General features: G+C 75.7%; 58 protein-coding genes and 1 pseudogene (1 of these 59 cut by a window edge). 39 read left to right on the top strand and 20 right to left on the bottom strand.

Annotated features, from left to right (window positions below; translation table 11 throughout):
* Positions 1 to 83: 83 nt before the first annotated feature.
* The gene (locus LPA54_RS05670; protein WP_058940762.1) at positions 84 to 212 is read right to left on the bottom strand and encodes a SapB/AmfS family lanthipeptide; all 129 of its coding nucleotides are present in this window, start codon (positions 210 to 212) and stop codon (positions 84 to 86) included.
* Positions 209 to 2,809: a class III lanthionine synthetase LanKC gene (gene lanKC / locus LPA54_RS05675; protein WP_228974408.1), complete on the bottom strand. Its 2,601-nt coding sequence runs from the start codon at positions 2,807 to 2,809 to the stop codon at positions 209 to 211. Before lanKC ends, LPA54_RS05670 begins: the two co-directional genes overlap by 4 nt.
* A 435-nt stretch (positions 2,810 to 3,244) precedes the next feature.
* Here lanKC and LPA54_RS05680 point away from each other — a divergent pair, with 435 nt between their 5' ends.
* Entirely contained in the window at positions 3,245 to 4,744 is a 1,500-nt protein-coding gene (locus LPA54_RS05680) for an MFS transporter (RefSeq protein WP_228974410.1), read from the top strand.
* A gap of 290 nt (positions 4,745 to 5,034) precedes the next feature.
* Positions 5,035 to 5,997 carry a GNAT family N-acetyltransferase gene (locus tag LPA54_RS05685; RefSeq protein WP_228974413.1) on the top strand — a complete coding sequence of 321 codons (963 nt, stop codon included), beginning with the start codon at positions 5,035 to 5,037 and terminating at the stop codon, positions 5,995 to 5,997.
* Between the two features lie 109 nt (positions 5,998 to 6,106).
* Here LPA54_RS05685 and LPA54_RS05690 read toward each other — a convergent pair whose 3' ends face one another.
* The 3 genes from LPA54_RS05690 to LPA54_RS05700 form a co-directional block, all read right to left on the bottom strand.
* Entirely contained in the window at positions 6,107 to 7,204 is a 1,098-nt protein-coding gene (locus LPA54_RS05690; RefSeq protein WP_228974415.1) for a chitinase, read from the bottom strand.
* 180 nt (positions 7,205 to 7,384) lie between these two features.
* Positions 7,385 to 7,810, bottom strand: a complete 426-nt coding sequence (locus tag LPA54_RS05695; RefSeq protein WP_228974418.1) for a hypothetical protein — start codon at positions 7,808 to 7,810, stop codon at positions 7,385 to 7,387.
* Entirely contained in the window at positions 7,807 to 10,131 is a 2,325-nt protein-coding gene (locus LPA54_RS05700; protein WP_228974419.1) for a hypothetical protein, read from the bottom strand. Before LPA54_RS05700 ends, LPA54_RS05695 begins: the two co-directional genes overlap by 4 nt.
* Before the next feature lie 485 nt (positions 10,132 to 10,616).
* Between LPA54_RS05700 and LPA54_RS05705 the strand changes: the two genes are divergently transcribed.
* Positions 10,617 to 10,964, top strand: coding sequence for an STAS domain-containing protein (locus LPA54_RS05705; RefSeq protein ID WP_228974421.1), 348 nt, complete (start codon positions 10,617 to 10,619; stop codon positions 10,962 to 10,964).
* A gap of 174 nt (positions 10,965 to 11,138) precedes the next feature.
* Positions 11,139 to 11,525, top strand: a complete 387-nt coding sequence (locus LPA54_RS05710; RefSeq protein ID WP_228974422.1) for a hypothetical protein — start codon at positions 11,139 to 11,141, stop codon at positions 11,523 to 11,525.
* A 355-nt stretch (positions 11,526 to 11,880) separates the two neighbouring features.
* On the opposite strand, the gene LPA54_RS05715 is transcribed toward LPA54_RS05710, so the two are convergent.
* Genes LPA54_RS05715 through LPA54_RS05725 form a run of 3 tightly spaced genes read right to left on the bottom strand, consistent with a single transcriptional unit; the run spans position 11,881 to position 13,758 of the window.
* On the bottom strand, positions 11,881 to 12,093 hold the full coding sequence (locus LPA54_RS05715) for a CDGSH iron-sulfur domain-containing protein (RefSeq protein ID WP_228974424.1): 213 nt from the start codon (positions 12,091 to 12,093) through the stop codon (positions 11,881 to 11,883).
* Positions 12,080 to 12,727 carry a HemK2/MTQ2 family protein methyltransferase gene (locus LPA54_RS05720; RefSeq protein WP_228974426.1) on the bottom strand — a complete coding sequence of 216 codons (648 nt, stop codon included), beginning with the start codon at positions 12,725 to 12,727 and terminating at the stop codon, positions 12,080 to 12,082. The genes LPA54_RS05715 and LPA54_RS05720 overlap by 14 nt, the downstream gene beginning before the upstream one ends.
* 23 nt (positions 12,728 to 12,750) lie before the next feature.
* On the bottom strand, positions 12,751 to 13,758 hold the full coding sequence (locus LPA54_RS05725; RefSeq protein WP_228974428.1) for an iron-containing redox enzyme family protein: 1,008 nt from the start codon (positions 13,756 to 13,758) through the stop codon (positions 12,751 to 12,753).
* A 306-nt stretch (positions 13,759 to 14,064) separates the two neighbouring features.
* On the opposite strand from LPA54_RS05725, the gene LPA54_RS05730 reads away from it, so the two are divergent.
* A complete protein-coding gene (locus LPA54_RS05730) occupies positions 14,065 to 15,270 on the top strand; it encodes an FAD-dependent monooxygenase (RefSeq protein ID WP_228974429.1) in 1,206 nt (401 codons plus the stop codon).
* Positions 15,271 to 15,291: 21 nt separating this feature from the next.
* Here the strand turns inward: LPA54_RS05730 and LPA54_RS05735 are convergent, their stop codons facing one another.
* Positions 15,292 to 16,119, bottom strand: a complete 828-nt coding sequence (locus LPA54_RS05735; protein WP_228974432.1) for a TetR/AcrR family transcriptional regulator — start codon at positions 16,117 to 16,119, stop codon at positions 15,292 to 15,294.
* 123 nt (positions 16,120 to 16,242) lie between these two features.
* Between LPA54_RS05735 and LPA54_RS05740 the strand changes: the two genes are divergently transcribed.
* Positions 16,243 to 17,436, top strand: a complete 1,194-nt coding sequence (locus LPA54_RS05740; RefSeq protein WP_228974434.1) for a cytochrome P450 — start codon at positions 16,243 to 16,245, stop codon at positions 17,434 to 17,436.
* Between the two features lie 4 nt (positions 17,437 to 17,440).
* Positions 17,441 to 17,656 (top strand): ferredoxin, encoded by a 216-nt coding sequence (locus LPA54_RS05745; RefSeq protein ID WP_228974436.1) that lies wholly within the window; start codon positions 17,441 to 17,443, stop codon positions 17,654 to 17,656.
* Between the two features lie 138 nt (positions 17,657 to 17,794).
* On the opposite strand, the gene LPA54_RS05750 is transcribed toward LPA54_RS05745, so the two are convergent.
* From LPA54_RS05750 to LPA54_RS05760, 3 genes are all read right to left on the bottom strand, one after another.
* Positions 17,795 to 18,985 (bottom strand): GDSL-type esterase/lipase family protein, encoded by a 1,191-nt coding sequence (locus LPA54_RS05750; protein ID WP_228974438.1) that lies wholly within the window; start codon positions 18,983 to 18,985, stop codon positions 17,795 to 17,797.
* A 92-nt stretch (positions 18,986 to 19,077) separates the two neighbouring features.
* Positions 19,078 to 19,647 (bottom strand): TetR/AcrR family transcriptional regulator, encoded by a 570-nt coding sequence (locus tag LPA54_RS05755; protein WP_228974788.1) that lies wholly within the window; start codon positions 19,645 to 19,647, stop codon positions 19,078 to 19,080.
* A 229-nt stretch (positions 19,648 to 19,876) separates the two neighbouring features.
* Positions 19,877 to 20,332 carry a VanZ family protein gene (locus LPA54_RS05760; protein ID WP_228974791.1) on the bottom strand — a complete coding sequence of 152 codons (456 nt, stop codon included), beginning with the start codon at positions 20,330 to 20,332 and terminating at the stop codon, positions 19,877 to 19,879.
* Positions 20,333 to 20,786: 454 nt separating this feature from the next.
* Between LPA54_RS05760 and LPA54_RS05765 the strand changes: the two genes are divergently transcribed.
* The 3 genes from LPA54_RS05765 to LPA54_RS05775 all read left to right on the top strand — a co-directional run bounded on the left by LPA54_RS05765 (position 20,787) and on the right by LPA54_RS05775 (position 23,998).
* Entirely contained in the window at positions 20,787 to 21,302 is a 516-nt protein-coding gene (locus LPA54_RS05765) for a cupin domain-containing protein (RefSeq protein ID WP_228974440.1), read from the top strand.
* Positions 21,303 to 21,626: 324 nt separating this feature from the next.
* Positions 21,627 to 22,979 carry a hemolysin family protein gene (locus tag LPA54_RS05770; RefSeq protein ID WP_228974441.1) on the top strand — a complete coding sequence of 451 codons (1,353 nt, stop codon included), beginning with the start codon at positions 21,627 to 21,629 and terminating at the stop codon, positions 22,977 to 22,979.
* The gene (locus tag LPA54_RS05775) at positions 22,976 to 23,998 is read left to right on the top strand and encodes a hemolysin family protein (RefSeq protein ID WP_228974442.1); all 1,023 of its coding nucleotides are present in this window, start codon (positions 22,976 to 22,978) and stop codon (positions 23,996 to 23,998) included. Before LPA54_RS05770 ends, LPA54_RS05775 begins: the two co-directional genes overlap by 4 nt.
* Positions 23,999 to 24,205: 207 nt before the next feature.
* On the opposite strand, the gene LPA54_RS05780 is transcribed toward LPA54_RS05775, so the two are convergent.
* Positions 24,206 to 24,352, bottom strand: coding sequence for a hypothetical protein (locus LPA54_RS05780; protein WP_228974444.1), 147 nt, complete (start codon positions 24,350 to 24,352; stop codon positions 24,206 to 24,208).
* A 167-nt stretch (positions 24,353 to 24,519) separates the two neighbouring features.
* On the opposite strand from LPA54_RS05780, the gene LPA54_RS05785 reads away from it, so the two are divergent.
* From LPA54_RS05785 to LPA54_RS05830, 10 genes are all read left to right on the top strand, one after another.
* On the top strand, positions 24,520 to 25,026 hold the full coding sequence (locus tag LPA54_RS05785) for a GNAT family N-acetyltransferase (RefSeq protein ID WP_228974447.1): 507 nt from the start codon (positions 24,520 to 24,522) through the stop codon (positions 25,024 to 25,026).
* A 289-nt stretch (positions 25,027 to 25,315) separates the two neighbouring features.
* Positions 25,316 to 25,861, top strand: a complete 546-nt coding sequence (locus tag LPA54_RS05790; RefSeq protein WP_228974449.1) for a cytochrome b — start codon at positions 25,316 to 25,318, stop codon at positions 25,859 to 25,861.
* 417 nt (positions 25,862 to 26,278) lie between these two features.
* Positions 26,279 to 26,467 carry a hypothetical protein gene (locus LPA54_RS05795; RefSeq protein WP_228974451.1) on the top strand — a complete coding sequence of 63 codons (189 nt, stop codon included), beginning with the start codon at positions 26,279 to 26,281 and terminating at the stop codon, positions 26,465 to 26,467.
* Positions 26,468 to 26,748: 281 nt separating this feature from the next.
* Positions 26,749 to 27,492: a hypothetical protein gene (locus LPA54_RS05800; protein ID WP_228974452.1), complete on the top strand. Its 744-nt coding sequence runs from the start codon at positions 26,749 to 26,751 to the stop codon at positions 27,490 to 27,492.
* A gap of 144 nt (positions 27,493 to 27,636) precedes the next feature.
* Complete coding sequence (locus tag LPA54_RS05805) at positions 27,637 to 27,987, top strand: tetratricopeptide repeat protein (protein WP_228974454.1); 351 nt, start codon at positions 27,637 to 27,639, stop codon at positions 27,985 to 27,987.
* Positions 27,988 to 28,231: 244 nt separating this feature from the next.
* On the top strand, positions 28,232 to 28,735 hold the full coding sequence (locus tag LPA54_RS05810) for a metallophosphoesterase (protein WP_228974455.1): 504 nt from the start codon (positions 28,232 to 28,234) through the stop codon (positions 28,733 to 28,735).
* A gap of 99 nt (positions 28,736 to 28,834) precedes the next feature.
* The gene (locus LPA54_RS05815; protein ID WP_228974458.1) at positions 28,835 to 29,500 is read left to right on the top strand and encodes a helix-turn-helix domain-containing protein; all 666 of its coding nucleotides are present in this window, start codon (positions 28,835 to 28,837) and stop codon (positions 29,498 to 29,500) included.
* Positions 29,490 to 29,633, top strand: coding sequence for a DUF6126 family protein (locus LPA54_RS05820; protein ID WP_198549267.1), 144 nt, complete (start codon positions 29,490 to 29,492; stop codon positions 29,631 to 29,633). The genes LPA54_RS05815 and LPA54_RS05820 overlap by 11 nt, the downstream gene beginning before the upstream one ends.
* A 321-nt stretch (positions 29,634 to 29,954) precedes the next feature.
* Complete coding sequence (locus LPA54_RS05825; protein ID WP_228974460.1) at positions 29,955 to 30,758, top strand: pectate lyase; 804 nt, start codon at positions 29,955 to 29,957, stop codon at positions 30,756 to 30,758.
* 92 nt (positions 30,759 to 30,850) lie between these two features.
* Entirely contained in the window at positions 30,851 to 31,444 is a 594-nt protein-coding gene (locus LPA54_RS05830) for a GNAT family N-acetyltransferase (RefSeq protein ID WP_228974461.1), read from the top strand.
* A gap of 46 nt (positions 31,445 to 31,490) precedes the next feature.
* Here the strand turns inward: LPA54_RS05830 and LPA54_RS05835 are convergent, their stop codons facing one another.
* Positions 31,491 to 32,258, bottom strand: a complete 768-nt coding sequence (locus tag LPA54_RS05835; RefSeq protein ID WP_228974464.1) for an SDR family NAD(P)-dependent oxidoreductase — start codon at positions 32,256 to 32,258, stop codon at positions 31,491 to 31,493.
* Positions 32,259 to 32,469: 211 nt separating this feature from the next.
* On the opposite strand from LPA54_RS05835, the gene LPA54_RS05840 reads away from it, so the two are divergent.
* The 5 genes from LPA54_RS05840 to LPA54_RS05860 all read left to right on the top strand — a co-directional run bounded on the left by LPA54_RS05840 (position 32,470) and on the right by LPA54_RS05860 (position 36,839).
* Positions 32,470 to 33,642 (top strand): aromatic acid exporter family protein, encoded by a 1,173-nt coding sequence (locus LPA54_RS05840; RefSeq protein ID WP_228974466.1) that lies wholly within the window; start codon positions 32,470 to 32,472, stop codon positions 33,640 to 33,642.
* Positions 33,643 to 33,738: 96 nt separating this feature from the next.
* Complete coding sequence (locus LPA54_RS05845; protein ID WP_228974468.1) at positions 33,739 to 33,984, top strand: hypothetical protein; 246 nt, start codon at positions 33,739 to 33,741, stop codon at positions 33,982 to 33,984.
* The gene (locus LPA54_RS05850) at positions 33,981 to 34,547 is read left to right on the top strand and encodes an RNA polymerase sigma factor (protein WP_228974469.1); all 567 of its coding nucleotides are present in this window, start codon (positions 33,981 to 33,983) and stop codon (positions 34,545 to 34,547) included. Before LPA54_RS05845 ends, LPA54_RS05850 begins: the two co-directional genes overlap by 4 nt.
* A complete protein-coding gene (locus tag LPA54_RS05855; RefSeq protein ID WP_228974471.1) occupies positions 34,544 to 35,380 on the top strand; it encodes a hypothetical protein in 837 nt (278 codons plus the stop codon). The genes LPA54_RS05850 and LPA54_RS05855 overlap by 4 nt, the downstream gene beginning before the upstream one ends.
* A gap of 337 nt (positions 35,381 to 35,717) precedes the next feature.
* Positions 35,718 to 36,839, top strand: coding sequence for a hypothetical protein (locus tag LPA54_RS05860; protein ID WP_228974473.1), 1,122 nt, complete (start codon positions 35,718 to 35,720; stop codon positions 36,837 to 36,839).
* Between the two features lie 203 nt (positions 36,840 to 37,042).
* On the opposite strand, the gene LPA54_RS05865 is transcribed toward LPA54_RS05860, so the two are convergent.
* The 3 genes from LPA54_RS05865 to LPA54_RS05875 form a co-directional block, all read right to left on the bottom strand.
* Positions 37,043 to 37,696, bottom strand: a complete 654-nt coding sequence (locus tag LPA54_RS05865; RefSeq protein WP_228974475.1) for a helix-turn-helix transcriptional regulator — start codon at positions 37,694 to 37,696, stop codon at positions 37,043 to 37,045.
* A 46-nt stretch (positions 37,697 to 37,742) separates the two neighbouring features.
* A complete protein-coding gene (locus tag LPA54_RS05870; RefSeq protein WP_228974477.1) occupies positions 37,743 to 38,063 on the bottom strand; it encodes a hypothetical protein in 321 nt (106 codons plus the stop codon).
* Between the two features lie 593 nt (positions 38,064 to 38,656).
* Positions 38,657 to 39,817 carry a S8 family peptidase gene (locus LPA54_RS05875; protein ID WP_228974478.1) on the bottom strand — a complete coding sequence of 387 codons (1,161 nt, stop codon included), beginning with the start codon at positions 39,815 to 39,817 and terminating at the stop codon, positions 38,657 to 38,659.
* 451 nt (positions 39,818 to 40,268) lie between these two features.
* Here LPA54_RS05875 and LPA54_RS05880 point away from each other — a divergent pair, with 451 nt between their 5' ends.
* A complete protein-coding gene (locus tag LPA54_RS05880) occupies positions 40,269 to 41,612 on the top strand; it encodes a LuxR C-terminal-related transcriptional regulator (protein WP_228974480.1) in 1,344 nt (447 codons plus the stop codon).
* 161 nt (positions 41,613 to 41,773) lie between these two features.
* On the opposite strand, the gene LPA54_RS05885 is transcribed toward LPA54_RS05880, so the two are convergent.
* Both LPA54_RS05885 and LPA54_RS05890 read right to left on the bottom strand, forming a co-directional pair.
* Positions 41,774 to 43,093, bottom strand: coding sequence for an RNA polymerase sigma factor (locus tag LPA54_RS05885; RefSeq protein ID WP_228974482.1), 1,320 nt, complete (start codon positions 43,091 to 43,093; stop codon positions 41,774 to 41,776).
* 5 nt (positions 43,094 to 43,098) lie between these two features.
* Complete coding sequence (locus tag LPA54_RS05890; RefSeq protein WP_308112801.1) at positions 43,099 to 43,449, bottom strand: YciI family protein; 351 nt, start codon at positions 43,447 to 43,449, stop codon at positions 43,099 to 43,101.
* A 219-nt stretch (positions 43,450 to 43,668) separates the two neighbouring features.
* Here LPA54_RS05890 and LPA54_RS05895 point away from each other — a divergent pair, with 219 nt between their 5' ends.
* From LPA54_RS05895 to LPA54_RS05905, 3 genes are all read left to right on the top strand, one after another.
* On the top strand, positions 43,669 to 43,839 hold the full coding sequence (locus tag LPA54_RS05895; protein WP_058939978.1) for a hypothetical protein: 171 nt from the start codon (positions 43,669 to 43,671) through the stop codon (positions 43,837 to 43,839).
* Between the two features lie 382 nt (positions 43,840 to 44,221).
* Complete coding sequence (locus LPA54_RS05900) at positions 44,222 to 44,398, top strand: hypothetical protein (RefSeq protein WP_228974483.1); 177 nt, start codon at positions 44,222 to 44,224, stop codon at positions 44,396 to 44,398.
* A 183-nt stretch (positions 44,399 to 44,581) separates the two neighbouring features.
* Positions 44,582 to 45,244 (top strand): DedA family protein, encoded by a 663-nt coding sequence (locus LPA54_RS05905; RefSeq protein WP_228974484.1) that lies wholly within the window; start codon positions 44,582 to 44,584, stop codon positions 45,242 to 45,244.
* A gap of 33 nt (positions 45,245 to 45,277) precedes the next feature.
* Here LPA54_RS05905 and LPA54_RS05910 read toward each other — a convergent pair.
* A pseudogene (locus LPA54_RS05910) lies at positions 45,278 to 46,135 on the bottom strand (alpha/beta fold hydrolase); the annotation flags it as partial.
* Between the two features lie 214 nt (positions 46,136 to 46,349).
* On the opposite strand from LPA54_RS05910, the gene LPA54_RS05915 reads away from it, so the two are divergent.
* From LPA54_RS05915 to LPA54_RS05960, 10 genes are all read left to right on the top strand, one after another.
* The gene (locus tag LPA54_RS05915) at positions 46,350 to 46,847 is read left to right on the top strand and encodes a DUF2975 domain-containing protein (protein ID WP_228974485.1); all 498 of its coding nucleotides are present in this window, start codon (positions 46,350 to 46,352) and stop codon (positions 46,845 to 46,847) included.
* Complete coding sequence (locus LPA54_RS05920) at positions 46,847 to 47,065, top strand: helix-turn-helix transcriptional regulator (protein ID WP_228974486.1); 219 nt, start codon at positions 46,847 to 46,849, stop codon at positions 47,063 to 47,065. Before LPA54_RS05915 ends, LPA54_RS05920 begins: the two co-directional genes overlap by 1 nt.
* A gap of 105 nt (positions 47,066 to 47,170) precedes the next feature.
* A complete protein-coding gene (locus LPA54_RS05925; RefSeq protein WP_228974488.1) occupies positions 47,171 to 47,647 on the top strand; it encodes a hypothetical protein in 477 nt (158 codons plus the stop codon).
* Positions 47,644 to 47,952 carry a transcriptional regulator gene (locus LPA54_RS05930; protein WP_228974490.1) on the top strand — a complete coding sequence of 103 codons (309 nt, stop codon included), beginning with the start codon at positions 47,644 to 47,646 and terminating at the stop codon, positions 47,950 to 47,952. The genes LPA54_RS05925 and LPA54_RS05930 overlap by 4 nt, the downstream gene beginning before the upstream one ends.
* A 173-nt stretch (positions 47,953 to 48,125) precedes the next feature.
* Positions 48,126 to 48,395 (top strand): hypothetical protein, encoded by a 270-nt coding sequence (locus tag LPA54_RS05935; RefSeq protein ID WP_228974491.1) that lies wholly within the window; start codon positions 48,126 to 48,128, stop codon positions 48,393 to 48,395.
* Between the two features lie 201 nt (positions 48,396 to 48,596).
* Positions 48,597 to 49,868, top strand: a complete 1,272-nt coding sequence (locus LPA54_RS05940; RefSeq protein WP_228974493.1) for a pyridoxal phosphate-dependent aminotransferase family protein — start codon at positions 48,597 to 48,599, stop codon at positions 49,866 to 49,868.
* Positions 49,869 to 50,023: 155 nt separating this feature from the next.
* Positions 50,024 to 50,302: an acyl carrier protein gene (locus LPA54_RS05945; protein ID WP_228974494.1), complete on the top strand. Its 279-nt coding sequence runs from the start codon at positions 50,024 to 50,026 to the stop codon at positions 50,300 to 50,302.
* Positions 50,299 to 51,519 (top strand): beta-ketoacyl synthase, encoded by a 1,221-nt coding sequence (locus LPA54_RS05950; protein ID WP_228974496.1) that lies wholly within the window; start codon positions 50,299 to 50,301, stop codon positions 51,517 to 51,519. The genes LPA54_RS05945 and LPA54_RS05950 overlap by 4 nt, the downstream gene beginning before the upstream one ends.
* A gap of 45 nt (positions 51,520 to 51,564) precedes the next feature.
* Positions 51,565 to 52,575: an NAD(P)-dependent oxidoreductase gene (locus LPA54_RS05955; protein ID WP_228974498.1), complete on the top strand. Its 1,011-nt coding sequence runs from the start codon at positions 51,565 to 51,567 to the stop codon at positions 52,573 to 52,575.
* Positions 52,576 to 52,800: 225 nt separating this feature from the next.
* On the top strand, positions 52,801 to 54,715 hold the 5' portion of the coding sequence (locus LPA54_RS05960) for an MMPL family transporter (protein WP_228974500.1). The gene runs 401 nt beyond the window's last position; 1,915 of the gene's 2,316 nt are visible here — the first part of the coding sequence; its start codon is at positions 52,801 to 52,803; its stop codon lies beyond the right edge, outside the window.

The raw sequence follows: 54,715 nt of genomic DNA on the forward strand, positions 1-54,715 counted from the left end.
GGGCGGATGGACACCGCCCGGGGCCGCGGCCGCTGCCGGCCGACCACGCGGTGCGAACACCGCGCGGCCCGGCCGGGACCGGCTCAGTTACAGGTCGTGACGCTGAGGCTGCTGTCACCGCAGAGCAGCAGGCTGGCCCGGCTGCCGGTGGCGACGTCGCCCGTGGCCTCTTCCTTCGGGGTCTCCATCGACTGCAGGTCGAGAAGCGTCATGATCGATTCCTTTCCTTCATGGGGACGGTGTGCTCTTCCACGGTCCCTGACTGGGACCGGGTCCGGGGCCGCCGCAAGGGCGGGAGGAACGGCAGGTGCGCGCGGCCGTCGGTCGCGGCGCTGCCGAGGGCCAGCAGACAGCCGGCGGTGCCCGTGGCGAGATCCATGGACAACCGCATCATCTGCTCGCCGGGGAAGGCCAGATCCGCCTGGTACGGCACCGCGTGGCGGGCCAGGGCGTCGATCTGGCGTCGTACGTCGGAGGGGTGGGTGCCGGGGCCCGGGGTCGTGGTGCGGCTCAGGTACAGGACCATGCCCGCCGCGCCGCGGAAGAGCCCGGGCTGGGCGTAGAACGTGGCCTGGGCCGCCCGGACGATCTCGCCGCGCGCCCGCTCGAACCGCTCGTCGGTCCGGTGCGCCGCGAAGTCGTCGAGCACCATGCCGATGCCGACGCTGCCGGCGCCCAGGTAGGGCATCGTCCGCCATCCCTCGTCCACCTGGAGCGTCCCGCCGGCGCTGACGACGCAGCGGTCCAGGTCGCGGCCGAGCGCGTCGGCGGCCAGGTCCAGCAGGCCGGTGTCGCCGGTGCGTTCGTACAGGCGGAGGAAGAGCAGCGCGGGTCCGGACGCGCCGTACAGCAGTCCGGCGCGGGTGATGCCGGGCAGCGCGCCGGCGACGAGCTCGGCGCAGCGCAGGGCGGCGTCCCGGTGCCCGAGGGCGTCCAGGGCCAGGCCGACCCCCGCGAGGCCGCCGTGCAGGTCCGGCGCGACGCCCTCCCAGGGACGGGCCATCGCGAGCCCGGCGAGGTCGGCGGCCGGGGCTGGGTGGCCCAGGCGGTCCAGCGTCCAGGCGATGCCGGCCAGGCCGTCGTACAGCCCGAGGGGGCTGCCCGACGGGGGTTCCTTCACCCGCCGCAGAAGCCACTCCTCCGCGTCCGGGTGGGCCGGCGCGCCCGTCTCGGCCAGGGCGTACAGCACGCCCGCGGCACCGTGACCGAGCGTCAACCCGCCGCCCGCGGTGGCGAACTGGGCGATGTCGCCGGGGAAGAAGCGGTCCTCCCGGTCGGGCGTCGCCGACGCGGTGACGGCCCGCGCCATCGAGTCGCGGCTGCGCGGCCAGTCACCCGGCTCGACCGGCAGGTAGGGGCCGTCGTCGGCCGCCGCGTCCGGCCGCCCCTTGAGGATCTCGGCCACCGCCTCGTCGAGGAAGGCACGCGGCACCGGGAACTGGGCCGCGGCGATGTCCGCGAGGTGCCGGGCCTTGCCCGGGTCGAGCGGGAGGAGGCTGGTGAGCGGGAGGAAGAGCGCCAGGCGCAGACAGGCCAGGGCGTACCGGTCGACGTCGAAGCCGCGCCGGTCGGCGGGGGCCACGAAGGCGGGGTTGGCGACGGTCTGCCGGCGGTTCTCGTCGATGTGCGCGGCCGCCTCGAAGTCGAGCAGGACCACCGACGTCTCGTCCTCGCAGAGCATGATGTTGAAGAGGTGCAGGTCGTTGAAGACCACGCCGCGGGCGTGGACCGCCTCGACGGCCTCCTCCACCATCCGGTGGACGCGCAGCGCCCACGCGGTGTACTCGGCGAGCGACTCCGGTGTCGGGTCGGCCTCGATCAGCGGGTGGCGGCGGGCGAAGAAGGTGTTGAGCGGCTTGCCCTCGACGTACTCCATCGCGAGGAAGTGGTGGCCGCCCAGTTCGAAGCCGCCGCGCACCTCCGGTGTGCAGGGGAGGCCGGAGAGCCGCTCCAGGGCCTCGCGCTCCCGTCGCAGCCGGGTCACGGCGTCGGCGCCGTCGGCGGCCAGCCCGGCGTGCGGCCGGGCCTCCTTCAACACGACCTGCTCACCGGTGCGGGTGTCGCGGCCGACGTAGACGCCGCCGCCGTTGGAGAAGTGCAGGGCCCGCTCGACGGTGTACGGCACCTCGGTGAGGGTCACGGAGCGGCGGCCCGCCAGGTGCGGCTGGAGGAAGTCCGGCACGCGCACCCACGGCGGCGTCTGGAAGACCGGTCCGCGCAGGTCGGGCACGAGCCGCCCGTCGGGGTCCTCGACGGCCGGGCGCAGCTCGCCGTCCTCGTCGTAGCAGTGCCGCTGCGTGAAGCTGCCGTACCGGAGGTACACCGGGCCCTCGCCCCAGCGCAGGTCGCTGAGGATGTACGGGCCGTCCTCGCCGGCGAGGAGCGCGTCCAGGTCTCGGGCGACGCGGTGGCACTGCTCCTCGTCCGCCGGGTAGACGGTGATGAACTTGCCGCTGGCCGCGCGGTCGGCGTACTTGGCGTTGCGGTTGTGGAGCAGGTAGCGGCTCGGCACGAACTTGAAGGCGATCCGGTGGGCGAGGCAGTACTCAGTCACCCGGGCCAGGATCGACTCCGCGTTGTCCAGGCAGGCCGACACGTGGATCTTCCACCCCTGCGCCGGGAGCTCCGCCCCGACCGGGCGCAGCGCCAGCCAGTCGCCGCTGCGGTGGCGCCGCCAGCCGTCGGGGACCGGTGCCAGCGCCGCCGCGTAGAGCGCACCCCTGGCTCCCTGGCGTTCCGCGGACAGCCGGTGCGGTGCGTCGTAGAAGTGGCGGTCCGCGTCGCAGAAGGTGGCGTATCCCTTGATCACACCTGCTCCCTCGGTCAGCGACGGCGACAGGAAGAACGGTGCCAGCCGCGGAGGGGCCGCCAACAGTCACAGCTGTCAGCAACGAGCCGTGCGGAACGCACGAGTAACCTCGGCCGCCCCGGCGCCGCACGCCTCTCAGGGACCACCGGCACCTGCAGCCCCCTGAGCCCCACGGGCCCCGGCCCCGCACGCCGCAGCGGTCCGGCCGGCCGAGCCCCGGTCGGCCCCCCCCACGAGCCCCGGCCGCCCGAGTACCGGTCGGCCGCCTCCGAACCCGGGCCGATCCCCGCCCCCGCACCGCTCGCACCGCGCACACCGTCCGCCCCGGCCCCCTCGACCCGCACCCGGGGCGTCGGGCCGCACGGGTGAGGCCCCGTTTCCCCGGATTGATCATGGGGTACGTGCATGCGGCTCCCTACGCCGTGGAGGCAAACGATGAGAGAAGACGGGCAGGCTTCGGGCGGGACCGTCACGACGCGGATCCCCGCCCGGTTGGACCGGCTGCCGTGGTCGCGGTGGCACTGGATGATCGTCATCGGTCTCGGCACCGTGTGGATCCTCGACGGGCTCGAGGTCACCATCGTCGGCAACATGGCGAGCCGGCTCTCGGAGGAGGGCAGCGGCCTCGCCATCAGCAGCGCCCAGGTCACCGGCGTCGCCGCCGCGCTCTACGTGGCGGGCGCCTGCTCGGGCGCCCTGCTCTTCGGCTGGCTGACCGACCGCTACGGCCGCAAGAAGCTCTTCCTCATCACCCTGGCGGTGTACCTCGGCGCCACCGCGATGACGGCGTTCTCCTACTCGTCCTGGTGGTTCTTCCTCTTCCGCTTCCTCACCGGCATGGGGATCGGCGGCGAGTACGCCGCCATCAACTCGGCGATCGACGAGCTCATCCCGAGCAAGTACCGAGGCCGCGTCGACCTCGTCATCAACGGCAGCTTCTGGCTCGGCGCCATGGGCGGCTCCCTGCTGTCCGTCGTGCTCCTCGACACCGACATCCTCCCCAGGGACGTCGGCTGGCGAGTCTCCTTCGGGCTCGGTGTGGTCCTCGGCCTGGTCGTCCTGCTCGTCCGGCGGCACGTCCCGGAGAGTCCGCGCTGGATGTTCATCCACGGCCGCGAGGAGGGCGCCGAGGCGATCGTCGCGGACGCCGAGCGGCGGGTGGAACGGGACACCGGCAAGCCGCTCGCCGCCCCCGCCGGTTCCATCACCATCAAGCAGCGGCACAGCGTCGGCTTCGTCGAGATCGCCCGGACGCTCGTGCGCACCTACCCCCGCCGCGCCGTCCTCGGCTTCGCCCTCTTCGTCGGTCAGGCGTTCCTCTACAACGCCATCACCTTCGGCTTCGGCGCGATCCTCGCGACCTTCTACGACGTCCCGAGCGGATCGACCGGCTACTACTTCGCGGTGATCGCGCTCGGCAACTTCCTCGGCCCGCTGACGCTGGGCCGGCTCTTCGACACCTGGGGCCGCCGCCCGATGATCGCCGGCACGTACCTGCTGTCGGGCGCCCTGCTCTTCGTGACCGCCTGGCTCTTCGGCCAGGAGGTGCTGACCGCGACGACCCTCACCGCCTGCTGGTGCGTGGTCCTCTTCTTCGCCTCGGCGGGCGCCAGTTCGGCGTACCTGACCGTCAGCGAGATCTTCCCGATGGAGACCCGGGCGATGGCCATCGCGTTCTTCTACGCGATCGGTACCGCGGCCGGCGGCATCTCCGGTCCGCTCATCTTCGCGAAGCTCACCGAGAGCGGCGTGGTGGGCGACACGGTGCTGGCCTTCTCCCTCGGCGCCGCCGTGATGGTCGTGGGCGGCGTCGTCGCCCTGTTCTTCGCCGTCGCCGCGGAACGCAAGTCCCTCGAGGAGATCGCCACCCCGCTGTCGGCCCACGCCGGCGGCGCGCCCGACGCCCCCACCGAACCCGTCTCCCTGCGCCCCTGACGACACGGCCGGGTCGGGCCGGGCCGACCCCGGGACCGCCCGGCGGCCGACCGGTCCGGCGCCCCCGGTGGCGCCCATGCGACAGCGGTGCGTCCGGCCGCCTCCCCGCGGCCATACTCCCTTCGATGCGCCGTGCACGGCACCAGGCGGCCGGGGCCCGTCCCACCCGGGTCCGGATCCCGGCCGCCACCACCCCCACCCGGCGGAGCGGCACGCCACCGCCGACCACCCGGCGCCCGGGCGCGGGAAATCGATTGCGGGCGGCGCGGCCGTGCCCCGAGAGTGGCCTGATGCATCCGGAAGCCCCCTGCGCCGTCCGCCCCGCCACCAGCGGAGACGCGTCGCTCATATGCGCGCTGCTCAACGAGATCGACACCATCGAGACCGGCAGGCCCGAGACGGACCTGCACTCCGTCGAGGCGGACCTCCGCCACCCCGAGGTCGACCTCGCCCTCGACTCCTGGCTCGCCTTCGACGGCGACCGGCTCGTCGCCTACGCCCTGGTGTGGGACGAGTCCCAGGGCGAGCGCGTCGACGCCGACCACTACGTGCTGCCCGGCCACGAGGCCGCCGGGGAACGGCTGCTGGCCCTCGCCGAGGCCCGCGCCGCGGACCGGGCGCGCGCCAACGGCGCCTCCCGCGCGGTGGTCCATCTGCACCTCAACGCCGAGCCCACCACCGACCTCGACATGATGGCCCGCCGCGGCTGGCGCCGGGTGCGGCGCTACCACGTGATGACCCGTCCGCTCCCCGCTTCCGGCCCCGGCCTTGAGGCTTCCGAGCCGCCCGCCGGGCTGGAACTGCGCGACTGCCGCGACGAACCCGACCGGCGGCGCGCCCACGCCCTGATCCAGGAGACGTTCGCGGAGCACTTCGACCACCAGCCCCGCACCTACGAGCAGTGGCTCGACGACATCGGTGGCGGCGACCGCGTCGACTGGTCGCTGGTGTGGATCGCCTCCGTCGGCGCCGAGGACGCCGCCGTGCTGTTCTCGCGCGACGACCGGCGGAGCATGGCCTGGATCGGCAACATCGGCGTGCGCCGGTCGTTCCGGGGCCGGGGTGTCGCCGGGTACCTGCTGCGGCACGCGTTCGCCGTGTACGCGGGGCGGGGGCGCGACACGATCGGGCTCGGCGTGGACACCCAGAACGAGACGGGCGCCCTGCGCCTGTACCAGGCCCACGGCATGGACACCCACTACGCGGTGGACACCTGGGAGGTCGTGCTCCCGGCCGGAGTGGCCGTCGGCTGAGCCGGGCGGCCGAGCCCGGCCGGCCGAACCGTGTGGCCGAACCGGGTGGCCGACGGGTGGGCCGGGCCGGGACCCGCGGGGTGTGTCGACGGCGGGTCCCGGGCGCCCGTCAGCGGCCCTGGAGGGCCCGGACGTTGTCGCCGAAGGTCCAGTTCCGCGACCCGTCCCAGTTGATCGACCAGGTCATGAGCCCCTTGAGTCGGCCGCCGTACGCCTTCCACGCCTGGGCGACGGTGGCCGGCGGCATGTAGCCGCCGCCGGCGCCCTGCTGCGCGGGGAGACCGGGCACCTGCCGGTCGTACGGGACACGGATGGTGCTGCCCTGCACGACCAGGCCCCGGTCGAGGCAGTCGGTCTGCGCGGTGAAGCCGGCGACCGTGCCGGCCGCGTAGGAGTCGCCGGAGCACCCGTACATGCTGCCGTTGTAGTACTGCATGTTCAGCCACCACAGGCGGCCGTTGTCGGCGTACTTCTTGACGATGGGCAGGTAGGCGCCCCAGATGGAGCCGTAGACCACGCTCCCGCCGGTGACGTAGGCCGTCTCCGGGGCCATGGTCAGCCCGAAGCCGGGCGGCATGCGGTCCAGGATGCCGTCGATGATCCGGATGAGGTTGGCCTGTGAGGTCGAGGGGCGGGTGATGTCGCCGCTGCCGACGAGGCCGGTCTCGATGTCGATGTCGATGCCGTCGAAGTTGTGGGCCTTCAGGATCGGCACGACCGTGGCGACGAACCGGTCGGCGACGGCGGGGGAATTGAGGTCGATCCCCGCGGTGGCGCCCCCGATGGAGAGCAGCACGGTCAGCCCGGCCGCCTTGGCCTCGCACATCTCGGCCGGGGTGGGCACCTTCACGGTGGCGTCCATGCCGTTCTCCCACAGCGCCGTGCCGTCCGACCGGATCACCGGGAAGGCGGCGGTGACGACGTTGTAGCCGTGCTGCCTGATGCGCGGGTCGGTGATCGGCGTCCAGCCGAAGGGCGGGTGGACGCCGTTGGCGGCGCCGTCCCAGTTCTCCCAGTACCCCTGGAGGACCTTCCCGGCAGGGCGCGGTTTGAGGGGGCACGTGGCGGCGGCGGACGCCCCTCCGGCGGGCGTCCCGCCGCCGGCGGGCACCGGTCGGGCGGCGGCGGGGAGCGCCGCGGCGAGCAGTTGGGCGAGACCCGCCACCGCGAGCCCCAGCCCCAGTGACGTCCTTCCGCGTCGCGGCATGTCCGCGCTCCTTCCTCGGCGGCCCCACGGCCCGCGGCGCGCGCGACGGCGCCCGGCGGGTCGACGGGGCTCGACGGCACTCGACGGAAGGCCAGAGTCTTCTGGTCCAGACCTATCGTCAAGAGGTCTGGACCAGAAGCCCGTAGGAGGGCGCGCGAGCGGCCGGGAGCGGCAGCGGGGTCAGAAGGACTGCACGACCCGCGTCAGTTCGGCCACGGCCGCCGCCAGCGGCGCCGCGGGCTGCGCGAACAGCGCCAGCCGCTCCAGGGCGCGCCGCACCACCCCCGGCTCCGGCGCCTCCTCGTCCAGCTCCTCGCGCAGCCGACGCAGCTCGGTACGGGGTGACTCCTGGTCCGGCAGTACGGTCCGGTGCTCGTCCAGCAGCCGCTCGACGAGCAGCAGCAGGGCCTCCACTTCGGCGCGCTGGTCCGCCGACGGCGCCTGCACCGTGACGCGGCCGGCCACGGCGCGGGCGCCCGGGCCCACCGCCTGGTTGCCGACGGAGCTGTGGCCCCCGTACTGCTGGACGCCGAGGTTGAGCACGCGGGCCCCGGTCGGCTCGTCGGGCGGCGGATCGGTGGGACGGGAATCGGCTGGACGGTTCACGCTCTCTCCTGTCGTCGGGCCGCGGGTCCGGGCGGCGGCGGCCCTCCGGGCCGTGCCGTACTCGACTCCGCGGTCGCCTGGGCGCCCGTGCCGACGGCCTGGTTCCCCACCACGCTCACCCCGCCGGTCTGCAGCACGCCGTTGTTGAGGATGGTCTGCGTCTGGGTCCGGAAGTCGGCCGTGTCGACCCCGTGGTCGTCCAGGAAGTCCCGGACGGCCGCCAGTGCGTGCCGGTCGAGGGCGTTCAACGTCCGCAACGCGTCGACCAGCTGGAAGTGGTGGAAGTACTCGGGCCCCTGCGCGAGGTCGCGGACGCTGATCCGGGCGCCGCGGTCGTACGCGGGATCGTCGCAGGCGGCCCGCGTCTCGTGGCGCCGGCGCACCCGTCTGCGCCGGTCGGCGAGGGCGTCCGACAGGCACGAGCGCGGCGCCGCCCACAGCGCGCTCCCGGACCGCCGCAGCGCCCGCAGCGCCAGCGAACGGCGCCGCCGGGCGCTGGGGGCGCCCGGCGGCAGCAGGTCCACCAGGTGCATGTCGCGCCGTACCGGCCCCAGGACGAACCGCTCGCATCGCAGGTGCAGCGTCCTGCCCTCCACCGCCACGTGCAGGAAGTGCGTCGGCACGATCTCCCCGCCCCACAGCGGCACGTGGGAGGTGAGGAAGTGCCGCGCGGCACCGTCCGGGTGCCGGGCGATCCACCGCAGCGTCTCGGGGGGCAGCCGAGTGGCCGGCGGGCGCAGCGGGTCGGGCAGCAGCCGGCGGTCCCGGACGGCCTCCCTGCCGCTGACGAACACCCGGTCCTCCACCACCAGCCCCGCGATGGGCCCCTCCGCGCCGGGCGCCCGGCGGGCGCCGTCACGCCCCCCGGCCCCCTGTTCGCCCTGCCCTTCGGCCCCCCGACGGTCCTGCCCCTCGTGCCCCGCGACGCCTCGTCCGGCGCCCCGCCCCTCGCCGTGGTCCGGCAGGGGCGTCCCCGGCTCCTCCGCCGCCCCGCGCAGCCGGTGCCGCAGCCGCTCCACGAGGTCCCAGGCGTCGAAGCCGGTGACCGGCCCGGAGCGGCGCTCAGGGCCCGCGTCGGCGGGCAGCAGCGGCACCGAAAGCGTCCACTCCCCGTCCCGCCTGCCGTACCCGACGAACGGCGAGTGGCCGCTGTAGCAGCTGACGTTGCCCCGCTGGGCATCGGAAACGGCCGCGATCCGCGCGGCCGCCCACGGCTCCAGGTGCCCCGGCCGCGGCAGCCCCTCCGGGTCGAACGCGTCGCGCCGCAGCGCGCCGCGCAGCCGCGCGTCCACGTCCGCCTCCTCCGCCACGACCGTCCGCACGGTCAGGGCGCAGCAGGCCACCACGGCGAGGAGTGCCGGTATCCCCAGCAGGTAGCCGCCGGCCAACCAGGCGAGCGGGCCCGGGAGGGAGGCCGCCGACAGGGCGGCGCCGAGCAGCACCCCGGTGACGAGCAGCCCGCCCGCCGTGCCCGCCAGTCGCCACGTCGCCGCCGACGTGGGCGGCAGCTCCCGCCCCCGCACCGCGCGCCGACGGGTCCGCGACGCCGACGCGAGCGCCCCCAGCGCCAGCCGTGCGAACAGCAGCCACAGGGGGGCTGACACCGCGACGAGCCCGAAGGCGGCGGCCAGCCTGCGGTCCCGCCCGCGCCGCAGCCTGCCCGCGGTCAGACTGTGCCGCGCCACCGGGACCAGGTCGACGCCCGGCGAGGCGGCGACGGCACCGAGCCCGTCGCCCAGCACGTCCTCCACGACGCGGTCGGCGAAGTCCGGGTCGGTGTACGCGGCGGCGCACAGGTAGCGGGTCACGTCGCCGGGCGAGGTGCCGGTCGCGACGGCCACCGGGCGCTCGTCGGGGGAGTCGGCCACGGCGGACCTCCGTTCGCGGTTGCGGGACGCCGTACGGGGCGCGGTGCCCGGGGCGGTCCCGGCCGCGCGGTACCCGACGGCGAGGAGGACGCCCAGCACCAGGCCGAAGAGCACCCCGTCGACGAGCACGGCGCCGAAGGAGGTGCTCTCGCCGAAGGCGAGGAGGATGCCCGGCTCAACGGTCTCGACGGCCAGCCAGGCCAGCGCGCTGCTCACGGCGGCGACGAGCACCCCGGCACCGACCGAGGCCGCCCACCGCGCGCCGCCCGCGGGCGTCCGGCCCACCAGCCGGGGGACCAGCAGCAGGATGCCGGCGACCAGCCCTGCCAGCGTCAACCCGCCCAGCCAGGCATAGGCACGCAGGAACGGGTCGTCACCCGGTGCCAGGTGCCACCCGGGGACGAACAGCGCCCCGCGCAGCAGTCGGAGCCCGGCGCTGTCCGTCGACCACATGAGGAGCACGTCACGTGACCACGGACTGCCCAACACCACCAGAAAGGCACAGAGCAGGACGAGTCGCCCCCTGCCGGCCGGTCGTCTCATGGCACCCCCCGGAACACCTGAGACCCGCAACTGTAGGAAACCGGGGGCCGGATGTCAGCCGAACGGACGACACCGCCGGGGGAATCGGGCCCGCTCGGCGTCGAGCGGTGACCGCGCGGCCGACGCCCGCACCTCCCGCCTTCGGGCCGCCGGGGCGCCCCGCCCCGCTCGCGGGGCGGACGGGGGCCACTGGCACCGGCCGCTCGCCCTGTGTCACTGTGGCAGGAGCCAGCCTGGTCTGGCGGGGGAACCCCGCGCCGTCCCGGGGTCACGGTCGGTGGCCCGGTCACGGTACGGGTGGTTCTCGCTCGGCTGTGCGCGGCCCGACGCCGCGCACTCGGCGGGCGCCCCCGAGGGCGACCGTCCATGGGCTCGATCCCCGAGAGGGACGAACCGTGTCCGACACCTTCACCGTCGTCGTCACCCACCACCCCCAGAGCACCGTCATCGCCGTCACGGGCGAGATGGACCTCACCACCTGCCCCCGCGTCGACGAGGCGTGCACCGTCCTCCCGGTGGGCGGCAAGACGCTGCGCCTCGACCTGTCCGGCGTCCCCTTCATGGACTCCACCGGCCTCAACCTGCTGCTGCGGCTGCGCCGCCGGGTCCGGGACGACGGCAGCCGTCTGGTCCTCGCCGGCCTCCAGCCGCAGCCGAGGCACCTGCTCCACCTCACGGAGGCGTACGCCCTCTTCGAGACCACGGCGGCCGACAACGTCGGTGAGCCCGCAGGACGCCGCTGACCCGAGGACTCGCCGCGCGGCCACGCGGGCCGTCGGGGCCGGGTGCAACCCGCCCCCGCCCGGACGGAGTCGGCCGCCGGGGCCGCGCACGCGGCGGGCGCCGCGTGACCCGCCCACTTCAAGCCGCCTTCCGCGAAACGGTTTTCGCGGCTGAAGACGGGTTAGGCGCACCCCATGAGTGAAACGGACAAGAACAAGAGCAGCGGCAAGGACACCGCCACCCGGACGGGCGCCGCGAACGGGCGCGCCCGCACCGCCACCGGCACGGCCGGCAGGGCGGCCCGCGACACGACGCGCGCCGCGGCCGACCAGGCCGACGGGGCCCGCAAGGAGGCGGGGGGCGTTCTCGCGGCCCCCGCCCAGGCCCTGACGTCGACGGTCAACGGCGTGTGGCGCAAGGCCGCGGTACCGGCGCTGGGCCTCCTGAAGGCGAACGCCGTCACCGCGGGCGGCGTCGCGGCGGCCGCGACGGCCGTGGCCGTCGGCGCCTACGCCGGCGGGCGCAGGTCCGTCCTGCGCGCGCACGGCCCCGTCACCCGTCTGACGGGCGGCCGCATCTGAGTCCCGACGGCACGCCCAGCTCCGGCGTGCCGACATCACCCAGCAGCGCTCTGCGCGCCACCCGTGTCGGGGGGCGCCTCCGTCGGGCGGGCGGCCACGAGGCGGAACAGGGCTGGCGCGGCCCCCCTGGGCGCAAGCCTCCCGTGCCGTGCCCGTGCCATGAGGCCCCGGTGGCTGCGCGGCGGAGGTGTCCCGCGTGCACACCGGGCCCGGCTGGGAGGTGTGCGGGAGCCCGTCCCCGGAGCACCGCCGGGACCGGTATCTGCGACGACGGCCCCGCGGAGCGCGAGCCGGCGCCGTGAACGCCGACGCCCGCCCCGCCGGGCGGGCGGGGCGTCATGACCGGGGGAGCGGTCTACTGGCGGGTCTCCCGGGGCGGGGCGCTACGGCGGTGGCTGGTGTCGCACCAGGGGTAGCGCCGACTGCGGTGGCAGGTGCACAGGGCGACGCGGAAGCGGTCAGAGGAGACCAGGGTGCCGTCCTCCAGCTCCACTTCGACCGGCCCCTCCACCAGCAGCGGACCCTTGCGCGGCAGGGTGATGCGGCGCGGGGCGTCATCGTTCGGCACGGATCACCACCAGCTCTTCCTTGTCGTCGTCGTGAGCGAGCAGCCCGCGCTCGCGCAACCAGCCGTGCCGGGAGCGCAGGACGGGCCCGAAGGCGACCCAGCGGCGGTCCGCGACCACGGCCCGCAGGCCCGAGGAGCCCAGGTGCTCCAGGGTGCGGTCCGGGTCGCTCAGCACCGAGTGCACCAGCAGCAGCGTGCCGCCGGGACGCAGCAGCCCGGGCGCCTCGCGGCAGATGCGGTCCAGGACCATGCGGCCGTCGTGGCCCGCGTCCCAGGCGCGCGCCGCGCCGCGCGGCCGGCGGGCGCCGTCCGGGGCCGGCACGTACGGCGGGTTGGCCATGATCAGGTCGAACGACTCGCCGGCCACGGGGGACAGCAGGTCGCCGCGGACGGCGTGCACGCGCACCCCGGCCAGCAGGGCGTTGAGGCGGGTCGCGAACACCGCCCTGCGGGAGACGTCCACGGCCGTCACGTGGCCGCCGCGGCGGGCGGCCTCCAGGGCGAGCGCACCCGACCCGGTGCCGATGTCGAGCACGCGCGTTCCCTCACGCAGCGGCACGGTGTCGAGGGCCTCCTTGAGGAGGGCCGTGTCATCCTGCGGGGCGTAGACCCCCGGCGGTACCAGCAGGTTCATGCGTCTCCGGGTACCCGTCTTTCTCATATGGCAACAGCATTCTCTTCGGTTGCGCAGAGTGACGTCCGTCCCTCGCGCCACAGGCTCAGCAGATGGTCGCCGAGCCGCTGCTCCAGGTACTCGGTCACGTCGATGCCGAACACGACGTCGTCCGCCAGGTGCGGTTCCTCGGCGAGCAGGCCGCCGATGACGTCCCTGCGGACGATCTGCTCGTGCACCGCGTCCGCCTCGACGTGCTCGTCGTAGAAGAACTCGGCGGCCCCGCCCGCGCCGGTGCGGCGCATGGCCTCCGCCAGCCTGCGCGAGCCCGGCGACGAGGTGATCTCCACGGCGGCGAAGTGCCCGACCAGGGCCCCGCGCAGCGAGCGGTGCAGACCGAGGAGGGACATGAGGTTGACGAGGGCGAGCATCGGGGCGCAGCCCGCGTCCAGGTAGCGGCCGTAGGCCGGGTCCAGGCCGAGGTCCTCCATCAGGTCGGCGAAGAGCCGCGCGTGGACGCGCTCGGGCCGGCCGCCGCCGTACTCGTCGAACTCCACCGCCGCCATGCCGGCCTTCGCCCGGCCCCAGAGGCGGGGGAGCACCCAGGCGTGCGGATCGGCCTCCTTCAGGTGGTACAGCGAGCGGTGGGCCGCGTACTCGCGCAGCTGCCACAGCTCTCCCTCGTCCCGCAGGTAGTGGGAGACGCCGGCCCCCTCGGCCGGTTCCACCAGCAGTTCCTTGAGCGCCTCCGCCACGCTGTCGTGCACCGGCGTGTCCGCCCGCAGCGCGCCCAGGAAGCGCTGTTCCATGGCCCGGCGGGTCGCCAGGAGCCGGGGGTCCCACTCCAGCTCCGGGTCGACACCGGCGAAACCGCGGTAGTGCAGCTCGTAGCAGAGGTACAGGGCGAGCTGGAGGTCGCCGCCGTAGACGTCCGCGGTACGCACCGCCTCGTCAGGGGGCAGGGGGCCGGTCCCGCGCAGATAGGCGGCGACCGCGCCGGAGAGCGGCCCGCGGCCCTCCGGCAGCGCGGGCCCGTGGCTGTCGTGTGTCATCCCCACCGTGTACCCGCCGCCCGCCCCCTCATCCACCCCCGCCACCCTCTCGGACCCGCTCCGACCTGCCCGGACGCGCCCGGAGCGGGCTCGGGGCGGGCTCCGGGCGGGCTCGGAACGCGCTCGGGGCCGGTCATCCCGGCCGCCCGGCGCCCCCCGGCGGGGCCACCGCGGGAAGGCCGGCCCGCCCGTGCCGGCCCCTCGCGCCCGGCGGGGAACCGCTCGGCGAGCTGCCCGGGTCGGCACGGTATGGGCTGCTACATTCCCCCGCGGACCGGACACGGGGTGCGGGTGAGGGGAGGGCGCGTGAAGGTGGTCTGCGTCGGCGGTGGTCCCGGCGGGCTCTACTTCTCCCTCCTCATGAAGCGGCAGGACCCGCGCCACGACGTCACCGTCCTCGAACGCGACCCGGCCGGCTCGACCTACGGGTGGGGCGTCACCTACTGGGGCGGGCTCCTCGACCGGCTGCACGCCCACGACCCCGACTCCGCCCGCGCCGTCCGCGACGCCTCGGTCCGCTGGAGCGGCGGCGTGGCCCACATCCGCGGCACGACGACCGCCCGCCCGGGGGACGAGGGCTTCGGCATCGGCCGGCACCGGCTGCTCGACGTCCTCGCCCGCCGCGCGCGGCAGCTCGGCGTGCGGCTGGTCCACTCCCACGAGGTCACCCCCGCCGACGGCCCGCCCGACGCGGACCTCGTCGTCGCCGCCGACGGCGTGCGCAGCGTGCTGCGCGCCCGCCACGCCGACCACTTCGGCACCGAGGTCGAGACCGGCCGGAACACCTACGCCTGGCTGGGCACCACGAAGGTCTTCACGACCTTCACCTTCGCCTTCGCGCAGACCCCGCACGGCTGGGTGTGGTGCTACGGCTACCCGTACGGTCCGGACGGCAGCACCTGCGTCGTCGAGTGCCCGCCGGAGGTGTGGCGGGGCCTCGGCCTGGACCGGGCGTCCGACGAGGACGGCCTCGGCCTGCTGGAGGAGTTGTTCGCCGGCCCCCTGGACGGCCACCGGCTGATCGGCCGCCCCCGGGGCGAGGGAGGCGCCCGCTGGCAGACCTTCCCCACCCTGACCAACCGGACCTGGCACCGGGACAACCTCGTCCTGCTGGGCGACGCCGCCCACACCACCCACTACTCCGTCGGCGCGGGCACCACCCTCGCCCTGGAGGACGCCATGGCGCTGGCCGGCGCCCTGCGCACCGCGCCGTCCCTGCCCGCCGCCCTCGCCCGGTACGAGCGGGAACGCACCGCCGCGCTCCTGCCGCTGCGCAGCGCGGCCCGCTACAGCGCCCGCTGGTACGAGGAGCTGCCGCGGTACGCGCGGCTCGACCCGCCGCAGATGTTCGCCCTCCTCGGGCAGCGGCACTCCCCGCTCCTGCCGTACGTCCCGCCCCGGCTCTACTACCGGCTCGACCGGGCCGCCCACGGCCTGGAGCCGCTGCGCAGGTTCAAGCGGTGGCTCGGGCCGCGGCTCGCCCGCACCCTGGAGGCGACCCGCGCCCGGTGAACGGCGCCCGAGGCCGGGCCCTCACTCCGGGCGCGCCGCGCGCTCCGGGCCCCGGTCGGCGGGCGGCATCCCCTCCAGCAGTCCCCCCAGCGCGCCCACGACGAGCCGGCTCACCTCCGCCGGGTCCGCGTCGGCCAGGGGGCGCTTGCCGACCACGACCCGCATCAGGCCGATGCCGAGCAGCCAGGACAGGGCGAGGTCGGCCCGCAGCCGGCTGTCCTCGGTGTCGCTGAGCGTGGCGAGCACCCGGGCGTACTCGTCGCCCAGCGTCGTGACCGCCGCCGACACCTCGTCGCCCGCGCCCACCGAGCGCAGCAGCGTCTCCAGCGACCGCGCCGCCCCCGCCCGACCGCGCTCCGCCCGGCCGCGCTCCGCCCGACCGCGCTCCGCCCGGCCGCGCTCCGCCCGACCGCGCTCCGCCCGGCCGCCGTCGGGCGCGTCGCCGCCCGCCGGGTCGAGCATGCTCGCCAGTACGGTCTCCACCAGGCGCTCCGGCGGGGTGCACCGCAGCTGTTCGAGACCGTCCCGCGACACCACCTCGCCGAAGAGGGCGCGCTTCGAGCCGAAGTGGCGGAAGAGCAGGGCCTGGTTGAGTCCGGCGCGCCCGGCGATGTCCCGTACCGTCGCCCGCTCGTAGCCCCGCTCGGCGAAGAGCTCGGACGCGGCCGCCAGCAGCCGCTCCCGCGTCGTACCGCCCGGCGCTTCCGCACCGCCCGGCGCCCCCGGGCCGTCCACCGCGCCCGCGGCGGCGCGGCCTTCGCCGACCCCGTCCGCCACCGGTCCGCCCGGCTCCGCCCACCCCGCCCCGGCGCCGTACCGCGCCGCTCCGGTGCCCGCCCGTCCGGCCATCGGCCGCCCCCGTCCCGTCGTTCGAAGACGCGTTCCAACCCGTATGGCCGGAGGCGCCGTTGACCCGCTCTCGGGGCCAACTCTAGGTTGGTAAGCAGCTGCTTACACCAGGGAGGCTTCCCCGTGACGACCGCTCGCGAGCAGACACCGCTGGCCTACCCCTTCAACGAACCGGAGGGCCTGGGCCTGGCCGACGCCTACACCGACGCCCTGGACCACCCGGGCCTCTTACGCGTCCGCATGGCCTACGGCGAGCCCGCCTGGCTCGCCACCCGCTACGCCGACGCCCGCCTCGTCCTCGGCGACCTGCGCTTCGGCCGGGCGGACGCCGTGTTCCACGACGAACCGCGGCAGTCCCCCGCGCAGCAGGACTCCGGCATCCTCGGCATGGACCCGCCGGAGCACACCCGGCTGCGCACCCTCGTCGCGAAGGCGTTCACCGTGCACCAGGTCGAGAAGCTGCGGCCCCAGGTGCGGGAGCTGGCGCACGGCTTCCTCGACGCGATGGAGGAGGCCGGCCCGCCCGTCGACCTCGTCGAGCACTACGCTCTGCCCATCCCCGTCGCCGTCATCTGCCGGATGCTGGGCGTTCCGGAGGAGGACCGGCCCAGGTTCCGCGTCTGGAGCGACGCCGCCCTGTCGACCAGCTCCCTGACCGCCGAGGAGTTCCAGCGCAACCGCGAGGAGCTGCGCGCGTACATGGCCGGGTTGATCCGCGACCACCGCGAGAACCCCCGCCCGGACCTCATGACGGCGCTCATCGACGCCCGCGACACGGGTGACCGCCTCACCGAACTCGAACTGGTCGACCTGTGCGTCGGCATCCTCGTCGCCGGCCACGAGACCACGGCGAGCCAGATCCCCAACTTCCTGTACGCCCTCCTCGACCACCCCGACCAGCTCGCGCTCCTCCGCGAGCGGTCCGAACTCCTGGCGGGCGCCGTCGAGGAGCTCCTGCGCTTCGTGCCGCTGGGCAGCGGCGCCGCCTTCCCCCGGTACGCGAAGGAGGACATCGAGGTGGGCGGCACGCTCGTGCGCGCCGGTGAGCCCGTCCTCGTCGCGGTCGGGGCCGCCAACAGGGACGCGTTGAAGTTCACCGCCCCCGGCCGGCTGGACATCACCCGCACCCACGTGCAGCACCTCGGCTTCGGCCACGGCGTCCACCACTGCCTCGGCGCGCCCTTGGCCCGCCTGGAACTCCAGGAGGCCCTGGGCGCCCTCCTCACCCGCTTCCCCGACCTCCACCTCGCCGGTGACGTCGTCTGGAAGAACCAGATGCTGGTCCGCGGCCCCCGCGAGATGCCGGTGGGGTGGTGACCCGGTGAGCTGGACCGCGCAGGTCGACCCGGAGCGGTGCATGGGCTCAGGCATGTGCGCCGCGCTCGCCCCCGACCTCTTCCGCCTGGAGGGCGCGCACGCCGAGCCGGTACGCGCCCGAATGGCCGCCGACGAGCGCGCGCTGGACGCCGCCGACTCCTGCCCGGCCCTGGCCATCGTCGTCCGCGACGGCCCCCGCACCGTCGGCCCCCGCCCGTGACCCGCGGCGCCGGCGGCAGGGCGCCCGCCGGCTCCCGGGTGCGCCCGCCAAGCCCGCCGAGCACGTACGGCCGTGCCCGCCGTGCCCGCCGTCTCGGCATCGCGAAGGGCGGGCGGGCCGGGGCGGTGCGGGCCACCGTCAGGCGGCGGGGCGGGGGGTGAAGGGGCCGTCCGGCGCGAAGGCCAGGGCGGCGAAGCGCTCCCCGATGCGGCGGTGGGCCGCGGCGTCCGGGTGCAGTTCGTCGGGCAGCGGCAGCTCGGCGTAGTCCGCCGCGCCGTACAGGGCCTGGCCGTCGAGGACGTGCAGATGCGGGTCGTCGGCCGCGCGGCGCTCCACGACACGGGCCAGCTCCTCGCGGATGACGCGCAGGGTCAGTTTCCCCTGCGCCCGCTCCGCGGGGTCGCCGGTGGCGCGGAACCGCAGCCTGCCGGTGGCGAGCGACTCGGTGTCGAAGGCGCACGGCCCGGGCGTGTCCTCGTGGATGGGGCAGTGGAGCGGGGAGACGACCAGCAGGGGAGTGGTGGGGTGGCCGTCGCGGAGGGTGTCGAGGAAGCCGTGGACCGCCGGGGCGAAGGCGCGCAGCCGCATCAGGTCGGCGTTGACGAGGTTGATGCCGATCTTGACGCTGATCAGGTCGGCGGACGTGTCCCGCATGGCGCGGGCGGTGAAGGGGTCGAGGAGGGCGCTGCCGCTGAGTCCGAGGTTGACCAGTTCGACGCCGCCGAGCGCGGCGGCGACCGCCGGCCAGGTCGCGGTGGGGCTGCCCGCGTCCGAACCCTGGCTGATGGAGCTGCCGTGGTGCAGCCACACCCTGCGGCCGTCGTCGACCGGTACGGGCTCGACGGGCGCGTCCGTGCGCAGGGCGATCAGCTCGGTGGTCTCGTTGTGCGGCAGCCATATCTCGACGTGCTTGTCGCCGCCGCCGAGGCCCGCGAAGCGGACGGTCGCGGTCGGCCCCGGCCGGTGCTCGGCGGTACCGGCGACCATGTCGATGGTGAGGGTGTTCCCGCCGGCCGCGCCGGCCTGGCCGGCGAGCCGGCCGTCCACGAGCAGGTCGTAGACCCCGTCCGGGCGGGGCGGGGCGCCCGCGTACACCCGCTTGGTGGGGAGGGTGTCCAGTTCGACGGCGGTGGCCCGGGTGCGGAACACCAGGCGCACCCCGGAAGGCTGCGACTCGGCGAGGGCCAGCTGCCCGTCGTCGTACTGGGCGCGGGCCCCTGCGGGCAGCCGGTGCGGCAGGACGCCTCGTTCGGTGCGCTCCAGTTCCAGCGCCCCGCGCAGGAGGTCGGCGGTGAGGGGCGTGCTGATCCAGCGGTGGTCGGTGCTCATCGTCCCTGCCTGGGGGTCGGGGGGTGCGGTACGGCCGCCGGCGGCACGAGGGCCGACCGGCCGGCGGGGTCGGGTCCGGCGCGGAGGGCCGGTCAGGGCGCGGGCCAGGCGCGCAGCAGCGCGTCGAGCGCGTCGAGGATCCGTGACCACGTCTCGTCGGTGTCGGGGGCGCTGTGGCTGAAACCGCCGCCCATCTCCAGGCTGACGTAGCCGTGGAAGACGCTGCCGAGGAGCCGGACCGCGTGTGTCCGGTCGGGCTCGGCGAGGTCGTAGCCGCGCAGGAGGGCGCGGGTCATGGAGGCGTGCCGCCCGCCGGCGCTGGTGGCCGCGGTCTGCGGGTCCAGGGGCGTCCGGGTGGCGGCGTACCGCCCGGGGTGCTCGCGTGCGTAGTCCCGGTAGACGTTCGCCAGCGCCGTCAGGGCGTCCTTGCCGGCGCGGCCGGCGAGGGCGTCCGCAGCCCGGTCGGCCAGCTCCTCCAAGGCGAGGAGGGCGATCCGGGTCTTGAGGTCCTGCGAACTCCTCACGTGCGAGTACAGGCTCGCCACGCGTACGTCGAAGCGGCGCGCGAGCGCCGAGACCGTCACGTGCTCGAACCCGACCTCGTCGGCGAGCTCCGCGCCCGCGAGGGTGAGCCGCTCGGGGGTCAACCCTGCCCGTCCCATCGGTCCCACCGCTCCTCTCCTTGCCTGAACCCATCATGCGCTTGCCTATAGCCCTTAGGCAAACGCCTTGCCGGCAGTGTGGTGGGCGGGCTCGGCGGCACGGGGGGAGGACCGGGGCGCACCGTGGGGCCGTGGCCAAGATGAGACAGCGGCCCGGCCGCGGGTGCCGATACCCGCGGCCGGGCCGGGTCGGACCCCCGCGCCGTCGCGCCGGGGTGCCGCGCGGGCGTCAGGTGGCCGGGTGCTTGGTGAACCGGTGCCACCAGTGCCGTCGCCGGGGGTGGACCGCCCGACCGAGCCTGCGGCCGAGGAGCGCGTACCCCAGCAGGGCCCCGGAGCTGTTGAGGATGACGTCGTCCACGTCGAACGCGCGTCCCGTCACCAGGGCGCCCTGCACCAGCTCGACCAGCGTCATCACGACCGCCGTCACGAACACGACCCGCAGCAGCCCCCGTGTGCGGGGCGCGAGGACGGGGAGCAGTAGCCCGAACGGCACGCCCAGGGCGATGTTGCCGCCGATCTGCTTGACCGTGTCGCGGAACGCGGGCTGCGACAGGTACTGGTTGATGGAGTCGCCCGGCCGCAGGTTGCTGTGCGTCAACTGCTCGGAGGCGATGGAAGGTTCGAGGGTCAGCCGCGCGAGGACCACGGCGAACACCACCATGCCCGCGAACGCCAGCAGCATGGCGAGGATCCGGCTGCTCCTCGACAGCCGCGGACCGGTGTCCGCTGCTCCGCCCCCCACTCCCGGGTCTCCACGTTCCTCACGCGCCGCGGGTCCTCCGGGCCCTCCAGGTCCTCCGGGCCCTCCAGGTCCTCCGGGTCCTCCGTGCTTCTCGTGTCCTCCGTACGCTCCGCGCCCACCGGACCCTTCGTCCTCGTGACGCCGTTCGTGCTCCTGCTGCGCGGCGGTGCTCCGCCGGACCGTCCACCGCATGGCCGACAGCCCCCCTCCTTCGAAACCGGACCTCCAGGAACCCCCGGTTACCCCCGCCCCCGGTGCGTACGCCCCGACGCGCCCGGCGCCGGCCCGGACCGCCTCGCCCGCGAAGGACCGCCCCAGCGCCGGGAATTGGCCCAGGGGAACGATGCGGAAGTGACCTACACGCCAGTGCCACCACGGCCCTAGGGTCGGATGCATGAGCGAACAGCGCACCGCCGCCTCGACCACGTCCACCTCCCGCCCCCTGCTCACCCGCCACGCCGACGCGGAGACCTGCGCCGACCCCAGCAGCGTCATGCGGCTGCTGGCCGACACCGACGGGCCCGACGGGTTCACGAGCTACCGGTCCACCTTCGCCGAGGGGGCGGTCGGGGCGCCGGCCCACTTCCACACCAGGGCGACGGAGCTCTTCTTCGTGATCAGCGGCTCCCTCCGCGTGCTCGTCGGCGAGGAGGTCACCGTCCTGGAGGCGGGCGACTTCCTGGCGGTGCCCCCGCGCACCCCGCACGCCTTCGCGGCGGCGCCCGGAGCCCGGGCGGACGTCCTGTTCGTGTTCACGCCCGGCATGGGGCGCTTCGACTACCTGCGCCTGCTCGGCCGGGTGATGCGCGGGGAGGCCGACCCGCGGGAGATCGCCGAGTCCGGCGAGCGCTTCGACAACCACTACGTCGACAGCCCCGCGTGGCGCGCGGAGCTCGACCGCCCCGCCTGACGGCGGCCCGCCCGCCCGCCGCGTACCCTCGCCTGACGGCGCGGCCGCACGCGACAGGCGGCCGTGCGGCCGTGCGGGAACAACGTCGCGGGTGTCCGCGTTCCGTACACGGGTAAGGAGCGCCGGGGGAGGACTTCCCAGGTGATTTGCCCTTCCTTTACCCTTTGGTGGAGGGGATCACCTGGCATCCCCCGAGGACCAGTGCGTGGCCGCAGGGGCGGCCCGTCCAGCGAGAAGGAGCAGCAGACCCACAATGGGTGAACCTCCCAGTACCAGCCGTGCCGCGTTCCGCCCGCTCGAGGCCGACGGACGGGAGGTGGCACGGTGACCGAAGTGCTCCTGCTGCTCCTCGCCCTCGCGCTCACCCTCGCTTGTGCGGTGTTCGTCGCGGCCGAGTTCTCCCTCACCACCGTCGAGCGCGGCGAGCTGGAGCGCGCCGCCGAGGCCGGTGAGCGCGGCGCCGCCAGTGCCCTCGCGGCCGCCAGGCGCCTCACCTTCCAGCTGTCCGGCGCGCAGCTCGGCATCACGGTGACCTCCCTGGTCATCGGCATGCTCGCCGAGCCCGCCGTCGCCACCCTGCTGCGCGGCCCCCTCGTGGCCGCCGGGCTGCCCGACGGCGCCGTCTCCACCGTCGCGACCCTCCTCGGTGTGGCGGTCTCCACCGTCGTTTTGATGGTCGTCGGCGAGCTCGTCCCGAAGAACTGGGCGATCTCCCGGCCGCTCGCCGTGGCCAAGGTGGTCGCGGCGCCGCAGCGCGGCTTCACCGCCGCCTTCGGCCCGCTGATCCACCACCTGAACGACACCGCCAACCACCTCGTGCGCCGCTTCGGACTGGAGCCCGCCGAGGAGCTGGCCTCCGCCCGCACCCCCGAGGAGCTGGTCGCGCTCGCCCGGCACTCCGCCCGCGCGGGGGCCATCGAGGAGGACGCGGCCGAACTGTTCGTCCGCACCCTGCACCTCGGCGACCTGACCGCCGAGAACGTCATGACGCCCCGCGTCGACGTCAAGGCGCTGGAGGTCCACGCGACCGCCGCCGACGCCGCGAACCTCACCCTCGCCACCGGCCTCTCCCGCTTCCCGGTCTACCGCGACACCCTCGACGAGGTCGTCGGCACCGTCCACATCCGGGACGTCCTCGCCCTCGACGAGGACAAGCGCCGTCTCGTGACCGTCGCCGAGCTGGCCACCGAGCCGCTGCTCGTCCCGCACTCCCTGCCGGTCGACCGGCTGCTCGGCCGGCTGCGCCGGGCCCGCACCATGGCCGTCGTCATCGACGAGTACGGCGGCACGGCCGGCGTCGCCACCGTCGAGGACATCGTCGAGGAGGTCGTCGGCGAGGTACGCGACGAACACGACCCGCACGAGACGCCCGACCTGGTCGAGACGGAACCCGCCGCCGACGGTCGCCGCGTCTGGCGCGCCGACGGCAGCGTCCGCGTCGACCAGCTCGCCGAGATCGACTTCACCGCCCCCCACGGCCCGTACGAGACACTGGCCGGCCTCATCGCCACCCGCCTGGAGCGCATCCCCGCCGTGACCGACCGCCTGGACATCGACGGCTGGCGGCTCGACGTGCTGCACGTCGAGCACCACCGCGCCGACCGCGTCCTGCTCACCGCGCCCGCCCCGGCGGCCGCGCACGCCGCCGCCGCGACCGGCCGCGAGGTGACCCGATGACCGCCGTCCAGCTCCTCATCGGCGCGTTCACCCTCGTCACCAACGCGTTCTTCGTCGGCGCCGAGTTCGCCCTGATCTCGGTCCGCCGCAGCCAGATCGAGCCGGCCGCCCTCAAGGGCGACCGCCGCGCGAAGAGCACCCTGTGGGGCCTGGAGCATCTGTCGGCGGCGATGGCGACCGCCCAGCTCGGCATCACCGTCTCCTCGCTGGTGCTCGGCGCCGTCGCCGAACCGGCCATCGCCCACCTGCTGGAACCGCCGTTCCAGGCGGTCGGGGTGCCCGAGGGCCTGATCCACCCCATCGCCTTCGTCATCGCGCTCACCCTCGCGACCTATCTCCACATGCTCGTCGGCGAGATGATCCCGAAGAACATCGCCCTGGCCGCACCCGCGACCACCGCCCTGCTCCTCGGCCCGCCGCTCGTCGCCCTGACCCGCGCCCTGCGCCCGGTCATCTTCGGCATCAACGCCTTCGCCAACGCCATCCTGCGGCTGCTGAAGGTCGAACCGAAGGGCGAGGTGACGGCCGTCTTCACCGACGACGAACTGGTCCGCCTGGTCAAGGACTCCAGCGAGGCCGGCCTGCTGGAGCCCGAGGACGGCGACCGCCTGCGCGACGCCCTCGAACTGGGGACCCGCCCGGCCGGCGAGGTCATGGTCCCGCTGAACCGCATGGTGACCGTCGACCACGGCGTCACCCCGCAGGAACTGGAGCGGACCGCCGCCTTGCACGGCTTCTCCCGCCTCCCCGTCACCGGACCCGGCGGGACCCTGCTGGGGTACCTCCACATCAAGGACGCCCTCGGCGTCGCCGACCGGACCAAGCCGTTCCCGCGCGGGGCGCTGCACCCCATGACGAAGGTCGCCCTCGACACCCCGCTCGACGACACCATGACGGCCATGCGCGCCGCCGGCACCCACCTCGCGGCGGTCACCGGGAACAAGGGCACGGTCATCGGCTTCGTCACCATGGAGGACGTCCTGGAGGAGCTCGTCGGACCCGCTCCGGCGGCCGACTGACGGGCCGCCCGACGGGCGCCCGCAGGCCCGCCGCCTCGGACACGACCGCGCGGTCCCGCCCGCCTTCCGGGCGGACGGGACCGCTGTGGGACGGACCGCGCGCCGCAAGGACCGCTCCGCGGGGCGCCCGGTCGGCGCGTACCGGTCGCCGCGCCCGCCACGGCGGGACCCGGCGCGTACCGGCCGCCGGGCAGTGCGCGGCGGGACTCAGCGGTGGCGCGCCAGGCTCCTCGGCCTGCCCGAGGCGCGCAGGGCGGTCGAGCCCGGCTTGCGGTGCCTGGCGGTGTGCGTCGGAACGGCCACGAGGGCGAGCGCCAGCACGAGGGGCGTCACGAGAAGCAGAAGGGTGGTCATCGTGTCTCTCCTTCTGGTCGGCTTCCTCGACGCCTGACCGCAGGGCGCGGCGGCAAACCCCGCCGCGCCTTCCGGCAGTCCCATGTCCGCCGTACGCGGGACCCCGGCGCGGCCGGCACACGGAAAACCGGTCGCGGACCCGCACCCCGGTTCGTATCCTCGTCCGCGTGATCGAATCAGGGGTGGCGGACCGGCTCGGGCGGCGGATCGCCCTGCGCGCGGTGGACGACGAGAACTGGCGGGCCGTCGCGGACGTCGCCCCCCTGGACGGCCAGCGCCGCTTCGTCGCCGCGCTCGCCGCCCGCTACCTGCTGCTGTCGACGCGCGAGCAGGACTGGCACTCGCTGGCGGTGTGCGCCGACGGGGCCGTCGCCGGACACGTCATGTGGGGCCTCGACGACGACGGCTCCCACTGGATCGGCGGCATGGTCGTCGACGCCGCGGAGCAGGGCAGGGGAGTGGGCCGGGCCGCCCTGCTCACCCTCATGGCATGGCTCGCCGGTCGGGACGGCTGCCGGGAATTCCGCCTCTCCTACCACCCGGAGAACACCGCGGCCCGGAACCTGTACGCCTCCGTCGGATTCCGGCCGACCGGGGCGACGGAGGGCGACGAGGTGGTGGCCGCCCTGCCCGCCGCGGCGGCCCTCGGCGCGGGACGCGGCCCTTCCGACTGATCGGCGCCCACCGGACGCCGCCCACCGCCGCCGGGCGGACGGTCGCCGACGGGCCGAGACGGCGCAGCCGGCCGGCTCGGGGAGACCGGCCACCGCGCACACCGCGCCGCCGGGGCCAAGGGGAGGAGTACCGGGCTCCGCTACGCCGTGTCTGCCCCGGCGGAGCCGACCCCATGCTGCGCCGAACGGCCGGAGGTGTGCGCCGCCACCCACCCCGCGCCCGCACGGGCGTACCGGTCGCGGGGGCGGCCCGCGCGACGGGGCGCCGGAGGCGCCGCACACTGGGGCCATGGGCGGCAGCGCCGGGTACCGGCCCCTCACCAGAATCCTGCACTGGAGTGTGGTGGTCGCGTTCGCCGCACAGTTCACGGTGGGGTACCTCCTCGACGCGGACGGGTCGGGACACGGGGGCGGCCGGGGCAGAGGCCGGGGCGACGGCCCGGGGCGCGGGCGCGGCCGGGGCGGCGGCGACCGGGGCTACGACGTCTTCGGCGACGACCCGCTCCTGACGGCGCACGTCCTGCTCGGCGCCACGATCGTCGTCCTCGGAGCCGTCAGACTGCTCTGGCGCCGTGCGACGCCGTTGCCGCCATGGGCACCGACGCTCTCCGCCGCCGAACGCCGCCTGGCCCACCGCACCGAGACCGCGCTGTACTGGCTGACCTTCGTCGTCCCCGCCACCGGCATCGCGCTGCTCGCCGCCGACGACGACGCTGTCCTGCCCGTGCACGTCGCCGCCCACACGGCCTTCTTCACGGCCCTCGCCCTGCACGTGGGCCTGGTGCTCAAACACCAGTTCGTCGACCGCGACGGCCTCCTCCGCCGCATGCTCTGACCACGCCTCCCCCGGACCCGGCCGCCCCCCCGGACCCGGCCGCGGTGACGGCCGCCGGCCGTGCGGCGGCCGGGTCCGGTCGGTGGCGCGTCGCCGCTGCGCCACGCGCGGAGGTCGGCCCCGACGGTGCCGCGCCGCGGTCCACCGGCGTCGCCCGCCGCCCTGCGCTCGCCGCCCGTCACCCGCGTCCGTCACCCGCCGGTTCCGCCCCCTCACTCGTGAGAAGGATTCGCCCGCCCTGCCCGTGTCCGGTACGGCTGGCCCTTCCCACTGGTCGAAACGTTTCCGCAGCGCTCGGGTGACGTTGCGGGGGCGTCCGGTTCGTCCCTCCCGGCGCGCGACGATGGCGTCCCGCCGCGGCGCCGGGCGTCGACCCGCCCGCCGCCGCACAGGCACGCGAAGTGAAGGGAGCAGCACGTGAGGATCCGCGAATACCTGGCCCGGTTCGGGGCGGCCACGGTCCTGGCGCTCGGCCCGTTCGGCGCCCCGGCGTCACCGGCGGCCGCGGCGGCCGGCCCCGCTGACGTCGGCATGCGGCCCGCGGCGGTGGCGGACGGCCGGACCGACGCGTTCGGCGCCCCGGTGCGGCCGCACGCCACCCGGTAGGACGAACCGTCGGAGGCAGGACGCGCACCGCACGGATCCGCCGCGCGTCCCCGGTCGCCTGCCCGGGGAGCGGACCGGCGCCCTGGTTCCTTCGGATGACCGCGCGGGCGCGCATCACCCGCGCGTGCCGGTGCCCTCTCACGGTGGGTCCATGACCTCCCCGGCGACCAGCGCGCCTGCCACGGCCTCACCGGCACCCCCGGGCCCGGACGGCGGCGGCCCGAGCCTCCCGGCCGCACCGCCGCGCACCCGGCCGTACGGGGCGAGGGGACGGCGCTGACGTGGACGCCTCCGCACACGGGGGGCCGCACGCGGACGGCGGCGGGCACAGCGGCGGCAGCGGCGCTCGGACCGGGCTCACGCTGACGACCGCCGCGTTCCTCTTCCTCCTCCTGCGGCTGTTCGCCGTCGTGGACCACGAGTGGGAGACCGCCTTCGCGGTCCTGCACACGCTCGATGTGGAGGACAGCATCGGCATCGTGCTGGGCACGCTGATGGCGGACTCCGTCGCCGCGGCCGTCGCGCTCGCGCTGCTCGTCCCGCTCGCGGTGTTCCGGACGTACGCGCGCTGGAGGCTGCCGCGGCGGGACCCCTGGGCCGCGGAGACGCACGGACCGCTCGACCTGGCGGACGGGCTGCTCCCGGCCATCGCCCTCGTCACCATGGCCACCTACGTGTGGAGCTTCCACGCGTGGTGGCTGCCCCCGGCCGCCCTCCTGGTCGGTGCGGTGTTCCTCGGCCTCCAGCGCGGCGCCCGCCCGGGCGGCCGGCGCCGACGGGCCGCGATCTGGGCAGGCCACCACCTCGGGACGCTGCTGGTCACCGCGCTGCTGGTGGGAGCCGCCACGGTCAGCACCCCCTGGGTACCCCTGGAGCGCATCGGCCTGCGCGGTGGCACGGAACTCCGCGGCTACGTCATGCAGGCCGAGCCCGGCTTCCTGAAGGTCCTCACCGCGTCGGACCGGAGGTTCCTGATCCTCACCGACTCGGCCGTCACCTCACGGAAGGAGGTCGCGGACCACTGACGGCCCCCGCACTCCCGCGGCGCCGGAACAATCCCCGCCCCGACCGGGTTGGAGTGGACCCGGCGGCAGCCCCGCCCGGCGGCGGGGCGGGGCGCGGCACGTGAGACGCCCGGCCGGCGGTGTGAGCACGGGAGGAAGAGGGACATGGAGGCCACGACGGGCCACACCGGCGAGACCTGGGGCACCGCGGCCGAGCGCTGGGAGCGGGCGGGGCGGTTCTTCGCCGCCGAGGACCACCTGACGGCGGCCGCCCTCCTCGACGGCCTCGTGCGGGAGTTCCCCGACCAGAACGCCGCCCGCCTGCTGCTGGCCCGCGCCTACTACCACTCCGCCCGGCTCGGTCGGGCCGAGGCGGAACTGCGCGCCCTCATCGACCGCGACCGGACGGACGCCTACGCGCACCTGCTGCTCGGCCGCACGCTCGAGCGCCGGGGGAGGGCGGCGGAGGCGGCGCCGTATCTGCGGATCGCCGAGCTGTGGGGCCTGTCCGCCTGACGGCCTGTCCGCCCTGATGACCTGTCCCGTGGCCGCCGGGCCGCCGGGCTGCCGGGCCGCCGGGCTGCCGGGCCGCCGGGCTGCCGGGCCGTCTGCCGGCCTGGCGGTCCGGCCGTCCGGCCGGCAGGCACGACTCGGCTGCCCGGCGGCCACGGGCGGGACGGCGGCCGGAGGCGGCGCGCCGGCGTACCGCCGGAGTACGAGCCGCCGCGTGCCGTCCCGTCGAGCGGCTACCGTCGACGGGGTGGAACTGCTGCTGATGTCCGACACGCACGTCCCGGCGCGGGCCAGGTCCCTGCCCGCCGAGCTGCTCGACCTGGTGCCCCGCGTGGACGTGGTGATCCACGCCGGGGACTGGATCGACACCCCGACGCTCGACCTCCTGGAGGAGCGCGCGCAGCGGCTCGTCGGCGTGTACGGGAACAACGACGGACCGCCCCTGCGGGCGAGGCTCCCGGAGGTCGCGTACGCCGACCTGGGCGGGGTGCGGTTCGCCGTGGTGCACGAGACGGGCCCGGCGCAGGGGCGCGAACGGCGCTGCGCCGAGCGGTACCCCGACGTGGACGTGCTCGTCTTCGGGCACAGCCACATCCCGTGGGACTCCGTGGCGGGCGACGGCCTGCGGCTGCTCAACCCGGGCTCGCCGACCGACCGGCGGCGCCAGCCGTTCTGCACGTACATGACGGCGCGGGCCGTGGACGGGCGCCTCGACGACGTGCGGCTGCACCGCCTGCCGCGGAGGCGGTGACGGACCGACCGGGCGGCCCGGCGCGGGCGGCACCTCCGAGTTTTTGCCTCACAGGCAACTTCTTTGCCTCAGCGGCATGGGGCGTGGCTCAATGGGGGCATGGAACACGAAGCCGCCGGAACGGGCGGCGAACTGCCCGGCGTCGCGCCCAGGCTGCGTGACCTCCGGCGGCGCACCGGCCTCACCTTGGAGGCGGCGGCCAGGCGGCTCGGCATGTCGCCGGCCCACCTCTCCCGGCTGGAGACCGGCCGGCGGCAGCCCTCGCTGCCCCTGCTGCTGACGCTCGCCAGGAACTACGGCACCACGGTATCCGAGATGCTCGGCGAGTCGGCACCGGAGCGGGAGCCCGTGATCCGCGAGGGCGGCGTGGACCCGGTGGAGGTGGACGGCTGGGTGTACCGGCAGGCCGGCAGCCCGCGGCGGGCCATGCAGGCACTGCGGGTGCACGTCCCGCCGAGCGGTCCGCAGAACGAGCTGGTCCGCTCCCACCCGGGCGAGGAATGGCTGTACGTGCTGCGAGGACGCCTCCGGCTGTTCCTCGGCGGGGTGGAACACCGGCTGGAGGCGGGGGACTCCGCCCACTACGACAGCCTCACCCCCCACCGCCTGGGCGCCGTCCCGCCCGACGGCGCCGACCTCCTCTTCGTCCACACGCTGTTGCAGAGCCACACCGGCGACCTGTGCCTGGGCGGCGCCGACCGTCCGCTCCCCGGTGCCGCGCCGCGGCACACCAACCCCTTCGAAGGTGGCACCCATGCCTCGTGAAGACACCGGCGTCGAACGCGGAGACGGCCGTTTTCCCCGCGGACTGGTCCTCCGGCTGTTCGCCTACATCGTGGCCGGCCATCTGTTCTCCGGCTTCCTGTACCTGCTGTTCACCCTGGGCGGGGACAAGTAGCGGCCGCCGCCGACCCGTCAGGGCGGGGTGTCCCGACTCGGGGGTGCCCCGCCCCGCGCCGTCCGCGGGTTGTGTCCGGAGCGTTGACGAGAAAGCGCTTGCACTCTACCTTCCGTTCAGAAATGTGATTCCCCCACGGGTCGCTCGGTGGGTGGCGGAAGGGTGTGCCCCAAGCTGCCGAGGAGTTGCCGCGGGCCACCACGCCCTGATCTCCGGGCGGTGCGGCTCCGTCCGTATGGCGAACGCTGTGCACGCACATGAACGATCGCGCGGCAGTGCCCCGCCCCCGTAGTGACGCAGGACGACAGAAGGAGTCGGACCATGAGGTCTGCAGTACGACCGCGCCGACGTGGGCGCCTGCTGGCCGGTGTCACGGCCGCATCCACGCTCAGCCTTGGCATGCTTATGACGAGCGGAGTGTCCCCGGCGAGCGCGGCGACCTGGCCGACGCCCACCGGAAGCCAGGCGGTGTCCTCCACCATCTCCCTGTCCGGCAGCAAGGACTACGGGATGAAGCGCCTCTACGGCACGGGCGACCTGGGCTCGGGAGGCCAGGGCGAGGACCAGGGGCCGATCCTGCAACTGGCCCCCGGCACCGTCCTCAAGAACGTCGTCATCGGCGCGCCCGCCGCCGACGGCATCCACTGCCTCGGCAGCTGCACCCTGCAGAACGTCTGGTGGGAGGACGTCGGCGAGGACGCGGCCACGTTCCGCGGCACGTCCGCCTCCAGCGTGTACACCATCAACGGCGGGGGCGCGAAGGAAGCCGCCGACAAGGTGTTCCAGTTCAACGGCGCCGGCACGCTCAACGTGTCGGACTTCGCCGTGAAGAACTTCGGCACCTTCGTCCGTTCCTGCGGCAACTGCAAGACGCAGCACAAGCGGACCATCAACCTCGACACCATCGAGGTGAGCTGGAAGGGCAGCCGCATCGTCGGCATCAACACCAACTACGGTGACTCCGCGACCCTCCGCAACATCACCGTCGTCGGGGACACCGGCAGGAAGATCGTCCCCTGCCAGAAGTACATCGGCAACAACACCGGCAAGGAGCCGACGACCGACGGCAGCGGCCCCGACGGCACCCACTGCCGGTACGCCGCCTCCGACATCACCTACCGCTGACCGATCCGCCCCGGGCCCGGACGGCGCCGCCTTCCGGGCCCGGGACGGCGAAAGCCGTTGCCCCTCCGGGCCAGCCGTACGATCATCCTCGGATGGACCTTCCCCGCACGGTGATCGAGCTCGGCGACCTCACACTGCGCGCCTTCGACGGCGAGGCGGACCTCCCGGAGCTCTTCCGGGTCATCGAGGAGTCGCTGGAGCACCTGCGCCCGTGGATGCCCTGGGTCCGCGAGCACAGCAGGGCGAGGACCGCCCGGTTCCTGGCCGAACGCGCCGCCTGCTGGGCGAGCGGCGAGGAGCACACCTACGCCGTTGTGCTGGACGGCGCGCTCGTCGGCGCCGCCACGCTGCTGCGGCACGGCACCCCGGACGACACGCGCGAGGTCGGGTACTGGCTGCACCCCGCCGCCACCGGTCGTGGCGTGGCCACCCGGGCCGCCCGCGCCCTCACCGAGCAGGCCCTCCGCCTGCCCGGCGTCGACCACGTCGAGATCGTCCACGCTCCGGCCAACACCGCCAGCGGCGCCGTACCGTTCCGTCTCGGCTTCACCGAGCAGCCCCGCCGGCCCGAGGAGAGCCTCGCGCCGGGGGAGACCGGCGAGGTCCGCGTCTGGCGGCTGTCCCGCGACCGGACCGGCCAGGCGGTGGCCCCGAGCGCCCCCGGTGGCATGCCGGTCACCGGGTGACCCGCCGGCGCCCCGCCCCCTTACACCCCCGCGGTCCGTGCCGCCCTCAACTACGCAGGTACGAGGCGCCGTTCAGGTCCAGGATGGTGCCCGACGCCCACTCGGCCGCGGGCGAGGCCAGCCACAGCACCGCGGCGGCGACCTCCTCGGGCGTCGCCACGCGGTCGAAGGGGCTCTGGGCGCGGATCACGGCGCCCTCCGGGCCGTCGAGGCGCGCGGAGACCCGCTCCGTCGCGAAGAACCCGGGGGCGACCGAGACGACCCCGATCCCGTAGGGCGCGAGGGAGACCGCGAGGGACTGGCCCAGGGCGTGGACGGCCGCCTTCGTCGCCCCGTAGGCCGGGTGGTCGGGTTCGCCGCGGAACGCGCCGCGCGACCCGACGTTGACGATCCGGCCGCCGCCGCCCCCGTCGATCATCCGCCGGGCCGCGAGGTGGCTCAGGTTCGCCGTGGCCAGCAGGTTCACGGCGACGTGCTGCTGCCACACCGCCACCCACTCCTCGTACGGGGTGTCCGGCAGCGGATGGCGGACGTTCACGGCCGCGTTGTTCACCAGCACGTCGATCCCGCCGAGCGCCCCGGCCGCCGCGTCCACCACGGCCGCCGCGCCCGCCGGGTCGGCGAGGTCGCCGCCGGTGAGGGCGTGGCCGCCGCCGGCGAGGGAGTCGAACGTCGCGCGGGCCTCCTCGGCGCGCGAGCCGAAGTGGACGGCCACCCGGTCGCCGTTGGCCGCGAACGCCCGGGCCACCGCGCGGCCCAACCCCCGTGACGCGCCGCTGACCAGGACGCGCCTGCCCGTCGACGACAGCCCCATGACCGTTTCCCCTCTCCGCCGCGTGCGGCGCGGGCCACCGCGCCGCCATCCTCCCAGCCGGCGGGCCCCGCCCGTGAGCGCCCCCGCCGCCCGTGCCCACCCCGGACCGGGGCCACCCCGCGCCCCGGTGCCGGTGCCGGTGCGGTGGCGATCGCGCATCCCACACCGCCGGGACGCATACGTCCCCCGTACCGGTGGCACCCGGACTCCCATGCATGCGATACGAGCCGCGGCCCGACAGCCGGCACGCCATCTGAAGACCGCGGGCCGGTCCCTCACCCTGGCTCTCACCGGGCCCGGCCGGGAACGCGACATCGCCGCCCAGGCGCTGAAGGCGGCGCTGGCCGCCTGGATCGCCTGGGCGGTAGCGGGCCTGTGGCTGGAGGCGCCCATGGCCTTCGTCGCGCCGTGGGTGGCGATCGTGCTGGTCGAGTCGACCGTGTACCGCTCCATCGCCCACGGCCTCCAGCAGGTCGCGGCGATCACGACCGGCACCGTCGCGGCCACCGCGGTCGCGCTGCTGCTGGACAGCACGATGGCGGCGATGGCCCTGGTGCTGCCCACGGTCGTCCTGCTCGGCAACTGGCGGCGCCTCGGCAGCCAGGGCGTCTACGCGGCCACCGGCGCCCTGTTCGTCCTGACCGGGCCGTCCGTCAGCGTGGCCACCTCCACGGCCAGGATCGTCGAGACCCTCTTCGGAGCGGTGGTCGGCATCACCGTCAACGCCGTCGTCCGGCCCCCGGTCTACCTGCGCGACACGCGCGCCGCGCTCCAGGACGCCACCCGCGAGGCCCACGACATCCTCCACGCGGTCGCCGACGGCCTCGACTCCGACTGCTGGGACCCCGACGAGGCCGACGCCCGCCACGAACGCGCCCTGCACCTGCACCGCCTCGTCGACCAGGCCCGCGAGGCGATCGGCCGCAGCCGCGAGAGCCTGCGCGCCAACCCCCGCCGCCGCGCCTACGGCGCCGCGACACCCGGAAAGGACTACGACGACGCCGTCCTCGTCCTCGACTACGCCGCCGTCCACACCAGCGAGGTGACCCGCGCCGTCCTCGACGCCGCATCCGAGGACCGCGCCGCGGCCCGCCCCCACCCCGCCCTCGCCCGCCGCTACGCGGGCTTCCTCCGCCAGACCGCGCACACCCTGCGCCTCTACGGCCACAACCGGTTCGACGAGCGGTGCGAGCGGGAACTCGACGAGGCCGTGGAGGAGCTGCGCCGCTCACTCGCCGAGCTCCGCGACGACGCGGTCCGTTCGAGGCCGGACGACCCCGACGCGGTGGCCACCTACGGCACCCTGCTCGTACAGGCGCACCGCCTGGCGGACCGCCTGGTCGTCCCGGGCCGCGAGGCGTCGGAGCGCGCCCCGAGCGGTTAGGGGCGGCTCGGAGCGCGCCTCGAGCAGTCCCTAAGCGCTTTCGGCCGCCCGGGCGATGTAGGGGCATGGAGTGGGACACGACGGACGGAGGCTCCCGTGTGGAGTGAACTGGCGGTCGACGGCCTGGCGTGGCCGGTCGTGGCCGTGGTGCTGCTGAGCGGGGCCCTGCGGCTCCTCGCGGAGCGCTCCCGCCGCAGGACGTTGGTGGAGGTCGCGACCCGCGCCCCCTCCGGCACCCGGATCACCCAGGACCGCGGCTCGTTCGGCCCGGCGTTCCGGGTGCGCGTGGGGCCCGCGCGGCCCGGCGACCGCGGGGCCGGCGGAGAGCGGGCCCCTTCGTGAGCCGGGTTCCCCCCGAGTACTGGACGGAGGTGGCCGCCCTCTACCGGCAGCACAGGGGCGACCTCCTGCGGTTCGCCACCCGGCTGCTGCACGGGGAGGCCCACCTCGCCCACGACCTGACGCAGGAGGTCTTCCAGGCGGCGGCGCTCTCCTGGTCCCGGCTGCGGGGGCTCGGCCCGGACGCGCGGCGCGCGTGGCTGTTCGGCGTCCTGAAGAACAAGGTGTACGACCACTGGGGCGGCGCCCGGCGCCACGTACCCCTGCCGGAGCTGTCCGAGGCGTCCCCGCACGACACGTCCCGCGAGGCGGTGTCCGGTCTGCTGCTGAAGCGGTGCTGGGACGTCATGGACGCGATGCCACCCGCGCAGCGGCGCGTCGCGCTGCTGCGGTGGCAGGGGGAGTGGACCAGTACGGAGATCGCCGAGCACCTGTCGCTGAGCCCCAGCACGGTACGGGTGCACCTGGCGAACGCCCGCAGGGCGCTGCTCGCGGAGTTCGCGACGGAGGTCGTCTTCCCGTCCGACTGGTGGGAGACGGCCGCAGGAGAGGAGGTGGCCAGGTGAGCGGTGACGAGCAGACGCCCCCTACCTACCGCATCGGCGGTGACGACGCGCGGCCGCGCAGGCTCACCACGGTGACGGACCTGCTGGGCGGGCTCGACGGCGCGGACGTCCCCGCGGACCCCGCCGCGGAGGGGGACGACGTCGAGGCGGGGCTGGAGCAGCTGATGGCGTGGATGGCCGCGCCCGCCCCCGGCGAACCGCAGGAGGCGCCCGCGGGTACCGCCGTGAAGATGCTGGTCCTGGGGGGCGCGGAAGCGGTCGGGTTCGTGGCGACGGCCGCCGACCGACTCGCGCCCGCCCCTCCGGCGCCGGAGGGGGAGGAGGGGGACGGGTCCGCCGGCGCCGCCGGCACGGGCCGGTCCGCCGGGGGCGGCCCGAACCCGCCGGTTGTCGGGCGGATCGCTCTCACCGGCGACCTCGACCTGTTCCTGTTCGCCTCCCCGGCGCGGCTCTGCCGGTCCGGGCCCGGCGGGTGGTGCGAGCTCGCCGAGGGGGCGCTCGGGGCGGTCGTCGTGGCCGACACGCGGCGGCTCACGGAGTGCTTCATCCACCTGGACCGGGTCGAGGCGGCGGGCCTGCCCTACGTGGTCGTGGTGCTGCGGCCCGGCGGAGGGACGAGCCACCCCCTGGCAAGGATCCGGCGGGCGCTGGCGCTCGACGCGTCCGTTCCGGTCCTGGAGTGCGACGTCTCGTCGCGGGCCGACACGGTCGGAGCGCTGCGGGCGCTGGTCGCGCGCGCCCTGGACGGGGCGGACCCGGCCGAGGACGCCCCCGAGCACCTCACCGAACCCCACGCCCTCCTCCTCACCCAGGTGGGCTGCCTCCTCCACTGACGACGGCCACCCCGCCCCGAGCGGGGTCCCGCGCCGACCACGGCCCGGGGCCCCGCTCGGCGCCCGGGCTTCCAGCACCCGCCACGGCTGACGCCGTGATCGCCGGCACGGGCACCCGATAACCCGTGGCGGCGGCGACGGGCCGGTGCCTACGCTGCGCGCGTGGCCGTCGTGGCGAACTCCCGCCGATTTACCGGCCCCCTGGCCCCCCGAGGGCGCCGCAGGGGCCGGACGTCGCCGTGGCCGGAGGGCCGGGCGGACTGACCCGACGAGCGGTGGACCCAGGGCCGGGGGGCGACCCCGATCCGCCATCCGTCACCGCTCCCCGGGAGTCACCATGCACGCCCACCTCTCCGCCGACCGGCTCGCCGACGACCTCGCCGTCCGCGACCTCACCGACCCCGCCGCCGGCCCGCACGCCCTCCAACCGCTCCTCGCACGCGCCGTCGGCGCGCTCGCCGACCACTGGGGGTGCGAGGTCCGCTGGTGGCGCGGCGAACGGATCGTCACCGTCACCGACAACTACGACCACCTCGGCTACGACCCCGACGACATCACCCGCGACGCCCGTTACACCCGGTACGTCGACGACCGGCGGATGCTGCGCAGCCACTCCAGCGCGCTCGTCCCGGGGGCGCTGCGCGCGCTGGCCGCCGACCCGTCCGAGGACGTGCTGCTCGTCTGCCCCGGCCTCGTCTACCGCCGCGACTCCATCGACCGCCTGCACACCGGCACCCCGCACCAAGTCGACCTGTGGCGCGTCACCCGCCGCCCCGCCCCCATGACCCCTGACGGCCTGGACGAGCTGGTCACCGTGCTCCTCGACGCGTTGCTCCCCGGCTCCGCCCACCGCTGCGAGCCCCGCGTCCACCCGTACACCCTGGCCGGCCGGCAGGTCGACGCGGCCTCCGGCGGCGCGTGGGTCGAGGTCGCCGAGTGCGGCCTCGCCCACCCGGGGGTGCTCGCCCGCGCCGGCCTGGGCGCCGCGTGGAGCGGGCTGGCCCTCGGCATGGGGCTGGACCGCGTCCTGATGCTGCTGAAGGGCATCCCCGACATCCGCCTGCTGCGGTCGGCCGACCCGTCCGTCGCCGCGCAGATGACGGACCTCGCGCCGTACCGGCCCGTGTCGGCGATGCCCGCCGTCCGCCGTGACCTCTCCGTCGCCGTGGACCGCGACGACCTCGTCGAGGACCTCGGCGACCGGGTCCGCGACGTGCTCGGCGCCGACGCCGACTGCGTGGAGTCGGTGGAGATCCTGGCGGAGACGCCCTGCCGGGAGCTTCCGCCGCAGGCCCTGGCGCGCCTCGGTGCCCGGCCCGACCAGAAGAACGTCCTGCTGAAGGTGGTGCTGCGGCACCTGGACCGCACCCTCACCGACCGGGAGGCGAACCGGCTGCGGGACCGCGTCCACGCCGCCGTCCACCGGGGCGCCACCCACCAGTGGGCGGCGAACGGCTGAGGACCCCCCGCCGGCGGCCGGGAGCGCGCGACCCGCACGGCGGTCGCGCGCCGGGCGGGGCGGGGGGGCTCCGGATCCGCCGGGCTGCTCCCGGGTCCGGGGCAGCCCCCCGGACCCGGCCGAGGACGGGCCCGGGGCCGGCGGGGGCCGGGGCAAGCCGGGGCCGGCGCCCCGGGCCGTCGCGGGGACGGCTCCGGGCGCGGTCACGAGGGCCGGAGCGAGTCGAGCGCCCGTTCGTACTCCAGCCGGGACCGGCTGCTCCAGGCGGCCTCGGCGGCCCGTACCCTGCTGAGCCGCCGCCTGGCGAGGGTACGGCTGCGGTGGGCGCGGCGGCGCGCCCGCAGCCACAGCGGGAACGTCTCCTCCGGCACCCCGCACGCGGTGAGGAAGGCCACCAGGCGCCGTTCCGACAGGGGCGCGCCCGCCAGGACGCGCCCGACGGTCGAGCGGGGCAGCGGCGCGAGTTCACGGGCACGCGGCTTGGCCCGCCGCTCCAGCTCCCGGTAGGACGGCGCCCCCGCCTCCTCGTACACGACGACGAGCAGGGCGCCCAGGCCCGCGAAGTCGCACACCGAGCGCAGCTCCGCGGACGGGTCCGGGGCGGCCGGGCCGGGCCGGCGGCGGTCGGCCCGGCGGGCCCGCTTCCACAGGGCCTCCACCTCGTCCGGATCGATGCCGCAGACGGCGGCGTACGAGCGGGCGATGGGGAGTTGCGGCAGCGTGTCCCCCGCCTCGGCGCGGCGGACCGTCGCCAGGGAACACGCCATCGCCTTGGCCACCTCATCCCGGGACAGCCCCCGGTACCGCCGGGCCAGGCGCAGCCGCTCGGCGAACGCGCCGACGGGCCCCGGTGGCACGGGTTTCACGGGGCGGCCCCGACGGCCGGCCACACCCGCCACCGGCCTAGGCCGCGGTGAACGGCTCGGTGACGTACGTGAGCCGCAACCGCAGCCGCCACGTCAGGCGCGGTCGGAGCGCGGTGCGGCGGGCCGGCGGTGCGGCGACGGGACGTGCGAACGCGACCGCCCACAGCAGGAAGGCGCCGCACCACAGGGACGGGGGAGGCACGGGCCGCGGGCCGCTGACGGCCAGGACGACGAGGACGGCCACGACGACGATCACGAGGACGATCAGGAGGACGGCGAGGGCCGCCCGTAGAGCTGTTGCGACGTCGGGTAAGGCGGGACGGCGGGTCGTCGTGGGCGCGTGATGGTGTGAGGGCATGGACTCTCCCTGGTGGTGCGCGGAGCTGACGGGACGCGGCGGCCACCCCTGCCGGCGCGGGCCCGGGTGTGCCGGGCGGCGCGGCGGCGGTCGGTCCGGTGACGGTCGCGGTGCCCAGCATCGTGCCACCGCCCGGCCGCCCCGACGGGGCCTTCGGTCACGGTCGTCCCACAGGACACGGCGCACGAGCGGCGCCCCGCCCTCCCCGGCCCCCGGGGCCCCGGGTACGCGCCGGACGGCACCGGTGTGTCGGGCGGGCCGCTGAACTGCGGTGTCGGCGGGGGAAGGACACGCGGTTGCCGACGGCCGACGCCGGCGGGCCGTCGTACCGACCGCGCCTGTCGGTCAGTTCCGTCCCTCGCGGCCCGCTTGCCGTCGAGCGCGGTGGCTGCGACCATCCGCCGCGGCGCCCGCCCCACCGCTGGGGGCGGGCGCGGCATCCGGACCGCGGGGACGCGGGTGCGCCCCCTTCGCCACGGACCGGCGGACCGGCTGACCAAGGGGGCGGTGCCCGGTGCCCCGCCCTCACCCCGCCGGAAGCGCCGCGGTCGGGCGCGCCGACGGCCTCTTCGGCGGGAGCGGGAAGCGTGGGCTCAGAGCGTGGACTTGAACAGCAGCCGGTTCGGGGTGCTGCCGACGTTGCCGCCGATGACGTTGGCGGTGCTGTTGCTGGTGAGCCAGTTGTTGACGCTGGAGCTGGAAGCGTCGCCGTACGTCGACTTGTACAAGGCCGCCACGCCGCTGACGTGCGGCGATGCCATCGAGGTGCCGCTCATCGCCGTGGAGCCGCCGCCGGCCCGCGCCGAGGAGATGCTGACGCCCGGGGCGTACAGGTCGGTGCAGCTGCCGTAGTTGCTGAAGTTCGCCTTGCGGTCGGAGGAGTCCGACGCGGCGACCGTGATCGTGCCCGCGGCGCTGGCGGGGGAGACGTTGCACGCGTCCTGGTTCTCGTTGCCCGCGGCGACGGCCAGGTGGACACCGGAGTTGGCCAGGGCGGTCGCGGCGTTGTTGAGGGCGGCGGAGTAGCCGCCGCCCAGCGAGGCGTTCGCCACCGCCGGCTTGACCGCGTTCTGCCGCACCCAGTCGAAGCCGGCGATGATGCCGGAGAACGAACCGGAGCCCTGGCAGTCGAGCACGCGCACACCGCGCAGCTGGACGCCCTTGGCCACGCCGTACGTCGTACCGCCGACGGTGCCGGCGACGTGCGTGCCGTGGCCGTTGCAGTCCTGGCCGTTGCCGCCGAAGGCGTCGAAGACGTTGCGGGCCCGGCCGCCGAAGTCGCTGTGGGCCGTGTCGATGCCGGTGTCGATGACGTACGCCGTCACACCGGAGCCGTTGCGGGTGTAGGTGTACGTACCGTTGCGGCCGCTGCGCTGGTCGATGCGGTCCAGGCCCCAGGGGGCGTTGGTCTGGGTGGCCGAGGCGCTGACCTTCTGGTCCTCCTCGATGGACAGGACGCGCGAGTCCCGCCGCAGCTCCTCCAGCTGGGTGGCGTTCAGGTCGGCGGCGAAGCCGTTGAGGACGTTGCGGTACACGTGGCGGGTCCGGACGGACTCGCCCTTGGCGAGACCGGACGGGTCGGCGCCCGCCTTGAGGGTCACGATGTAGCGGCCCTTGATCTCCTGGGCGGCGGGGGCCTGGGCGACCGTGAGGGGAGCGGGCGTGGGCTCCACGGCCGTGGCGGCGGAGGCGGCGGCCGGGATCATGGCCACGGGGAACGCGAGGGTGAGGGCGGCGATGTGAATTCTGCGCATGGGGAAGCGAACACCTCATCGTGAGGCCGGCTGCGGGGTGCCAGCCGGTGTGGGGGCGCACGACGCCGAGCGGGCGGCCCATGGGGTGACCGTCCCGTCGGGGATGGCGGGCGTGCGGGGGATGGACAGCACGGCACGGCGGCGGACGTCGTGCGGCTGTGGTGCGGCGTGCGGCATTGCGTCAGCGGGTGCGTCGTCACCACGGGACGAGGGTCCGTGGCGGCCGGGCACTGCTCCTCGTCGCGGTGCCGGCACGCACCGGGAGGGCGGACCGCGAGGCGGGGTCGCCGCCCGGCCGGTCCGCGCGATTCTCGGCGCGGAACCGAACATAGCGACGGGGACGACGGGTTGACCACGGCCGAATCAGGCGTGACCGGTGGCGGACATCACGGGGATCAGCGGGGCAGGAACCCATGGCCAAGGGCACGACGGCGGCTCTAGGGTCCTGTCCATGCCACGCAAGACCGCCCGCCTCCGCCCCGGGGAACCGCCGGCCGGACCGCCGGCGCCCGTGCCTCCCGACGCGCCCTTCGGCGCGCCGGGAGCACCCCGGGTGGAACCGGCCACCAGGCACGGCGAGGTACTGGCGGCGGCCCGAGCCGCCTACGAGACGCTCCTGCACCGGCACGCCCCGGACGACGAACACGGCCGGCCCCGCGGGGACCGTGAAAGGGACCGGCCCGAACCGGGCCGTGAACCCGGCCCGCCCGAACCGGGCCGTGAACCCGGCCGGCCCGAGCGGCAGGACCGGCCCGAACGGTCCGAACGGTCCGACGGGGAGGGCCGGATGGGCCGGCGCGCCGAGGGGCCCGCTCCCACCGGTGCGGTCGATGCCGCCGCCCCCACGGCGGCGTCCGCCCGGGCCACCGGCCCCCGTGCGACCGCCCCGGCCCCCGGCGACACGGACCTGCTCGCGCCCGAGGTGCGGCGCTGGCTGGCCGAGCGGCGCCTGCTCGACGAGCGGCGCCGGCACGTCCAGTCCCCGCAACGCGCGCTGCACGAACTCCTCGTCGAGCACCGGGCGCGGATCGACCGGTACCGGGAGGAACTCCACCGGGGCCTGGACGCCTTCGACGACGTCCTGCGCCTCCTCCCCGCCTCGGCGCCCGCGGCGCGGCGTGAGACGGTCGAGGCGGAGTTCTTCGACGACCGGGCCCGACTGCGCGAGCGGATCGAGGACCTCGACGCGCTCTGCCAGGAGCAGGTCCTCGGCATGCGCACCAGCTTCCCCGGACGGGACGTCCTGGAGAGCGGCCTGGAAGCCGACCTGCGGATGCTGGAACGCGGTGTGGAACTCCGCCTGCTCGTCTCCGCCCGCGCCCTGCGGCGCACGGGTGTCGCCCACTACCTCTCCGCGCTGATGGACCACGGCGCCCAGGTGCGCGTCGCCTCCACCGTGCCGCTGCACCTCAACGTCGTCGACCGGACCGTCACGGTCATGGCCGTGGGGACGGTGGAGGGCCGGGACGACTCCTCGGGCGACGTCATCCTCCACAGCCCCCGCCTCGCCGACTGCTTCGCCCGGGTCTTCGACCACCACTGGGGGGTGGGCCGCCCCGCGGCGACGGACGTGAGACCGCACGGCACCGGCGCCGCGCCCGAGGACTACTCGCCCAGGGAGCGCGAGGTGCTGGCCCTGCTCGCCGCCGGCGCGAAGGACGAGGCGATCGCCCGCCGGCTGGGCTGCTCCGAACGCACCCTGCGCCGCCTGCTGACCGCGCTGGTGGCCAAGCTCGGCGCGGACAGCCGGTTCGCGGCGGGCGTGCAGGCGGTGCGCCTCGGCCTCCTCGACTGACGAGCGCCGCCACCCGCCGCCACCAGCCGGCAAGGCGAGCGCCGCGACCGCCGCCACCCCCGTGAAGGCGCCTCCCGGACCGCCGGACGCCCCCGGACCGCCGTCAGGCGCCGCCCGGACGGCACCCGCCCGCCCAATGACCAGCCGCGCCGTCCGCCCCGTCAGCGGCGCGGCGGCGCCTCCAGGGCGTCGAGGACGCGCCGCAGGCGGGCCCGTTCCGCGGTGGTACCGGCGAGGTCGAGCGCCCGGCGGTAGCCTTCCGCGGCCTCCGCCCGCCGGCCGAGGCGCTCCAGCAGGTCGGCCCGGGCGGCGTGGAAGGGGTGGTAGGCGCTCAGCCGCCGCCCGTCCGCCGGGCCCCCACCCGAGGCGCCGGGCCGGGCGTCCACCAGGGCGTCGAGCAGCGCCAGACCCGCTGCCGGGCCGTCGCGCATCGCCACGGCCACCGCCCGGTTGAGGGCGACGACCGGCGACGGGTCCAGACCGAGCAGCACGTCGTAGAGCGCGGCGATCTGCGGCCAGTCGGTACCCGCCAGGTCCGGCGCCTCGTCGTGCAGGGCGGCGATGGCCGCCTGCACCCCGTACGGGCCGGGCGGGCCGCCGGTCAGCGCGGCGGGCACCAGGGCGAGGCCCTCCTCGATCAACGCGCGGTCCCAGCGGCCGCGGTCCTGCTCCGCCAGCAGCACCATCTCCCCGCCCGGCCCCGTACGGGCCTCCCGCCGCGCGTGGACCAGCAGCATCAGCGCCAGCAGCCCGGTCACCTCCCGCTGCGCCGGCAGCAGCCGCCGGAGGATCCGCGCCAGCCGGATCGCCTCCCCGGCGAGGTCCGGCCGCTGGAGGTCCGCCCCGAAGCTGGCCGCGTACCCCTCCGTGAAGAGCGAGTACAGCACCTGGAGCACGCCCGGCAGCCGCTCGGGCAGTTCGTCCGGGGCGGGCACCCGGAACGGCACCCGGGCCTGGCTGATCTTCTTCTTGGCCCGCACGATCCGCTGCGCCATCGTCGCCGTCGGTACCAGGTAGGCCCGTGCGACCTCCGGCGTGGACAGCCCGGCGAGGAAGCGCAGCACCAGCGCTCCGCGCACCTCGTCCGGCAGCGCGGGGTGGGCGCACGTGAAGAACAGCTGGAGACGGTCGTCGGGCAGCTCCGCACCGGCGCCCGACCCGGTGCCGGCGTCGGCGGGCGGGGCGGGTTCCGCCCGTTCCGCCTCCGCCCGCAGGACGCCGAGCCGCGCGGCGTACGCCTGGTCCCGCCGCAGCCGGTCGACGGCCCGGCGCCGGGCCGTGGTCAGCAACCAGGCGCCCGGCCGCTCCGGGACGCCGCGCTCCGGCCAGTGCACCAGCGCCGCCTCCATCGCCTCGGAGGCCACCTCCTCGGCGAGGTCGAGGTCGCCGAAGCGGCGGACGAGCGAGGCGAGGAGCCGGCCGTGCTCCTCCCGGAACACCGCCTCCACGGCCCGTTCCGCTCCGGACGCCCGGTCCGCCACGGCGCTCAGGCCCCGAAGTCCGCGACCGGCCGCACCACGACCGAGCCCCCGCCGCGCGCGCCGGGGCAGCGCCCCGCCCAGTCCAGCGCGACGTCCAGGTCCGGCACGTCGATCACGTAGAAACCGCCCAGCACCTCGCGGGTCTCGGCGAACGGGCCGTCGACGACCGACCGCCGCCCGTCCTCGCCGACCCGGACCGTGGTCGCGGTGACCAGGTCGGCCAGCGACTCGCCCGAGACGAGGATCCCCGCGTCCCGCACCTCCTCGTCGTACGCCATCCACTCCCGGACGTCGCACCCGGCGGCGGCGCCGCTCTCGTCGACGGCACCCGCGTTGATCAGCAGCATGTACTTCACGGTTCGCACTCCTGTCACCTACCGGCTCGCGTGCGGCGGGCGCCGCACACCATGACGACGAACGCGCCACGGCGGGATCGACAGCCTGGAGGAGGAAATTCTCCACGGGACGCTCCGGCCCGTCCCGGCAGCCCCCGCACCGCCCGGGGGACGCCCCCGGGGTGCCGAACGTGTGTATGGGGCCAGGCGGGGCACACGTGGGAGCGGAGGTTGATAACTATGGTTCCCCTGCTTCTTGTCCTTCTGCTCGCGCTCGTCCTGTTCGGTGCGGGCTTCGCGCTCGAGGCGCTGTGGTGGGTCGCCGTGATCGTGCTCGTGGTGTGGCTCCTGGGCTTCGTCATGCGCTCGGCAGGCGCCGGCGGCAAGCGCGGACGCTGGTACCGCTGGTAGACGGCGTCCGTATCCGAGGCCGCGGCCCGCACTCGAACCCTCGAGTGCGGGCCGCGGCGCTTTCGCGCGGAGGCCGGACGCCGGCCGTCTCGCGCCCACCCCCCGTAAGCGGCCGACGATGGGGTATCCGACAGGGCACGGCCCGGGGCGGCGGCCGTGCCATCGCAGGGACCGGCACCTCCAACGGCCACCGCCCCGGGCCCCTCGGGGCGCCGGGGCGCACGCACCGGTCGGCCACGGACGCGTACGGACAAAGCGGCCGGAGCGGCCCGAGTGGCCGGAGCGGCCCGGGAGTTCCCGGTGACACGAGCGGCGCGGGTGGTCTGAGCGGCGGAAGCCGGGGAAGACGAGCAGCACCACGACGACGAATGGGGTGTTTCCCATGCTGGGTATAGCCGCTGCGGTGCTGTTCTTCATCGCCTTCCTGATCAACGCCGCCGACATCGCGACGAACGACGTGTTCTCCTCCGGCAATATCATGCTCCTCGGCCTCATGGCGCTCGCCCTGCACGTGGCGGGCATCGGCGGCAGCCGGATCGGGCGGGGCCGCGGGCACTGACCCGAGGGTCGCGGGCACCGACCCGCGCAGCGGCCCGTCCGGGCCCGGGAGCCCGTGGGGCCCCGCCGGGGACGGGCCGCGCCACCGGGTCGTCGCGCGGTCCCACACGCCGCCGACCTGCCCGTTCCCCTGTGGGAGGCGGATCGGGGCGAGGGGCCCCGGAGACCGGAAGCCAGCTGGGAGATGCACATGGAGCACACGTCCGTCGCCGCGGCACAGCCCGAGGGCGGCGTCGCGGGATGGGTGGTCGACCTCGTCGACACGTTGGGCGGCCCCGGAGCCGGTCTGGCCATCGCGCTGGAGAACCTCTTCCCGCCCCTGCCCAGCGAGATGATCCTGCCCCTGACCGGGTTCGCCGCCGCCCGCGGCGTGCTCTCGGTCGCCTCGGCGCTGTTCTGGACGACCCTCGGCTCCGTCGTCGGCGCCGTCGCGCTCTACTGGATCGGCCGGCTCTACGGGCGGGACCGGGTACGGGCGATCTGGGCGAAGCTGCCGCTCGTGAAGAAGTCCGACCTCGACCGCACCGAGGAGTGGTTCGCCAAGCACGGCACCAAGGCGGTTTTCCTGGGCCGGATGGTGCCCGTCTTCCGCAGCCTCATCTCCGTCCCCGCCGGGGTGGAGCGCATGCCGCTGCCCGTGTTCGTCGCGCTGACCGCGCTCGGCAGCCTGATCTGGAACTCCGTCCTCGTCCTGGCCGGCTACTGGCTGGGCGACCAGTGGTCGGTCGTCGACACCTACGTCGGCGTCTTCACCAAGGTCGTCCTCGCCCTGGCCGCCCTCGCCCTCGTGGCGTACCTGGTCGTACGGCGGCGGGACAGCAGGAAGGCGCGCCACCGCACCTCGTGAGGGGCCGCGCCGCCCCAGCCGCGGGACGGTGCGCCAGAAGCCGTGCAGCGCCGCGGCGAGCGCGTCGGGGGCCTCCTCCGCCATGTGGTGCCCCGACTCCACGGGGCCGCCTTCCAGCCGGTCGCCGGCCCAGTCCCGCCAGACGCCCAGCACGTCGCCGTACAGGTCGACCATGTCGTCGCGGGTGGCCCACAGCACCTGGACGGGGCAGGCGACGCGGCGCCCGGCCGCCCGGTCGGCGTCGTCGTGCTCCCGGTCCACGCCGAGCCCGGCCCGGTAGTCCTCGCACATCGCGTGCACGGTGGCCGGATCGTGGATCGCGCGGTGGTAGTCCTCGTACGCCTCGGCGCCCATCCGGTCGGGGCTGCCCCGGTACCAGGCGTCGGGGTCGGCGTCGATGACCCGTTCGGCGGGCTTGTCGGTCTGCCCGAGGAAGAACCAGTGCCACCAGCGGGCGGCGAAGTCCGGCCCGCAGCGCCGCAGCGCCTCACCGATGGGCACGGCGTCCAGCACGCTCAGCGCGCGGACCGCCTCCGGATGGTCCAGGGCCAGGCGGGTGGCCACGTAGGCGCCGCGGTCGTGGCCGACGACGGCGAACCGCTGGTGGCCGAGGCCGCGCATGACCGCCAGGACGTCGCGCGCCATGGCCCGCTTGGCGTACGGGCGGTGCGCGTCGTCGGTCGGCGGCTTGGCGGACCCGCCGTACCCGCGCAGGTCGGGGCAGACCACGGTGTACCCCGCGGCCGTCAGCAGCGGCGCGACGCGGTGCCAGGTGGCGTGCGTGCGGGGATGGCCGTGCAGCAGCAGCACGGGGGGCCCGTCACCGCCGTGACGCACCCTCAACTCCGCCCCGTCACCCGCACGGCGCGTCAACGCGAAACCCTCGAACACGGACAGCCTCCACGGACTCGACTCTGCCGGAACCCCTGACGCCCGGCCCGGGGCGCGCCTGCCCCGACAAGCCCCGCCGACACGATCGGATCCGCGTCCGCCACCGCCGACGACGCGGCGATCCCGGTGCCGCTCCCGGGCGGGTGGCCCACACCCTTGCCTGATCTATCGTTTCTCGATAGATTCCCATCGTGGTTCGATCGAAGGGAAGATGATGGGAAAGCTCGCCGTGCTCGCCCTGCGCGCCGTCCTCGTGGCGCTGCTCGGGGGATCGCTGTTCGTCCAGGCGGTGATGGTGCCGCTGCTCGCCGCGGACCTGGAGGGACTCGACGCGGACGTCGCCCACCTGCGCGTCCCGATCCTCGTGATCACCCTCCTGGGGCTGGTCTCGGCGCAGGTCGTCCTGGTCTGCGTGTGGCGGCTCGTGACGATGGTGCGCCGCGGGACGGTGTTCTCGGACGCGGCGTTCCGCTACGTCGACGTGGTGGCGGGAGGGTTCGTGGCGGCCGCCCTCCTGGTGTTCGCGCTCGGAGTCGTCCTCGCGCCCGGCGAGGCCGTCGCGCCGGGCGTGGTGCTGCTGCTGGGCGGGGTCGCTCTGGCGGTCCTGGGGGTCGCGCTCATCGTGGTCGTGCTCCGCACGCTGCTCGCCCAGGCGGTCGAGCGCGACGTCGAGGCCGCACGGATGCGGGCCGAGCTGAACGAGGTGATCTGATGCCGATCGTCGTCGACATCGACGTGATGCTGGCACGGCGGAAGATGTCGGTGGGCGAACTCGCGGACCGCGTCGGCATCACCCCCGCCAACCTCGCCGTACTCAAGAACGGCCGCGCCAAGGCGGTGCGGTTCACCACGCTCGCCGCGCTCTGCGAGGTCCTCGCCTGCCAGCCGGGCGACTTGCTCCGCTGGGAGGCGGGGGAGGCCGGGCCGTAGCGGGCCGAGCGCCCCCGCGCCGATCGCCGAACCGTCGAGAAAGTACTTTCCGAATGGGAAAGTACATGCCATGATGGAATCATCGGATCAACGGGAGGAACGAGCATGGCGATCGACGGTTCGGGCGCGGCGGTACCGGCGGCGCAGGCGCTCGCCCTGGCGGAGCGCGCCCGCGCGGCCGCCCGGGCGCCGCGGCCGGCGCCGCGCTGGTACGGCCCCGTCTTCGCGGCGGCCTTCTCCGGCTACGGCACGGCCGTCGGCCAGGCGCTGGGCGCGGGGCACGGCTGGCTCGTGGGCGTCCTCGCGGCCGTGTTCGCCGCGGCGAGCGGGGCCGCCGCGGCGGTCGCCGTGCGCAGCGGCGGCGTGGCCAGGCGCTGGGCGCCGGAGCTCGGCGGGTTCTCCGTGCTCGTGGTGCTCCAGGTCTTCGCGGCGGGCGGGCTGGCCGCCGGTGCCGCGTGGGTGGCCGGCGGCGACGTGCGGTGGATCGCGGGCGCCGCCGGGGTGGCCGCGGGCGCCGCGTTCTGGCTGGGGTGCGCCCTGCTGGACGCCCGCGTCCGGCGCGGCGGGGCGGACGCCGCGTGACCGCGCTGGAGCCGCTCCTCCAGCACCCCACCCGGCTGACCGTGCTGGCCTTCCTCAGCGGCTGCGCCGAGGCGGAGTTCTCCGCCGTGCGCGACTACTGCCAGGTGTCCGACTCGGTCCTCAGCAAGGCGGCCACCGTGCTGGAGGAAGCCGGCTACGTCACCGTGAAGAAGGGGTACGTCGGCAAGCGCCCCAAGACGTGGCTGGCGGCCACCCGCGCCGGCAACAAGGCGCTCACCGACCACCTGGCGTCCCTGCAGGCGATCGTCGCCGCCGCGGAGGCGGCCGGGGCGGCCCACGGCTGAACCCGCCACCGCGCACGCGCGCCGACCGGAGCGGCGTACGGCGAGGTGCCGGGGGTCGGGGGCCCGGCGGTGGACCCTTGGGGCGGGGTCGCGGCCGGGCCGGTGTCCAAGGCCCGATGCGCGAGGCGGCGGAGGGGCGGCCGTTGTCAGTGGCGGCTGCGACGCTGGCCGGTATGGACGAGCAGATCATGCGGCGGCGCGTCTACGGCGCCGACCACGACGACCCCGATCCCGGCCCGCGCCCCGGCCGCGACTACGCCGAGCTCGTCGGCGGCCCCCTCGACGGCCTCCTCCTGGACGTCACCGGCCGCGGCGACGCCGACCCGGCCGGCGCCGTCGCCCTGAGCACGGAGATCGGCCGCTACGGTCCCGGGGGACACGCCCTGTACGGCCCCAGGCCCGGCGATCCGCGCCGGTTCGACTGGCAGGGCGACACCCCCTGAGCCGCACGCGCCACCGGCCCGCGGGTGGACGGCCCCCGTCGCGCGCCCCGTTGCGCGCTCCCCGCGTGTCGTCCGAACACCCCCCGGTCGCGCCGTCGACGTACGGCCGAAACGCCGGGCCTCCGCACGCCTCATGGCTGAAAGTAATCGAAATGCTACTGTCAGTTTCTCATGTGGACCGGGAACGAAAGTCGAACGTCGATGCCTGCTTGGGCCAGCGCTCTCCCTTCCGTCGGCGAGGTCATCGCCGCCTGCGGGGACACCTATCCGTACTTCCGCGTCGTCGGGGGACGCACGGCCCCCGGTGAGGTGACCGTCGAGGGCAGACGGGTGGTCAACGCCGCGTCGGCCGACTACCTCGGGCTGGCGTGCGACCCACGGCTCGGCGAAGCCGCGGCCCGCGCCGCCCGGGACCTCGGCACCTCCTGCTCGGGCTCCCCGCTGCTCACCGGGACCATGGCCCTCCACGTCGAACTGGAGGAGGAGCTCGCCGACTTCCTGCGGCGGCCCTCCGTCCTCCTGGCCACCACGGGCTTCCAGGCCAACCTCACCCTGGCCTGCCTGTTCGCCCCCCGCCACCTGGTGGTCGCCGACCGGCACGCGCACGCCTCACTCGTCGACGCCACGCGCCTCGGCCGCTCCGTGAACCGCACCTTCCGCCACAACGACGCGGACCACCTGGGCTCGCTGCTGGCCGAGGCCGCCGACGAGCACCGACCCGCCACGGTCGTCACCGAGGGGGCGTTCTCCCTCGACGGCGGCCTCGCGCCCCTCCCGCGCATCGCCGAGCAGACCCGGCGCCACGGCGCGTCGCTGATCCTCGACAGCGCCCACGACATCGGCGTGTACGGCCCTGAAGGGCGGGGCGCGGCCGACCACTTCGGCTGCGAGGACGCGGTCGACGTCATCACCGGCACCTTCTCCAAGGCGTTCGGCTCGATCGGCGGGTTCGTCGCGGGCGACGCCGAGACCATCACCGCGGTGCGCCACTACGGGCGCGCCACGACGTACTCCGCCTCGATGGCGCCCGCCGCCGCCGCGGCGGCGCTCGCCGCGGTCCGCGTCGTGCGCGCCGAGCCCGAGCGACGAACGGCGCTGTGGGAGGGGGTCCACCGTCTCCACCGGGGGCTGGCCGAACAGGGGCGCGCCGTCGGGGACTCCCGAGGTCCCGCCGTCGCGCTGCCCGCCGGGCCGGTGGAGCGCGGCACGCGCATCTGGAAGGACCTGCTCGACGCGGGCGTCTTCACCTCCCTGTTCCTGCCGCCGGCCGTCCCCGGCACGGAGGCTGTCGTGCGCCTGTCCGTGTCGGCGGCCCACACACCCGCGCAGATCGACCGGATCCTCGACACCGTCGACCGCTGCCTCCCGGCACCCGCGACCGGGGACGCGGCCCACGGCCTACGGCCGCCCGCGGCGCCGCCCCAGCGGACGGCGACCGTGCCCGCGGCGGACCGCACGCCGCCGGCACCCTGAAGACCTGGCCGCCGGCCGCGGCACACGGGCCGGCGACACGCGAGCCCGCCGCCGGCCCGCCCCGTGCCGCCGCCATCCGACGACCCACCCGCAACTGCCCGCGGACCCGCGGTGCGACAGCACCGGACCGGGCCCTCTCTCCGGGAAGGACGCGCATGCCCCCGCACCCCCACGACGCCGTCGCCGACGCCCTCGCCGACCTGACCGGCACCCCCGCGGACCGGCTCACCCCCGACACGCCGCTCACCGACCTCGGCCTCGACTCCCTGCTCGTCGAGGAACTCCTGACCGTCCTCGCCGCGAAGCACGGCATCACTCCGGCGCACGACGCCGACCTCGCCCTCGGCCCCCACGCCACCGTCGGCGACGTACTGGCCCTGGTCGACACCGACCGGGCGGCCGGCGGGGTACGGTCCTCGGGCGCCCTCCTGTGACGTCCGACGTCGCGATCACCGGCATCGGCCTCCTCACCCCGGCGGGCGTCGGGACGCGCGCGACCTGGGAGGGGCTGCGCACCGGACGGTCGTTCGCCGCCACCGACCCCCTCCTGGAGGGGCTGCCGGTCGACTTCTCCTGCGCGGTGGCCGGCTTCGACCCGTACGCCCACCTCGACCGGTCGCTGGTGCGGCGCACCGACCCGTTCGCGCACCTGGCGCTCGTGGCCGCCCGCCAGGCCGCGGAGGAGGCCGGGCTGGACGGCCGGGTCGATCCGGCACGCGTCGGCGTCATCCTCGGCGTGGGCAGCAACAGCCTCCTCACCTACGTCACCCTGTCCGACCACATCAGCTCGGGGCGGGCCCGCCTGGTCTCCCCGCTCTCCGTGCCGCGCAGCGTCCCCAACATGGCCGCCGGAGAGGTCGCCACCCACCTGGACTGCCGGGGCCCGGCCTTCACCGTCGCCAGCGCCTGCGCCTCGGGCAACCACGCCCTCGGCGTCGCCCGCGACCTGCTCCGCTCCGGCGCGTGCGACGTCGTCCTGGCCGGCGGCGCCGAGTCCGGACGGTCGCAGATCACCGCCGTGTCCTTCGCCCGCGCCCGCGCCCTGTCCACCCGCCGGCACGACCCCGCCGGCGCGTCCCGCCCCTTCGACCGGGACCGGGAGGGCTTCGTCCTCGGTGAGGGCGCCGCCGTCCTCGTCCTCGAACGCCCCGCGCACGCCCGGGCCCGCGGCGCCCGCGTCCGGGCCTACCTCGCCGGGTACGGCGCCTCGACGGACGCCTTCCACTTCGCCGGCCCGCACCCCGAGGGCCGAGGGCTGCACCAGGCCGTCACCACCGCGCTCGCCGACGCCCGCCTCGACGCGGCCGACATCGACCACGTCACCGCCCACGCCACCGGCACCCCGGTCGGCGACCTCGTCGAGGCCCGCACCCTGCGCCGCCTCTTCCCGGGCGGAGCCCCGCCCGTCACCGCCCTCAAGGGCGCCCTGGGGCACGGCCTCGGCGCCGCGGCGGCCGTCCAGGCCGCCTGCGCGGTGCTCTCCCTGGAGCACCAGGAGATCCCGCCCACGGTCAACCTCGACGAGCAGGACCCCGAAATCGACCTCGACGTCGTCACCAAGGCGCCCCGCCCGGCCCGCCTGCGGACCGTCCTCGGCAATGCCTGCGGCTTCGGCGGCATGAACGCCGTCGTCGTCCTGCGCGCCCCCTGACGCCTCGCCGCACACCCCTTCCTCCGACGACAAGGAGCCCGGCCCATGGAGCAGCTCGGCGCGCGCGTGGCGGTGACAGGTGCCACCGGATTCATCGGCCGGCGCCTGTGCCACCGCATCACCCGGTCCGGCGGCCAGGTCGTCGCCGTCGTGCGGGGACGCTCCGACCGGAGCGTCCTCGACGGCTGCCCCGTCCGCTTCGCCACCGTCGACCTCGAACGGGGTGACGGCCTGGCCGACGCGCTGGCCGGAGTGGACGCCGTGGTGCACCTCGCCGCCGCCGTGCGCGCCCGCAGCCGGGCCGGGTTCGAGACCGGCAACGTGCAGACCACACGAACCCTGCTGGAGGCCGTGGCGTGCTTCGACACACCGCCCCGCGTGGTGCTGTGCTCGTCGCTGGCCGCCGCCGGCCCCTCGACGCCCGGCAGGCCCCGTCGGGAGGAGGACCCGGCCGCACCGGTGTCGCGGTACGGACGCAGCAAGCTGGCCGCCGAGCACGTCGCCCGCGGCTTCGCCGACCGCGTGCCGCTCGTGGTCGTGCGGCCGCCGATCGTCTACGGGCCCGGCGACCCGGCGTTCCTCCCCTCGCTCCTCGCCATGGCCCGCACCGGCGTGGTCCTGCAACCCGGCGGCGGGGAGACGACGTACTCCCTGCTGCACGTCGACGACCTGTGCGAAGGGCTCCTCGCGGCCGCGGTCTCCGGCGGGACCGCGCATCGGGCGGATCCCCACAGCGGCCTCTACCAGCTGTCCGACGGACGGGAGCACGTCTTCGCGGACCTCGTGCGGGCCGCGGGGTCGGCCCTGCGGCGGCGCCCGGTACGCGTGCTGAGGGTGCCGCCGTCGATCGTCCGCGCGGCCGGGGCGCTCGCCGAGGCGGCGGCCCTCCCCTTCGGCAAGGTACCGCCGTTCAACCGGGACAAGGCCCGCGAGGCGGTGTGCCCCGCCTGGACGGCCTCGCCGGAGCGGGCGCGCCGGGAACTGGGGTTCGCGCACCGCGTCGAGTTCGAGGACGGACTGCGCGCCGCCGTCGCGGCGACGACACCCCACTGCTGAGACCACCGCCGACCGGGCGTGCCGAACACCAGGCGGACGAGTCGCTTCCGCAACCCGTCCGGTCCACCGCCGGACGCGCCGGCCCCGCGCGGCCCGCCCGCCCCCGTACCGCCTCGTCCTCGGACCCCGAGCCGCCCGTACCGGGATCCCGAGCCGCCCGTACCGGGACGAGCCCCCGCTCCCACCCCCGCAGCCCCGACACGCCCGCCCGTTGTGGAGGCCACTGTGAGTACCGAACAGCCCCCCGAGGCGTCATCCGCCGACCCGCGCACCCGCGGCCGAGCACGGCGCCGAGACCGGCGACCGGCCCACGCGGCCGCCTCGACGGGGCTGCTGGAGGGGATCGCGCACCACAGCGTGCGGCGCCCCCTGCTCACGTTGGCCGCGTCGGTCCTCGCCGTCCTCACGCTCGTGTGCGGCGTGATCGTCTGGTCGCCGCAGCCCATGTCGACGGGCGGCTACGACGCCTCCGGCACCGAGTCGGCGCGCGCCGAGTCGGAGCTGACGGGCCAGCCCGGCCGCGCCTCGCCCGGACTGCTGCTCCACGCGCGCGCCGACGGCCCGATCGACTCGCCGCAGGCCCGCGCCGACGGCCTGGCGCTGACCCGGCGGGTCACCGGCGAGACCGGCGTCGTACGGGCCGACGCCTACTGGACGACCGGCGCGGCGACCCTGCGCTCCCGCGACGGGCGGGCCGCCCTGGTCACCGTCCGGCTGGCGGGCGACGAGGCCGAGCAGACGCGGACCGCGGCCCGGCTCGTCCCGCGCCTGACCGGGCAGCGGGGCTCCCTGGAGGTGACGGCGGCCGGGTGGGCGTGGGCCCGCGGTCAGGGCGCCGAACAGGGCGCCCGCGACCTGGCCGTGGCCGAGGCGGTGGTGGCCCCGGTGACGCTCGTCATCCTGGTCGTCGCCTTCGGGTCCGCGCTCGCGGCGATGTTCCCGCTGCTGATCGGCGGGCTGACGGTCGCGGGCACCTGGGCGACCCTGCACCTGCTGAACCAGGTGATGGAGGTGTCGGCGTACTCCCTCAACATCGCGACCGCCCTCGGCTTCGGCTTCGCCGTGGACTACGCGCTGCTCATCGTCACCCGCTACCGGGAGGAACGCGGCCGCGGCCTGCCAGGGCCCGCCGCCGTCGTCGCCGCCGCGGGCACCGCCGGCCGCAGCGTCACCGTCTCGGCGGGCGTGGTCGTCCTGGCGTTCTGCGCCGTGTGGGTCATGCCCTTCCCGTGGCTGCGGTCCATGGCACTGGCCGGGGTCGCGGTGGTCGTGCTGTCCGCTCTGTGCAGCGTCGTCGTGCTGCCCGCGCTGCTCGCGCTGTTCGGCGGCCGGCTGCGCCACCGCGCGGCGACCACGAGCCCCGGTTGGCGGCGTATCGCGCTGTGGGCGACGCGCAGGCCGTGGGTCGCCGGCGTCGGCTGCGCGGTCCTGCTGGCGGGGCTCGTCTGGCCCGTCACGCACGCACGGTGGGGCTTCGCCGACGAACGATCGCTGCCGGCGCACTCGGAGGTCCGGCGCACCGCCGAGACGATCCGTACCGGCTTCCCCACCGAGCCCGACCGCGAACTCCTGGTCGTCTTCGCCGGCGCCCCGGGCACCGGGGCCGTGGACCGGTACGCACGGAGCGTCGCCGCGCTCCCCGGAGTCACCCACGTGACCGCCCCCACCGGCCGGTACGAGGACGGCGAACGCCTGCCCCCGCCCACCGGCGCACACACCGGCACCGGCACGGACACCGGCGCCGGCGCCGGTACCGGGGACACCGGCGCGGGCGGGGCCCCCGTCTCGTTGACCGTCTCCACCCGGTACGCCGGGCAGTCGCAGGCGGCGGAGGACCTGGTCCACCGCGTACGCGGGCTCCCCGCCCCGGGGGAGCACTGGGTGGGCGGCACGCCCGCCCGCCACGTCGACGCCAAGGACGCCCTGAAACGGCGGGCTCCGCTGGCGGGGCTCCTCATCGCGGTGACGACGTTCCTGCTGCTGTTCCGGTACACGCGCTCGGTCCTCATCCCGCTGAAGACACTGGCCCTGGCCGCGCTGAGCCTGTCGGCCTGCCTCGGCGCCATGGTGTACGTCTTCCAGGACGGCCATCTGCGCTGGCTCGTCGGCGACTTCACCGCCACCGGATGGCTGGACATGA

The organism is Streptomyces sp. DH12, from assembly GCF_020873895.1.
Taxonomy (GTDB): Bacteria; Actinomycetota; Actinomycetes; order Streptomycetales; family Streptomycetaceae; genus Streptomyces.

Bases quoted from the DNA above. Each gene is read 5' to 3' on its own strand.
- LPA54_RS05670 (WP_058940762.1), bottom strand. From the start codon at position 212: ATGACGCTTCTCGACCTGCAGTCGATGGAGACCCCGAAGGAAGAGGCC.
- LPA54_RS05680 (WP_228974410.1), top strand. From the start codon at position 3,245: ATGAGAGAAGACGGGCAGGCTTCGGGCGGGACCGTCACGACGCGGATC.
- LPA54_RS05685 (WP_228974413.1), top strand. From the start codon at position 5,035: ATGCATCCGGAAGCCCCCTGCGCCGTCCGCCCCGCCACCAGCGGAGAC.
- LPA54_RS05690 (WP_228974415.1), bottom strand. From the start codon at position 7,204: ATGCCGCGACGCGGAAGGACGTCACTGGGGCTGGGGCTCGCGGTGGCG.
- LPA54_RS05700 (WP_228974419.1), bottom strand. From the start codon at position 10,131: ATGTGGTCGACGGACAGCGCCGGGCTCCGACTGCTGCGCGGGGCGCTG.
- LPA54_RS05710 (WP_228974422.1), top strand. From the start codon at position 11,139: ATGAGTGAAACGGACAAGAACAAGAGCAGCGGCAAGGACACCGCCACC.
- LPA54_RS05720 (WP_228974426.1), bottom strand. From the start codon at position 12,727: ATGAACCTGCTGGTACCGCCGGGGGTCTACGCCCCGCAGGATGACACG.
- LPA54_RS05725 (WP_228974428.1), bottom strand. From the start codon at position 13,758: ATGACACACGACAGCCACGGGCCCGCGCTGCCGGAGGGCCGCGGGCCG.
- LPA54_RS05735 (WP_228974432.1), bottom strand. From the start codon at position 16,119: ATGGCCGGACGGGCGGGCACCGGAGCGGCGCGGTACGGCGCCGGGGCG.
- LPA54_RS05750 (WP_228974438.1), bottom strand. From the start codon at position 18,985: ATGAGCACCGACCACCGCTGGATCAGCACGCCCCTCACCGCCGACCTC.
- LPA54_RS05755 (WP_228974788.1), bottom strand. From the start codon at position 19,647: ATGGGACGGGCAGGGTTGACCCCCGAGCGGCTCACCCTCGCGGGCGCG.
- LPA54_RS05760 (WP_228974791.1), bottom strand. From the start codon at position 20,332: ATGCTGCTGGCGTTCGCGGGCATGGTGGTGTTCGCCGTGGTCCTCGCG.
- LPA54_RS05765 (WP_228974440.1), top strand. From the start codon at position 20,787: ATGAGCGAACAGCGCACCGCCGCCTCGACCACGTCCACCTCCCGCCCC.
- LPA54_RS05775 (WP_228974442.1), top strand. From the start codon at position 22,976: ATGACCGCCGTCCAGCTCCTCATCGGCGCGTTCACCCTCGTCACCAAC.
- LPA54_RS05780 (WP_228974444.1), bottom strand. From the start codon at position 24,352: ATGACCACCCTTCTGCTTCTCGTGACGCCCCTCGTGCTGGCGCTCGCC.
- LPA54_RS05790 (WP_228974449.1), top strand. From the start codon at position 25,316: ATGGGCGGCAGCGCCGGGTACCGGCCCCTCACCAGAATCCTGCACTGG.
- LPA54_RS05805 (WP_228974454.1), top strand. From the start codon at position 27,637: ATGGAGGCCACGACGGGCCACACCGGCGAGACCTGGGGCACCGCGGCC.
- LPA54_RS05815 (WP_228974458.1), top strand. From the start codon at position 28,835: ATGGAACACGAAGCCGCCGGAACGGGCGGCGAACTGCCCGGCGTCGCG.
- LPA54_RS05820 (WP_198549267.1), top strand. From the start codon at position 29,490: ATGCCTCGTGAAGACACCGGCGTCGAACGCGGAGACGGCCGTTTTCCC.
- LPA54_RS05825 (WP_228974460.1), top strand. From the start codon at position 29,955: ATGAGGTCTGCAGTACGACCGCGCCGACGTGGGCGCCTGCTGGCCGGT.
- LPA54_RS05830 (WP_228974461.1), top strand. From the start codon at position 30,851: ATGGACCTTCCCCGCACGGTGATCGAGCTCGGCGACCTCACACTGCGC.
- LPA54_RS05835 (WP_228974464.1), bottom strand. From the start codon at position 32,258: ATGGGGCTGTCGTCGACGGGCAGGCGCGTCCTGGTCAGCGGCGCGTCA.
- LPA54_RS05840 (WP_228974466.1), top strand. From the start codon at position 32,470: ATGCATGCGATACGAGCCGCGGCCCGACAGCCGGCACGCCATCTGAAG.
- LPA54_RS05860 (WP_228974473.1), top strand. From the start codon at position 35,718: ATGCACGCCCACCTCTCCGCCGACCGGCTCGCCGACGACCTCGCCGTC.
- LPA54_RS05870 (WP_228974477.1), bottom strand. From the start codon at position 38,063: ATGCCCTCACACCATCACGCGCCCACGACGACCCGCCGTCCCGCCTTA.
- LPA54_RS05875 (WP_228974478.1), bottom strand. From the start codon at position 39,817: ATGCGCAGAATTCACATCGCCGCCCTCACCCTCGCGTTCCCCGTGGCC.
- LPA54_RS05880 (WP_228974480.1), top strand. From the start codon at position 40,269: ATGCCACGCAAGACCGCCCGCCTCCGCCCCGGGGAACCGCCGGCCGGA.
- LPA54_RS05895 (WP_058939978.1), top strand. From the start codon at position 43,669: ATGGTTCCCCTGCTTCTTGTCCTTCTGCTCGCGCTCGTCCTGTTCGGT.
- LPA54_RS05900 (WP_228974483.1), top strand. From the start codon at position 44,222: ATGCTGGGTATAGCCGCTGCGGTGCTGTTCTTCATCGCCTTCCTGATC.
- LPA54_RS05905 (WP_228974484.1), top strand. From the start codon at position 44,582: ATGCACATGGAGCACACGTCCGTCGCCGCGGCACAGCCCGAGGGCGGC.
- LPA54_RS05915 (WP_228974485.1), top strand. From the start codon at position 46,350: ATGGGAAAGCTCGCCGTGCTCGCCCTGCGCGCCGTCCTCGTGGCGCTG.
- LPA54_RS05920 (WP_228974486.1), top strand. From the start codon at position 46,847: ATGCCGATCGTCGTCGACATCGACGTGATGCTGGCACGGCGGAAGATG.
- LPA54_RS05925 (WP_228974488.1), top strand. From the start codon at position 47,171: ATGGCGATCGACGGTTCGGGCGCGGCGGTACCGGCGGCGCAGGCGCTC.
- LPA54_RS05935 (WP_228974491.1), top strand. From the start codon at position 48,126: ATGGACGAGCAGATCATGCGGCGGCGCGTCTACGGCGCCGACCACGAC.
- LPA54_RS05940 (WP_228974493.1), top strand. From the start codon at position 48,597: ATGCCTGCTTGGGCCAGCGCTCTCCCTTCCGTCGGCGAGGTCATCGCC.
- LPA54_RS05945 (WP_228974494.1), top strand. From the start codon at position 50,024: ATGCCCCCGCACCCCCACGACGCCGTCGCCGACGCCCTCGCCGACCTG.
- LPA54_RS05955 (WP_228974498.1), top strand. From the start codon at position 51,565: ATGGAGCAGCTCGGCGCGCGCGTGGCGGTGACAGGTGCCACCGGATTC.